General features: G+C 35.3%; 43 protein-coding genes and 7 pseudogenes. 8 read left to right on the top strand and 42 right to left on the bottom strand.

What is annotated here, in order from left to right:
- On the top strand, positions 1-199 hold a 199-nt coding region (locus C7437_RS17090), incomplete at its 5' end, for a hypothetical protein (protein WP_211310038.1).
- A 294-nt stretch (positions 200-493) separates the two neighbouring features.
- On the opposite strand, the gene C7437_RS15400 is transcribed toward C7437_RS17090, so the two are convergent.
- The 12 genes from C7437_RS15400 to C7437_RS15335 form a co-directional block, all read right to left on the bottom strand.
- On the bottom strand, positions 494-724 hold the full coding sequence (locus C7437_RS15400) for a hypothetical protein (RefSeq protein WP_111440899.1): 231 nt from the start codon (positions 722-724) through the stop codon (positions 494-496).
- A gap of 495 nt (positions 725-1,219) precedes the next feature.
- A complete protein-coding gene (locus C7437_RS15395) occupies positions 1,220-1,498 on the bottom strand; it encodes a hypothetical protein (protein ID WP_111440898.1) in 279 nt (92 codons plus the stop codon).
- Between the two features lie 168 nt (positions 1,499-1,666).
- The gene (locus C7437_RS15390) at positions 1,667-1,858 is read right to left on the bottom strand and encodes a helix-turn-helix transcriptional regulator (RefSeq protein ID WP_111440897.1); all 192 of its coding nucleotides are present in this window, start codon (positions 1,856-1,858) and stop codon (positions 1,667-1,669) included.
- Complete coding sequence (locus C7437_RS15385; protein WP_111440896.1) at positions 1,859-2,164, bottom strand: DUF2178 domain-containing protein; 306 nt, start codon at positions 2,162-2,164, stop codon at positions 1,859-1,861.
- Between the two features lie 614 nt (positions 2,165-2,778).
- Positions 2,779-3,180, bottom strand: coding sequence for a hypothetical protein (locus C7437_RS15375; protein WP_111440894.1), 402 nt, complete (start codon positions 3,178-3,180; stop codon positions 2,779-2,781).
- A 314-nt stretch (positions 3,181-3,494) separates the two neighbouring features.
- On the bottom strand, positions 3,495-3,911 hold the full coding sequence (locus C7437_RS15370; protein ID WP_170122391.1) for an Rrf2 family transcriptional regulator: 417 nt from the start codon (positions 3,909-3,911) through the stop codon (positions 3,495-3,497).
- Positions 3,912-3,960: 49 nt separating this feature from the next.
- Positions 3,961-4,593, bottom strand: a complete 633-nt coding sequence (locus C7437_RS15365) for an NAD(P)-dependent oxidoreductase (protein ID WP_111440892.1) — start codon at positions 4,591-4,593, stop codon at positions 3,961-3,963.
- A 286-nt stretch (positions 4,594-4,879) separates the two neighbouring features.
- On the bottom strand, positions 4,880-5,314 hold the full coding sequence (locus C7437_RS15360; RefSeq protein WP_111440891.1) for a diguanylate cyclase: 435 nt from the start codon (positions 5,312-5,314) through the stop codon (positions 4,880-4,882).
- Positions 5,315-5,464: 150 nt separating this feature from the next.
- Entirely contained in the window at positions 5,465-6,241 is a 777-nt protein-coding gene (locus C7437_RS15355; protein ID WP_111440890.1) for a hypothetical protein, read from the bottom strand.
- A gap of 293 nt (positions 6,242-6,534) precedes the next feature.
- The gene (locus tag C7437_RS15350) at positions 6,535-6,756 is read right to left on the bottom strand and encodes a hypothetical protein (protein ID WP_111440889.1); all 222 of its coding nucleotides are present in this window, start codon (positions 6,754-6,756) and stop codon (positions 6,535-6,537) included.
- 1,139 nt (positions 6,757-7,895) lie between these two features.
- Entirely contained in the window at positions 7,896-8,432 is a 537-nt protein-coding gene (locus C7437_RS15340; protein ID WP_111440887.1) for a DUF3967 domain-containing protein, read from the bottom strand.
- Positions 8,433-8,881: 449 nt separating this feature from the next.
- The gene (locus tag C7437_RS15335) at positions 8,882-9,424 is read right to left on the bottom strand and encodes an NADPH-dependent FMN reductase (protein WP_111440886.1); all 543 of its coding nucleotides are present in this window, start codon (positions 9,422-9,424) and stop codon (positions 8,882-8,884) included.
- Between the two features lie 133 nt (positions 9,425-9,557).
- On the opposite strand from C7437_RS15335, the gene C7437_RS15330 reads away from it, so the two are divergent.
- Positions 9,558-9,944 carry a winged helix-turn-helix transcriptional regulator gene (locus C7437_RS15330; protein WP_211310037.1) on the top strand — a complete coding sequence of 129 codons (387 nt, stop codon included), beginning with the start codon at positions 9,558-9,560 and terminating at the stop codon, positions 9,942-9,944.
- A gap of 294 nt (positions 9,945-10,238) precedes the next feature.
- Here C7437_RS15330 and C7437_RS15325 read toward each other — a convergent pair whose 3' ends face one another.
- Both C7437_RS15325 and C7437_RS15320 read right to left on the bottom strand, forming a co-directional pair.
- Positions 10,239-11,411: an MFS transporter gene (locus C7437_RS15325; protein ID WP_111440885.1), complete on the bottom strand. Its 1,173-nt coding sequence runs from the start codon at positions 11,409-11,411 to the stop codon at positions 10,239-10,241.
- Between the two features lie 43 nt (positions 11,412-11,454).
- Complete coding sequence (locus C7437_RS15320) at positions 11,455-12,294, bottom strand: pirin family protein (RefSeq protein WP_111440884.1); 840 nt, start codon at positions 12,292-12,294, stop codon at positions 11,455-11,457.
- Positions 12,295-12,533: 239 nt separating this feature from the next.
- Here C7437_RS15320 and C7437_RS15315 point away from each other — a divergent pair, with 239 nt between their 5' ends.
- Positions 12,534-12,896 (top strand): winged helix-turn-helix transcriptional regulator, encoded by a 363-nt coding sequence (locus tag C7437_RS15315; RefSeq protein WP_111440883.1) that lies wholly within the window; start codon positions 12,534-12,536, stop codon positions 12,894-12,896.
- Positions 12,897-13,027: 131 nt separating this feature from the next.
- A pseudogene (locus tag C7437_RS15310) lies at positions 13,028-13,324 on the top strand (FAD-dependent oxidoreductase); the annotation flags it as partial.
- Between the two features lie 617 nt (positions 13,325-13,941).
- On the opposite strand, the gene C7437_RS15300 reads toward C7437_RS15310, so the two are convergent.
- The 4 genes from C7437_RS15300 to C7437_RS15285 form a co-directional block, all read right to left on the bottom strand.
- On the bottom strand, positions 13,942-15,111 hold the full coding sequence (locus C7437_RS15300) for an AAA family ATPase (protein ID WP_111440881.1): 1,170 nt from the start codon (positions 15,109-15,111) through the stop codon (positions 13,942-13,944).
- A 19-nt stretch (positions 15,112-15,130) separates the two neighbouring features.
- Positions 15,131-15,931 carry a hypothetical protein gene (locus tag C7437_RS15295; RefSeq protein ID WP_111440880.1) on the bottom strand — a complete coding sequence of 267 codons (801 nt, stop codon included), beginning with the start codon at positions 15,929-15,931 and terminating at the stop codon, positions 15,131-15,133.
- Positions 15,932-16,019: 88 nt separating this feature from the next.
- Positions 16,020-16,964 carry a BsuBI/PstI family type II restriction endonuclease gene (locus C7437_RS15290; RefSeq protein ID WP_111440879.1) on the bottom strand — a complete coding sequence of 315 codons (945 nt, stop codon included), beginning with the start codon at positions 16,962-16,964 and terminating at the stop codon, positions 16,020-16,022.
- Positions 16,964-18,451, bottom strand: a complete 1,488-nt coding sequence (locus C7437_RS15285) for an Eco57I restriction-modification methylase domain-containing protein (protein ID WP_111440878.1) — start codon at positions 18,449-18,451, stop codon at positions 16,964-16,966. Before C7437_RS15285 ends, C7437_RS15290 begins: the two co-directional genes overlap by 1 nt.
- A gap of 398 nt (positions 18,452-18,849) precedes the next feature.
- Between C7437_RS15285 and C7437_RS15280 the strand changes: the two genes are divergently transcribed.
- The gene (locus tag C7437_RS15280) at positions 18,850-19,035 is read left to right on the top strand and encodes a hypothetical protein (RefSeq protein WP_111440877.1); all 186 of its coding nucleotides are present in this window, start codon (positions 18,850-18,852) and stop codon (positions 19,033-19,035) included.
- 203 nt (positions 19,036-19,238) lie between these two features.
- Positions 19,239-19,858: pseudogene (locus C7437_RS15275) on the top strand (transposase).
- Between the two features lie 44 nt (positions 19,859-19,902).
- Here C7437_RS15275 and C7437_RS15270 read toward each other — a convergent pair.
- From C7437_RS15270 to C7437_RS15160, 23 genes and pseudogenes are all read right to left on the bottom strand, one after another.
- Positions 19,903-20,541 carry a precorrin-2 dehydrogenase/sirohydrochlorin ferrochelatase family protein gene (locus C7437_RS15270; RefSeq protein ID WP_111440876.1) on the bottom strand — a complete coding sequence of 213 codons (639 nt, stop codon included), beginning with the start codon at positions 20,539-20,541 and terminating at the stop codon, positions 19,903-19,905.
- A complete protein-coding gene (locus C7437_RS15265; RefSeq protein ID WP_111440875.1) occupies positions 20,522-21,274 on the bottom strand; it encodes a sirohydrochlorin chelatase in 753 nt (250 codons plus the stop codon). Before C7437_RS15265 ends, C7437_RS15270 begins: the two co-directional genes overlap by 20 nt.
- A gap of 22 nt (positions 21,275-21,296) precedes the next feature.
- Positions 21,297-22,076, bottom strand: coding sequence for a uroporphyrinogen-III C-methyltransferase (cobA, locus tag C7437_RS15260; protein ID WP_111440874.1), 780 nt, complete (start codon positions 22,074-22,076; stop codon positions 21,297-21,299).
- A 4-nt stretch (positions 22,077-22,080) separates the two neighbouring features.
- The gene (locus tag C7437_RS15255) at positions 22,081-22,908 is read right to left on the bottom strand and encodes a uroporphyrinogen-III synthase (protein WP_111440873.1); all 828 of its coding nucleotides are present in this window, start codon (positions 22,906-22,908) and stop codon (positions 22,081-22,083) included.
- Between the two features lie 132 nt (positions 22,909-23,040).
- Positions 23,041-23,922 carry a formate/nitrite transporter family protein gene (locus C7437_RS15250; protein ID WP_111440872.1) on the bottom strand — a complete coding sequence of 294 codons (882 nt, stop codon included), beginning with the start codon at positions 23,920-23,922 and terminating at the stop codon, positions 23,041-23,043.
- 21 nt (positions 23,923-23,943) lie between these two features.
- Positions 23,944-24,273, bottom strand: coding sequence for a nitrite reductase small subunit NirD (gene nirD / locus C7437_RS15245; RefSeq protein ID WP_111440871.1), 330 nt, complete (start codon positions 24,271-24,273; stop codon positions 23,944-23,946).
- Between the two features lie 21 nt (positions 24,274-24,294).
- Complete coding sequence (gene nirB, locus C7437_RS15240) at positions 24,295-26,706, bottom strand: nitrite reductase large subunit NirB (protein ID WP_111440870.1); 2,412 nt, start codon at positions 26,704-26,706, stop codon at positions 24,295-24,297.
- A gap of 1,481 nt (positions 26,707-28,187) precedes the next feature.
- Positions 28,188-29,300 (bottom strand): GerAB/ArcD/ProY family transporter, encoded by a 1,113-nt coding sequence (locus C7437_RS15230; protein WP_111440869.1) that lies wholly within the window; start codon positions 29,298-29,300, stop codon positions 28,188-28,190.
- Positions 29,301-29,384: 84 nt separating this feature from the next.
- The gene (locus C7437_RS15225; RefSeq protein WP_111440868.1) at positions 29,385-29,609 is read right to left on the bottom strand and encodes a hypothetical protein; all 225 of its coding nucleotides are present in this window, start codon (positions 29,607-29,609) and stop codon (positions 29,385-29,387) included.
- 5 nt (positions 29,610-29,614) lie between these two features.
- Positions 29,615-30,805 (bottom strand): Ger(x)C family spore germination protein, encoded by a 1,191-nt coding sequence (locus C7437_RS15220; RefSeq protein WP_111440867.1) that lies wholly within the window; start codon positions 30,803-30,805, stop codon positions 29,615-29,617.
- A 2-nt stretch (positions 30,806-30,807) separates the two neighbouring features.
- Complete coding sequence (locus C7437_RS15215) at positions 30,808-32,343, bottom strand: spore germination protein (RefSeq protein WP_245909309.1); 1,536 nt, start codon at positions 32,341-32,343, stop codon at positions 30,808-30,810.
- A 107-nt stretch (positions 32,344-32,450) separates the two neighbouring features.
- Positions 32,451-32,859: pseudogene (locus tag C7437_RS15210) on the bottom strand (alpha/beta hydrolase); the annotation flags it as partial.
- Between the two features lie 125 nt (positions 32,860-32,984).
- Positions 32,985-33,146 (bottom strand): annotated as a pseudogene (locus C7437_RS15205) (flavin reductase family protein); the annotation flags it as partial.
- Positions 33,147-33,416: 270 nt separating this feature from the next.
- A pseudogene (gene cas2, locus C7437_RS15200) lies at positions 33,417-33,641 on the bottom strand (CRISPR-associated endonuclease Cas2).
- Complete coding sequence (gene cas7c / locus C7437_RS15195; protein ID WP_111440865.1) at positions 33,641-34,489, bottom strand: type I-C CRISPR-associated protein Cas7/Csd2; 849 nt, start codon at positions 34,487-34,489, stop codon at positions 33,641-33,643. The pseudogene cas2 and the gene cas7c overlap by 1 nt, the downstream one beginning before the upstream one ends.
- Positions 34,490-34,492: 3 nt before the next feature.
- On the bottom strand, positions 34,493-36,412 hold the full coding sequence (cas8c, locus tag C7437_RS15190) for a type I-C CRISPR-associated protein Cas8c/Csd1 (protein ID WP_111440864.1): 1,920 nt from the start codon (positions 36,410-36,412) through the stop codon (positions 34,493-34,495).
- Positions 36,413-37,138 (bottom strand): type I-C CRISPR-associated protein Cas5c, encoded by a 726-nt coding sequence (gene cas5c, locus C7437_RS15185; RefSeq protein ID WP_111440863.1) that lies wholly within the window; start codon positions 37,136-37,138, stop codon positions 36,413-36,415.
- A gap of 21 nt (positions 37,139-37,159) precedes the next feature.
- Positions 37,160-37,510, bottom strand: coding sequence for a DEAD/DEAH box helicase (locus tag C7437_RS15180; protein ID WP_245909310.1), 351 nt, complete (start codon positions 37,508-37,510; stop codon positions 37,160-37,162).
- Complete coding sequence (locus tag C7437_RS17015; RefSeq protein WP_170122390.1) at positions 37,480-37,620, bottom strand: hypothetical protein; 141 nt, start codon at positions 37,618-37,620, stop codon at positions 37,480-37,482. The genes C7437_RS15180 and C7437_RS17015 overlap by 31 nt, the downstream gene beginning before the upstream one ends.
- Before the next feature lie 18 nt (positions 37,621-37,638).
- Complete coding sequence (locus C7437_RS17365) at positions 37,639-37,773, bottom strand: hypothetical protein (protein ID WP_281269979.1); 135 nt, start codon at positions 37,771-37,773, stop codon at positions 37,639-37,641.
- A 127-nt stretch (positions 37,774-37,900) separates the two neighbouring features.
- Complete coding sequence (locus C7437_RS15175; protein ID WP_111440861.1) at positions 37,901-38,368, bottom strand: CRISPR-associated endonuclease Cas3''; 468 nt, start codon at positions 38,366-38,368, stop codon at positions 37,901-37,903.
- Positions 38,369-39,174: 806 nt separating this feature from the next.
- Positions 39,175-39,417 (bottom strand): hypothetical protein, encoded by a 243-nt coding sequence (locus C7437_RS15165; RefSeq protein ID WP_111440860.1) that lies wholly within the window; start codon positions 39,415-39,417, stop codon positions 39,175-39,177.
- Positions 39,401-40,162 (bottom strand): annotated as a pseudogene (locus C7437_RS15160) (ParA family protein). The gene C7437_RS15165 and the pseudogene C7437_RS15160 overlap by 17 nt, the downstream one beginning before the upstream one ends.
- Between C7437_RS15160 and C7437_RS17240 the strand changes: the two are divergent.
- A pseudogene (locus C7437_RS17240) lies at positions 40,159-40,305 on the top strand (recombinase family protein); the annotation flags it as partial. The pseudogenes C7437_RS15160 and C7437_RS17240 sit on opposite strands and share 4 nt — an antisense overlap.
- Positions 40,306-40,385: 80 nt before the next feature.
- Here the strand turns inward: C7437_RS17240 and C7437_RS15150 are convergent.
- Positions 40,386-41,294, bottom strand: a complete 909-nt coding sequence (locus tag C7437_RS15150) for a DMT family transporter (RefSeq protein WP_111440859.1) — start codon at positions 41,292-41,294, stop codon at positions 40,386-40,388.
- A 445-nt stretch (positions 41,295-41,739) separates the two neighbouring features.
- Between C7437_RS15150 and C7437_RS15145 the strand changes: the two genes are divergently transcribed.
- On the top strand, positions 41,740-42,249 hold the full coding sequence (locus C7437_RS15145; protein WP_111440858.1) for a DUF3231 family protein: 510 nt from the start codon (positions 41,740-41,742) through the stop codon (positions 42,247-42,249).
- Positions 42,250-42,768 lie beyond the last annotated feature (519 nt).

Here is a 42,768-nt window from a genome sequence, read left to right as displayed (position 1 = left end):
TCGATATAACCCTTCAATTTCTAGAAACATGAAACTGCCTGACCTTTACCGAAATTGTGTGACCACATTTCATTTGAGCCAGGAACGTTTCGCACTAACTAAAGCACCCGTTAGTTTAATAATTTTTATCCAAAATTCCTATCCAAAAACAGAAGTAGATAACTACCTGCACAAAGATAAATTGCAATTTGAGTTATGACATAAATTGAAAGTTCAGGTAAAGATAACTTTCTTTCCCTCTTAATTTTCTTAAAATGTTTAAAATAATAGAATGAACATAGGAGTAGTATTATTGCCGATACTTGAAATAAGTTTTCCAATATATTAACCAAAAAATCGTCTCCCTACATTAATAATATAATCTTTTTCATTTATTTCTTTTGTTCCTACTTTAATAAAAAAAGCACTTCTTCTTGAAGTAAAGCACACGTTACTTTAAGAAGAAAGCGACATTTACACCACATTCGCAACCGATTATTGTAAAGGTTGGTACTTACTTTTTAGGCATAGTATATGTAACAGAAAAACCATTGCTTTCTTCAATTTTCGTAAATATTTCATCAAGAATTTCTAATGCTCTTTCATTTGATTCGTACTTACCTAAAATTTTACTCCAGTGATCCATAGTAGCACTACCAATTACTCCTTCTATTTTCTTTCCATCTACTGTAATTTCTTTTGCATTTATCAAACTTTTATCATCTTGTGTTGCAATCCATAACATAAATAATCATCCTTTTCTCGTTTATTTTTATCATTTGTTAATACAACAATCTGGTCCAATTATTAAATATAAGTTAAACAATACTCTTCCATTAACCTGCGTTTTAGTTGAATAAGAATAAGGCTTTCCATAACAGCCTTGTACCGCTAAAGCACCCGTTAGTTTAAGTAGATTGTAAATTAATCTTTCGAACAACACCTAGAATTATAACCAGTCTTTTACATATGCAACTAATCCTAAAATCGCACCTATTACCGACCCTGCAAAAACATAATAACGTGTTTTTATTTCCTTAATACTCCATTTTTCACTATTATCATTCATAATATAATCCCTCCTACTTAATGAATTTATAATATATACGTTTTTAATTGGAAAAAGATTCAAATACCTGTATTTATTGACAGAAACCAAACCTCATAATCAATTGATTTCATGTTCAACTAACCTGCTTTACTCCTTCTTGAAGTAAAGCACCCGTTAGTTGAATAAGATTTATGGTTCGCTAATTCCCATTGCTAATAATAATAGAAAAGCTACAGCCAAAACAAATACATTTCCTATTAAGCCGACAATTAAAAGAATAAGTTGTCTAGACATTTTCCAAGAGAACATAGCAAATAAAATACCAATAATTGATAATATGCCAAAAATGTTGATAATAAAATAAATATCAGTGTTTGGTCCTCTTCGTACATAGAAAACAATGATACTTATTATCACAGGTAATATTGATGTAATACCTAAAATGTTTCCTACTTTTCTCTTATCCAAAACTTTAGATCCTCCTCACTTATTTTTTCTTTTCTCTTATTACTCTTATTACAATAGACGTTTATTTTCATAAATAGTAACAGTTTTATTGAACTAAACTGCACCTTTAGTTGAAGAAGAAAAAGGCTTTACTCCCTCTTGAAGTAAAGCACCCGATTGTTGTTTTTTTCATTTATCGATAAACAGCTCATCTACTGTGGTGTCCAATACAGAGGCTATATTAAAAGCTAACTGTAGAGTAGGGTCATATTTATCATTTTCAATTGCATTTATCGTTTGTCTGGATACTTTACAAATTTTAGCCAGTTCTTCTTGGGATAATTTAGCTGATTTTCTTAACTTTTTAATCTGATTTTTCATTTAACCACCGTTTTTTTTTCTAAAAAATAGTAATGAACTTAAATATACAATGGAAGTCGTTATGAGAAAGATAACTGGATTTATACCCTCATACGAACCATTTTTCCAAATATTTATATATATTTTTTTAAAAATTTCAATTAACGCGTATCCGATTACTATTGCAAAGGTGAAGGACTGGGCTTTCATTTTGATAAGGTTTTTTCTTTCGTCACCCAATTGTGGTAAAGATACAAGAGTACTGATAATCAAAATAGCACTAATCCCTAAGATAATAAAAAGAACAGTTAAAACAATCCAGTCCATAATTTATTTCCTCCTCATAAATGTAAAAAGTGTTTGACATTTATTATTGTATCACTGACCATTAAAATGTCAAAAACTTTTTACATATTGTCATAAATAAAAGAATCTTTTTTTGAAAAGGATTCTTCCCTTATTCTATGCCACAAATTGCCCGATTGTTGAACACAAGTTAAACAATACTATTCAACTAACCTGCGACGTTAGTGAAATAGCGACTGTTCTATTGAAGAATCGCACCCGTTAATTTAATAAGTCTTGTTATTTCTATTTTTTTTACCACTATCAATAAAAAGGAATAGAAGATGAAAAAGAGTAATTATGAATGTCATCTGTATCGCCTTTGTAAAACTCATACCTACAAAATAGTAACTACTAAGAAATACTCCAATAATAAAAATCATCACTCTTAGAATAAAATTAACTATCTTAAACCCTCCCAACACCTTAAAATTCTTCCTCAATTGTTCTAAGTTCTTCTCCAAGTAAATGCTGCGTTAGTTCAATAAGGAAATAATAACATTTATTGGAATGGAATCCCAATCAATAATGATAACTCTTAGTTTAAGAAGTTCAACAAAAAAAGCGTTAATCCTTTTGGATAAACGCCCCGTTAGTTACTCTATTTCATCAGAATGGACAACTTTTATATTAAATGCTTCCCAATTAAGATTGTGTTTACTTATCATCTCTTGATATATATTATTTATTTCTTCTTGTGTTTTATCAGTAATTACTTCGCTATCTGGTACGATTACATAAATCCTAATATCATTCATTGAATAAATCATTCCCGCAATTTGATATTTGTAACCTACTTTACTTAATTCTTCCCCTACCAAGGAAAAGAATCCTCCCTCTTTAATAAGAGAATCATTGAATTCAACTAATTCCTTTTGTTCCTCCTCATTTAAAATATGAGTTTCTCCATCCGCTTTAGATTCCTGTAAATACAAAAACGAAAAAGCTAACAAAAGGATGAGAATGCCTACGATATAAATAACAAATTTTTTCTTCATACAAACACCTCTTGATTAAGGGTATGTCTGTTTAAATGGGCAAATAACCAACACTTCTTGTTGAACTAACCTGCTTCTTTAGTTGAATAAGAATAAGGCTTTCAATAACAGCCTTGTACCGCTAGTCGAGTAGAAGGGAACCTCTAATTTATTCCATTAAATGACCCAATTATTGAACACAAGTTAAACAACTCACTTAAACTAATCTGCTTCGTTAGGTTCAATAAGAAAAAATGCTTTACCCCTTCTTGAAGTAAAGCACCTGTTAGTGCAACAAGCAATGTTCTTTTTTTAAAACACATAAAAACTATTTATTAATTATTTACTACTTTTTTCATAATATCATGTAGTGTTTTTTTCTTTAAATTTTCCTCTAGTTCAAACTGTAAAAATCGAAATTCATTTTCAATTACTTTAACAATCGAATGTCCGTAAGTGCATTGAGGGTTTACTTTCTGATGGACAATAAATAGGTCATTAGAAGGGTCAACAGCTTTTAATATCTCATATAATGTAATGTTTTCTGGTTTCTTAGCTAACATAAGCCCTTTTTTTATTGATACTGATTTTAATAAACCTGCTTTTTTTAATGCACTTGACATACGACGAACTACAACAGCATTTGTCCCTATACTTTCTGAAACTATTTCTGAATTTATACTATCTTTCTCTGGCACACATTCTACAAAAGCTAATATGTGTATGCCAATTGCTAATCTGGTATTAATCACTTTTTCCTTCCTCCATACTATTTTCACTATTTATTGTCAAGAATGATGTCTATTCTTTTTCTCCAATAACCGTAAGCGCTGCGCAAAGATGTTTTTCATTCACAGCTTCGTCAACAATCGCCACGGCTAAATCTGCATAACTTATATAACTTTCACCTACTGAATTAAAAATTAAGTGATCTTTACCTATTTCATAATTTCCTGTTCTCTTTCCTTCTGGATCAAAAAATGCTGCAGGGGATACGTAAGTCCAAGTAATAGTAGATTCTTTTAAATCTAAATAACTTTGGTATTGATTTTTTGAAGAAGGAATTAAAAATCCCGGGAAATCAGGAGTATCAAAGAGATGTGTTGAATTTGTATCGTCGATAAAAAGTCTTCCGGCACCACCAATGACAATTAAGCGCGTCGTAACATCTTTAAAAATATCAGTTAAATGTTTCCCCATCACTCGATATTGTTCAGCTTCCGTTAACGGTGCTGCAAAAGTGCTTATAATTACATCAAATGGTTTAATATCATCTTTTGTTAACTCTAATATACTTTTTTCAATCACATTTAATGATTCTGAAATTTTTGTAGCATCTCGTACAATCGCAGTAACTTCTAATCCTCTTGCAGTGGCTTCTTCTACAATTTTTTTCCCAGCTTTACCAGAAGCACCTATAATACCAATTTTCATAATAATTCTCCTTTGAACAATATCAAATTCCTTATTTACTGTAACAATAATAGTTACAGTAAATACTATTATAGTTTCAGTAATTGATATTAGCAAACATTTATTATTTACTGTTCATTTAAAGACATTTAGATAAAAAACTGCTTAAAGTAAAAGGCTGTTTTTATTTTAAAAATAGCATTGAAAAATGAAAATTAAAAGATTCTTCATAAACGAGAAGTAATCCTTCTTCCGCTAACCTGCTTCGTTAGTTCAAGAAGAACCTGAATAATAAATAGATGATAATCTATGCCATGTTTTCGAGTATCCTATAATCTTTAGTTTTCTCCACTTGAATATCATTTTTGTCACAAAACGTCAGTAAATCTTCGAAAATAGTCGTTGGTGTAAATAATGCAATTCTGATTGGAAAACCTTTTTCTAACTTAATAACTGCTAATTTTGTTTTCCAACCAGCACGTTTAAAAATAATTCTCTTAATGTTAGACTTCTTTGTTTTCTTTTCATAAATATTTATATTGAAAAGAAAAATTTTATAGATTAATTTGTCTTCTTCAATCGTGAATAAATACTTAGTACAAAGGGATAAAGCCGCCTTTATCAATACGATTAGTCCAAAAACTCGAATCCAAATATTTTCCCACCCTGATGTTAAAACCATAATCATTAAAACTACTCCCGCTAACAAAAAGTCTTGTTGATGTTTTGCTTTATAATCCATATTCATCCTCCTTCAAATTAAAAACTGCATTTTTTTTATTGAACTAACAGCCAGTTCAATAAGAAAAAGTCTTTCCTATGGCAATTCCATAATCTTTTGCTAAAGCTATCCTTTAGTTTAAGTACATCCATTCACAACTCTTAAAACCCATTAATGCATGCTGTCATACGGCGGCTGTATATTACCTTGGTTACTAATAGCAGTCATACTTTGTCTATCAACTTTATATGAGAATGTCCATGTACCCGTTTCACTGCCGCTTTCCCAATATTCCGTAAAGGTAACGATATATACTTCATCTCCAATTTCTTTTGCACTCGTTTCTCTAGTAATATGATAACCTTCAATTGTACCTTCCCATTGCCCAATAGACTTAGGGAAATCATCTATTACCGATCCTTCACCAGAAGTTGCAAAATGAACAGCATCTTCTATAGTAAATGGAGGCATAGGTGGAGAGGTTAACTGCAAATAGCTCCAACTTACTAAAAGTATAGCTATTGGTATGATTAAAAACAGTTTTACGCTCTTTCCCTTTATTCTCCTTTTAGATAACCATTTGTCAAAAACTCCATATACGATTGCAGCGAACATTCCATATAAGGCTGCTGTTCCATCTTGAAATAATAGTCCGTTAGCTAATCCAAATAATCCTAGAATTAATACATATAGCCAATCATATTGCTTAAACCATCTTTTTTGCAAAGACTCTATTACGATAGATACTAAATTCCCATAGATTAAAATAATCCCGCCAATGTACATGGCATAAACAAAGAACCAAATGATGAATTGGTTCCCTAGATTGTATTCAAATTCAAATCCACCATTCAAATAGTAAAAAACGAACAGTAGTGAAAATAATGTTGTGGTAACAAAAGTTGTAGTTAACTTTCTTAAAAGAAGACTTTCCGTTCCAGTTCCCATATGAATTTCCCCCCTATCTTTAAGTCATTCATCACTTCACGGATATCACAATTTGATATTGTCCTATGTACTTATTGAAACTAAAAATGCCTTATTTATTAATTCAACAAAAAAAGGTGCTTCTCCGTCCTCTAGGATCGCACCAGTTACTTCAATAAGGAATGTATATGATATCCATTACACTCTGAAAATGGGTTGATACGATTAGGAGTTCATAATAAAAGACCTCAACGAGAGGTCTTTTTATAAACACATTTAATTTTCATTGCCTAAAAATGATTCACGAACAATCATTAGACTGTTTTTTTATATTTTTCGCTTTGTAAAGCAAAGAAAATCCAAATTATCATAATAAAAGTTACGTACCCTGTGCTTTTTTCAATAGGTCTTCCAATTATCCATCCAACTATGTCTGCACTAAAAAATGCTAAAAACGTAAGAGTAACCATAAGAAGAATAGAATGAATAAACAATTTAGGAAATCTAATCATCGATATTTCTGGAAAGTTAAACATTAATAAAACCTCCTAACAATAGAGTCAACACGTATAATATATGTCCTTACTCATACTATACAATAATTTGTATCATAATATTCAATTAATACATTTTTTATCAATTACAACAATCTTCGTAAACAGCCTAAACTAATGCTACCCGTTAGTTTAAGTACAATTTTTCACAAATTTCGTTGAATATCTACTATATTTTATTTACCAAACTTTTCCTTCGTTTTTATAAAAGACTAAAAAAATATTCACTATACTTAATAATAGAACAACAAAAAAACATATAGAAGGTAATTGGGTCTCCGCCAGATGGAACTTCATCCGCTATATATCCCGAAATAATCATATTTACCCCCGATACGATACAAGAAACAAATGCCAACATACTGACCGTATATCTACTTACAACAGACTTTTTCAATAATATTAAAATTAATGTAACTAACAAACTAAAAATAAAAACACCCATTGAAAATTTTAGATAATAAAAAACATCTACTAACATAAAATCAGCCCATTTTTAGATTTGGCGTTTACACATATTACCAAGTTACGCAATAATAACCTTACTCACTATTTTCATAATTCCTCAAATAGTTCTTAAACTAAACTGCGATGTTAGTGAAATAGCGACTGTTCTATTGAAGAATCGCACCCGTTAATTTAATAAGTCTTGTTATTTCTATTTTTTTTACCACTATCAATAAATAGGAATAGAAGATGAAAAAGTGTAATTATAAATGTCATCTGTATCGCCTTTGTAAAACTCATACCTACAAAATAGTAACTACTAAGGAATACTCCAATAATAAAAATCATCACTCTTAGAATAAATTTAACTATCTTAAACCCTCCCAACACCTTAAAATTCTTCCTCAATTGATCTAAGTTCTTCTTCAAGTAAACCTGCCCCGTTAGTTGAACAAGAAATTTCAATTCACATCGAAATCACATACATTTTTTATACATACTTAGTTTCCATAACACCGGTTCGTGGAAGTACTATTTTCTCTAAAAAAGCGTTAATTCAACATTTCCCTCTGTAAAACGACAAATACGATATACAGCATTTTATACATCCTGAATAGAACGCCATTTTACCCTCTATCAAAACACCTAATAATGTATAAAAACATGTATAAAAATTACTTCCAAAACTCCCACCACTTCTTTTTTAGTTCTTCTTCAGAAGCGATTGCAAGTTGTTTTTTTGTTTCCATCGTTTCTTTCAACGCCAGCATCAACTTCTGATCCCGTTCTTCTAATTTATTGCTTATATATTCCTGTTGCTGTTGTAATTGTTTTAAAAGCTCCTGATTAAACTTTTCTTGGTTTTCTTTAAAGGATGTAAATCCCTCTAATAAGTCGTTAAAACGCGCAACATATCGAGAATCCTCTGTGTCACCCTTCGTTATATCGGTTCCGTTTTTCCACGCCACGACTGACTTTGCTGCTTGTTCTAGCGTCATATCACTACCATTTTTAAGCTCGATAAATTTCTTTAAAACAATACTATCCGCATCGAAAAATGCACGATGTCCGTTTTCATTTTTCAAAAATTCGTAGCCGTTTTTTTCTAAGATTAAACAATATTTTCTTAAGGTACTTTCCTGTATCTTTAAAGTTATAGCTACATCACTGGAGCTATAAACCGCTTGTATTTGTTGCGTTTTATCCGACATAGCACACACCTCTTTCTTGTTATAACATTCGACATTACAACCCTTTATCCTTTTTCAACTAAAAAAATGGCATGTTGATCAGATTGATCAACATGCCATTTCAATTTTTATGTAACTAGTGGTCCTTATTGAACTTGTCGCACGCACCCGTTAGTGGAATAAGATTATTTGTCATCATTTATAAAACAACCTGCTACTGAAATCAATATACATAAGATAAAATTCCAATGCCTATTTTTGTTCCACTAAAAAAACTATTCCATTTGAACTAAATGCCAAATTAGCTTCGGGATAAAGTTTGATATAAGTCATATCTTTCTTCTTTATATTAAGACAAACAAAAAGCACTGGTTTTAAAACAATGATTAAAACCGAGTGCATTCTATTTTCTCTATTTAATTGTTTTTTGTATAAAGTTTGATAATTCTTGTTCAACTATCGCTCGTTCTTTAAGAAAATTGCTTCATCCATTGTTTGAAGTTAGAAACAACATTATCTAAAAAGGCAACTGTTCCTTCATCTGTAATATTGTCTTCTTCGTCCATTTTCGTATGAACCGCACCGACATATACTTCGTTTCCAATAAGTACCGGGGATTGTAAACCTCCTGCAAATAAAATGTCACGCAAATGAGCTTGAGCTTTTACAGTTCCTAACATACCGATTGAAGCACCCATAATCCATGATGGTTTTCCAATCATTACTTTATCTACTCTTGATAACCAGTCAATCGAATTTACTAATACACCAGGAATTGTTGCATTATATTCAGGTGTTACCCAAAGAACTGCATCTGCATCTTTTACCTTTAATTTAAAATCAACTACAGCTTGAGGTGCATTTTCTTCAATATCTTGATTGTAAAGTGGTAAAACACTTAAATCTAAAATTTCTAAATCGAATTTTTCAGCATAGCGTTTTTGAACGAATTTTGCTAATTTATTATTATATGATTCTTTACGAACACTACCTACGATTGCTACTACTTTCATTTTGTTGCACATCCTTTAATAAATTTAATGAAATTACTTCACAAATCAATTATGATATATATATACATAAAATATAAGTAGGCACATTAATGTTCCTTAGTATAAAAAAGGTACTTAAAAGGAAGTGAAGAATTTGAATGACAATATTAAACCACAACAATGTAAGGTAGTAAATGCTCTTGATACACTTCTTGGTAAATGGAAGCCCATTATTCTGCAACATTTACTTGCAGAGGGAACACTTCGATTTAATGAGTTAAGAAAACGAATGCCTAACATTACGCAAAGAATGTTGACACTTCATCTACGTGAGCTGGAGGAGCAAGATTTAATCAACCGTGTTGTGTACCCACAAGTCCCACCGAAAGTAGAATATTCGCTTACTGAATACGGCAAAACAATTGAACCCCTTATGGAAGCTTTACACCAATGGGGGAAAAGTCATCTACAACATATTGAAAATGTGAAAAAATCTGACTTAACTAAAGATGAAGGAAATAAGGAAGCTAGCATTCATTAAAATGTTAGCTTCCTCTTCTTTTAACTTATTTATAATGGTCTTAATATGCTTCTTCCACTAAACTTCTGCATTAGTTTAAATGTAACATTTCACAATTGATCGCCATTCGTAAAGGCTGTTCTTTTATTACATAATCCTTTTCTAATAATTGTTTTTTAATCAACTGACCATCTATAAACACATGCTGTGTTATTTTCTTGTAGTAGAGTGTAGTAGAAAAAACCTGATTTTTCGTAAAACACTAAATTTGTGTCCCATAAGGTTGGCTTATAATATTCAATGATTGCGATTAATTTATTCCAATTGTTGTTTTCTTTTTATGGTAGTGGCGACAGTCTGCACGACCATCATCGCTACATTAATTACAATCAGCCCCGCTATTGCAGCTGAGAAGCTATCCGTCGCATCGTGAATCCAGCCAAGAATAAGGGGGCCGGTTGCCCCAATTACATAGCCTACTGATTGAGTCATGGCAGACCAAGCAGCCGCTTCCTGAGGATTTTCGGTAGCGTCCAAAGGTAGTAGTATATTGAGAGAAAACAATCCGCCGGCGCCTAAACCAATAAAGAACGTGGCAACCAACGGTGCAATGGAGCTCGCAAGCATCACAAGCCCGACCAGTTGCAACAGCGCTGAAACCGATAGCCAAAGGCGACGGGAAGGGAATTTGCGAAGCAAGATCGGCAGAACAAGGCTTACCGGAATCTGAACAACGACGAAAATCGTAAGCGCGCTTGCAGCGTAGGACTTACTATAGCCCATCCCTTGAATAATATCTGGCAACCAAGCTGTGAATGAATAGAATAGCATGGCCATCAAGCCGAACGTCAGTGTAAGAAGCCACGCTTTCTTATTTGTCCATGGCATTCTCGTCTTCGTGCCTGTGGAAGCGAGATTATCTTGCGGTCTAATATGCCGCATAACGAACAACCACCATAACAGCACTGCGACGAATGCAAGTACCCCCCATATCCCAAGAGCGCTCTGCCAAGAGTTCATACTATTCTGCATCGGCACGATCAAGCTCGAGCTTAGTGCTGCCCCCAGAGTAAGTGCAACCGTGTATATCGAAATCATCGAAGGCACATGCTTAGGAAAGTGGCGCTTAATAAATCCGGGAAGAAGCGGTCCTGCAAATGCAATCCCAATACCCGCTATAAAAGCAGTAATTAACAAAAATGAGGTTGAATCCGTGAAGAACCTAAGAATAGTACCGACTCCGATGACAAGCAGCGACCATCCCAATACCCGCTCAATACCCCATTTTCCGCTGAACTTTACGGCTACAGGAGCGAAAAGTCCCATGCAAAGAACAGGAATAGAGGTCAGTAAACTCGCTACGGAGGCGTTCATTCCTAAGCTGGTTCTAATCGTTTCGAGCAATGGTGCGATTGAGTTAATTGACGGACGCAAGTTCAATGATGCAATAAATAAAGCTATTATCATTAGAATATATTTTTTTTTCATGAAAATTTCATATCTCCTTTAGGTTGTTATTATAAATTTCAATTTAAAATTTACCATCTCTATAATCGCGATAAGCCTGTATAATCTCTTGCTCAGTGTTCATGACGAAGGGGCCTCTTGCAACGACAGGCTCGCGAATCGGCTCTCCGGCATACAACATAACACGCATGCCGCTACGTGCTTCGATCTTTATTTCGCTCCGCTCGGCAGTTCCCGCAGATCCCATCCATAATACTTGTCCTTGCTTCCCTACGGTACTATCGGACCCAAAGGAGCCTTCGCCTTCCAAAATATACAGAAACCCGTTGTAGGACCCTGGAATTTCATACTTGAAGGCTGCGCCTGGCTCCATATTGATCTCAGCCATCGTAACAGGAGCAATATTTAATGTATCTGAGGCCTTATCGCCGAGTGACCCGGAAAATAGACGGATTTCAGCCCCTTTTTCATGAATGACAGGCATATCGCTCTTCCGCAAGTCCTGGTATCTGGAGGGTGACATCTTCTGTCCCGAGGGAATGTTCACCCACAATTGAAGAAGGTTTACTGTCTCGCCCTTTGCCGCGTCCTCGAGGTGTTCAACGCCTCTGCCCGCAGTCATCCATTGCGCGTCGCCGGCATGAAGCACACCTGTTCCATGCTTGCTGTCATAATGGTTAAGGTTGCCGTCAATCAAAAAAGTGACCGTCTCCATTCCGCGATGAGGATGGATGCCAAAAACTCCGCTGCGCATATGGTCATGTGCCATGAGCAGAAACGGATCATGCTCTTCCCAATGACCGGGTTCAACTACCCACGCCATCGTATGAATGTCGCTATTTCGTTGGAACTGAGTGGTGCGGACACTTTTTATGCCTCGACTAAATACATCTAGATTGGTCATCATAATCTTCCTTCCGTAAATTATTTATTAACTAACTAATATAGGTGTTAGGTGGTGTGGATTCATTATGTAACGAATCGAATGATTTAGGAAGTAGGCACAATAATAATACCGTGTATCTTCAAAGTAACCTTGCGGATTAACAAAGCTTCTGGATGCCCTTTACGCATCGAGTCGAATCGTATTAAAATTGAAATTACGATACAATAGGATAGTCAACAGGCTGGAGGAGCAAAAAAATGGATGAAATACCGGATAATTGTAAAGTCGCGACAACGTTGGATATGATTGTGGGCAAGTGGAAAATCGCCATAATGCTCCATTTGCTTCATAACGGGACGATGAGGTTTAATGAATTACGAAAAGTAATGCCCAGCGTTACTCAAAAAGTGCTCACCTCCCACTTGCGAGAGTTGGAGGAGGAGGGAATAATCAAGCGGGTAACTTACCCTCAGGTTCCTCCAAAGGTTGAATATTCAATGACCAAATACGGGGAGTCGCTCCAAATGATTCTTGATTTGATGCATGACTGGGGAGTGTCTCATTTGGCACAAAAGCAACGGCAGCAATCGCGACAACTGTTCGAGAATGACAATGGTTAACAGTCGAGTAGGCCCAGGGGATTTCACCCTGAGACTCTCACATAACCGAACGTGAAAGTCTCCCTTCTAGCTTTTCCCCCACTTCACACCGTACAGGCGAGTTTCCCAGCATACGGGGTTCCAACTAAGCATTGAAAGATGGATCTAGTATTGAAGCAAATACATTCGTTTGGACAGGCGGAGTTGCTGCTCTTCCTATCGTTGGTGAATCAGGTCTTGAAGTGGACCGTGGTAAAGCGACGGTTAATGAGTACCTTCAATCTACATCTCATCTTGACGTATTCGTTGTAGGTGATAGCTCTGTTGTCCTTCCTGCGGGTGGCGGTCGTCCATTGTACGCACCGACTGCACAAGTGGCTTGGCAAATGAGTGAACTTACTGGATATAACTTATATGCAGCATTAACAGGTAAAACACTTGAAGAATTTAACAGGGCATAGCATCGACTATCGAAACCCAACACATATGAAAGTAGGCTTATTATTTTTGAATCCTTATTGCACTAAACTGCCGATTAAGCAACAGGAACGTTCAATGATAAACGCTGATGTAACAAAACTCGTCCTTTTCTGAACACACCTGATTATTCTTGGAAAAAGACGTTTTTTTATGGAAATGATGTTACAAAACTCTGTTCATTATTCTATGTTCATTAACTTGAACGATTCTTTCTTATATAACAATTGATATAGGATTTAAATGGAAATGAGGAATTGCTATGATAATTGAATATCCGCGTGTATCTATAGATTTACAAAATAAATAAAGTCAGCGTAGGGACATTCATTGCGGATTTAGTTTTACAGATTTTAACTTGGATGGCAAAAGAGAAGCGCGGTCGAACTCGTAAACGACAGCGCGTGAAGGAATTGATGTAACTTTATAAAACGGCACAATTTAACTTAACTGTTTCAGTTCATATTCAGGTCCTTTACCGAAGGTATATTGTTTACCAACCGGTTGTTCAAGACGATCATTTCCCCATTTCTATACCAATGAATAAGGACATGCACAGCATGTCCTTATTCATTGTAAATCTTAATATCTAGTTATGAGTTAAATAAAAAGCAGACCTTAGTCGGAATTTAATCGTTCTTAAATTATTCTCATTTTTTATATCCACTTTTTTGATAATGCTTTCAACTTTTTCTGTAGTTTTTTCTTCTTTGGATTCGTTAAAATACCAATCAATTACCTTATTAGCATATTCATTCTTTTCTACTTCCGATAATTCCATCATTAAATAGATGCCATTGAATCTAGATCTTAATTCCGGCGAAATATGAGACATAAATTCACTTTTCTTGAGATTAGAAGTAAATATTATAAGGTAACCACTTAAATCAAATATCTCTCCCATAGCATCATCGAACTTACCTTCCTCTAACAGCTGCAAAAAAAAGTTATGGACGTTTTTATTAGCCTTTTCAAATTCATCAATAATTAAAACACCTGAATTGCTATTTTTGAGTTTCTTTATAAGATCACTTTCTTCTCCACTATCTTTAAAGCCTGGAGGACTTCCTATTAGGCTCGCTAAGGAGCTTTCACTAGAATAATTTCCGAAATTTATTTTAGCTATAGGGCTATCTTCATCTAAAAAATTATGAATTATGCGAGCTATTTCAGTTTTTCCTAATCCCGAAGGACCTAACAAGAAAAAAGAAAGAATAGGCTGATCTTTAATTTTTTTATAAAAATAAAGGAACTCTGATATTTTTTTCGTTAAATCGATTTTTAATGTTTCGTGACCAACTAGATCATCTTCAATCCGTTTAAATAGAGCCTTTATTTCAGTTTCATTTAAATCAACAATTCTTCTTTTGACTAGATTGCTGTTGTTTTCCTTACTCATGACCGGTCCTTCTTCAGACTCTATTTCTAGTGGCAAATTGCCAGAAAAAAAGTAAGGAAATTCAATTAGCAATTCTTGTTCGTATTTCTCATCGACTATAAACCTTATTTCGTCAAATCCGTCTAAATTCTCCAACATGCTCTCCAATGGATACTTAAAAGAATACTCATTATTAATCAGTAACTTTATGGCACTTGTCAAATCAATATCTATACCATTATAAGAGTCATCAAATGAGTTCTCCACTCCCCTTTTTTCAACTTGTGCGAGAGTAAAGACTTTCACTCCTTCTTTTTCCCTATGAGAAATATATTGTATTAATTGTGCCTTTTTATATGTATATACTTCAATTCTAGACAAAAACACACCCCACAGAGAACTATAAATTTATCTTTTGGATTACTGCTAAAACATCCAAATAATGATACTCATTTTCTTCCATCTGACTAGCTTCACTCTCAGAACTTGGAGAGGATTCAATGATAATGTCTTCTTCAACTTCTGCTATATTTTCTTCCTGATTCGCCATTGTTAAATACCGAAAAGTACTTTTAAAGTTATCCAAGTTCCGCACTCCTCGGTATACGCCAACCACTGTTGTAGTGCCATTTAATATGTCATCAATAGTGTAATTGTTTTCGAACTCATTCTCTAATTTGGAAGGAATTTTTATTAAAACGTTTCTATTATTTTCACTAGAAGTTAACAAGTACGAATAATCTTCTGAGATTGTCTTAAGCAATTCACCAATTGAAATATCTTCGTGTATAAATTTATCCAACAATCCTTGTTTTACAAGCTTCATTTGTCTCATTTCTTCTTCATTTCCAATCGTCAATTTAACGTCTTGAATAACGAGTTGGCCTTCGCTGCTATTACTTAAATCAGTCTGATGGTTAGCAACTTCGTCCATAATACTTTTTAAGAAGATAGCATTGGTATATTTCACTTCTATAATTTTTTTTGTATTGCTTGATTTATTATATTCATATTCTCCATCAGCAAAGGCAGAATAGATTAATTTTAAGGTTGCTTGTATTTTCGCGCCAATCTTCACCCGATTACTTTTACCAGTATCTTCTTCTAAAGAAGTAACTTCTTTATTATCTAAAAGCATTGCTATTTCAAATACTTTTTCAAAGTTGATGTAGTAAATTGAAAAATGATTTATCTTTTCCATTTCATTCTCCTTAAAATGCAAAGGAATGCGATCTCATAACACTCCTACTACAATAATCTGTTTTTGCTTTTGGCATTTATGTATAAAATCAATATGGTCCTAAGAAACGTACTCCATTGAAATGAATTAAATGGGAAGGTGCATCAGCAACCCATACTTCTGTTTCCCAGGCTATTTCATTTAAGTACCTTGCCATGAGAGAACGGTTAGGAAATGCGGTTACGTATACAATGCCCACTTTTGAATTCTTGAATAGCGTTTCCAGTTCACCATGCCGTTTTCCATCGACTGGACCATGACTCGTTACAGATTCAATTAAAATCAGCCACTTTTTTTCAGGATAATAAATAACAACATCAGGCATTTTCCCATGTGAATTTACTTCCACACCTAATTCTTTTAGAAGTGGCTCATCAAAATACCCCATTTTTTCACCTGTATCGCCAGCATAAATCAGAGCTCCTCCCGGAACAAAGCGTGGACCAAACTCTTCAATAATCGATTTGATCAATTCACTATGCTCACCTGGAGTAATAAGAATTTCTTTCCCCGGAGCTATCTGTACAGGAACCTTATTTTGAATCCTCTCTTTTGCATATTTTTCTACTAATGTCTTTCGTCCTTTAAGATACTCTGTAAGTGCTAGTTCCCATTCGACTGTCCCATACTTCTTAATTAGCTCTAATGTTTCTTCTTCGATTTGATAGACTGCTTTCGGACTGTTTACAGGTCGCTCGGGTTTGTCTGGATTGTACTTTGCAATTCCTGCTTCTACGAATTGGTGCATAGAAAAACGTCTAAACGTTTCTCGTGAATTCGGAGCATACTCTTTGTTATACTGACTTCTACTAAATTCCATCATAGGCGTAATTCCAATAAGTCTTTTTTCGGCTTGATGCCACATTTTGTCCGGTCCTAAATTCAACAAAGCTAACAAGCAAAGTGCTGACCTTTCATTATGTTGAGCTTTTGGAATTCCTAATTCTTTTAGAATGTCGATTGCTTGGCTTATATTCGAATGACTTGTCTCCACTACAGTATCCCCTCTACCTTTTCATCAATTTGTTCTTGTGTTGCCATATGGTTTAAAGACAAGTACCAAGTGCCAAGTGCTGTTAGAACTTCAAGTGAAGGAAACAACATCGTTCTTAGATCCGTTGCATTTACTTGGGTATGTCCATTAAAAAGTCGGAAATATTTATCGACTAAAGTTGAGCTTAAATAAACATTTAAACCGAAGGCCACTTCTTCCTTTAAACCATTCTTTTGTTGATGCAAGACGTTTAGACCATTATCAAAGCCAAGTACAGGTGAATTAAACATATCAGGTATAACAACGCCAGAAATCACCCTTTTGCGTTCTTCCTTAGCAGAAAACCTTCTGACAATCGTATAAAAACCTGAGGGATAAAACATTTTCTCGGTTTGATCGTTTCTCATAATGGCATTGGGCTTTTTGGAATCTGCTTTTATCCATCTCACACCAGTGGGTTCAATGTGTGTCGGATAGAGTAAAGGCACACTTCCGTCTTCTGGCAGCATACGCAAGTTTTCTTTTGTTCTAAACCCTACGACAGGACCCGTAGATACACTGATGCCTAAATCTTTTAAGCTGAATGCGACTGAAGGAAATAAATCTAAAATACCTGCTTCATGAGAAGTCGGGATATGAAAGAATTTTTCTGTATCATTTTCTTGAACAATTTTTTCGAAAGAATAGAGATCTTCATGATAATCAACAAAACTATCATCTGTTGAGGTAGAAACTTTCACCTTCTCTCGAGTTGCACCACGCTCTAGCATGATAATCACATTCTCTTGAAGAACCTCATCATCTTTAAATGCCTTATTTCGAGATTCAAATAAGTGTAAATGCGTTATAGCTGTTTCTTCTAAAATTAATTCCCTAAATGGCTTGTAGTATGGACCGTTACAAAAACTACGTGGAATAATGGCTACTACTTGTCCTCCAGGAGCTAACAGTTTTATTGCTAATGCTAAAAAGGCGGAATAAAGATTAACCGTTTCAATTCCCTGGCTTCTAAGTAACTTTCTATGAATAGAATTACTTCTTATTTTCTTATAAGGAGGATTTAAAATGGCATGAGTAAATCCCTTTTCAGCTTGATTGAATAGGGTTAATTGCTGTTCTAACACTTCAACTGCCCATAGAATGAAATCTTCAGAAACTCTATTTAGATTAATTTCTAATTGAGATTCAAATGATGCTAAAGTATCTGGAATCCGACTGCCTAAGATATCGTCAACCTCTACTGCTGTACAATTGACGCTAGATACCTCTTCCTGAGCAAGTCTTTCTATCAAAGTTGCAGTCAATGTTCCAATACCTGCACCAGCATCTAGTATTTTTAGGGTTTCGTTTTGTTTCTTATCAAATAAGCTAGCCATAAATCTTGCTACCGAAACAGGGGTTAGGTATTGGCTATACTCCGATTTATTAACAAGTAAGTTACTCATTTCTATTCGCTCTTTATCAAGAATTTCGATTGTAGTTTGCATGACTTCACCTTTTTTCTTCTATAAGTTTCTTCTATGTATTATAGCACCGTGCACAAGGTTCAATGCACTTAATGGATATACTAGTCATTCGTTTGAATAATCTCACATTGTCTATGCCTATATTCTAGAACGACGAATTGTAATATTAAGTCGAATTAAAAGAAGCCCATAACGACCTCGTGCGTGAGTGTTCGCTTGAGATTGACTGCGAATATCGCTGTGGCCCCTTGAATTATTTCCATGCCAAATAGACCCGTGGTTGAGATCGTATCATACCCGTGTCTATGTTTCAATTCACTATTTTTCACTAAACACAGCATTTATTAATTGGGTGGTTAAAATTGTGAGGTGCTAATAAATTCGACATCCTGTATACTTAAAAAACAGGAGTGATACAGATGGAAAACCAAGTTATGGCCATGCTAACACAAATGAATGAACGTATGAAACAAGGATTTTCTGAAGTTAATGAAAGACTTGATGTAATTGATGAAAGACTTAATCAAGTAGAATTACGTCTTGGAAAAATTGATGAAAACTTGATGGAATCGGCGGGCAATTTGAAGAAACCACAATACAACTAATAGCTTCAGATGATACTGGAAAATCAGAAATGAAGTTTCTAACACACAAAGTGATTCAGCTTGAAAAAGAAGTATTTATTATCGGCAATAAGCAGTAAATAAAGTGAATTGGGACTGACCCCATAGGCTGAGACAAATTAAAACACCTTTACGTTGAAATTTGGGTATATACTACCTAAATCCAACTTGGGGGTGTTTTTTCTATGGTTACAAGAGTCAGTTATCCGGTTAAAGTGAAAGAAGAAGCAATACGATTGAGAATGGCAGGTGTTCCTGTAGCTGAAGTAATGGAGCGTCTCGGCATAAAAAATAATTCACAATTACGAGTTTGAAGGAAATGGTATCGCAATGGTGAAATATATCGTTTTCAACAACCCGTTGGAAAACAATATACCTTTGGTAAAGGGCCAGAACACGTCGATGAATTGGAGAAGCTTAAGGAGGAGAATCACTATTTAAAACAGCACAGACAAGATGTCAATCTAGTCTTAGATACCTTAAATCAGCTTCCACCTTCACTGAATGCTTGTACCATTCATAGTGACCAGGGGTCTGTATATACGTCTTATGCGTATCAAGCTGCAATAAAAGAAAAAGTTACCATGAGTATGTCCCGAAAGGGAACGCCGGCTGATAATACCCCGATTGAATCCTTCCACTCATCATTAAAGTCGGAAAGGTTCTTTCATCACAATCTTACACGGACTATAACGGCAATCGTAGAAAATACCGTGAATGACTACATTTATTATTATAACAATATCTGGATTCAACAAAATTAAACTATTGGTCACCGGTCGAATACCGGCAACTGACTGTTTAAATAATAGGTGTGTTGACCCCGTCCCATTTCTGGTGGACAGCAGCCTACGTGCTTTGCTTTGTTAAGAGAGACTTGTTTTTGTACGAATCCAATTCGTCCCATTTAAGCTTTTGAGCATTGTTATCGTGTAGATAGCGTGTGTCCAGGAGTTCCCATAATCGTTCATTTTTCTCTTCAAATGTTATCGGAAGCTGTTTAATTTTTTCACGGCATTTGTTTAAAAATGCCGTATAGGGTACCCAAGATTCATCAAATTGTCGTTCCAATTCCTTTTTCAGTTTACGAGTGAGCTTCGGACTTGCTCCGTTTGAAGTAACCGCAACTTGTAGGTGTCCACGTCGAACTGTCGCGGGAAAGGTTACATTTCCTTCCCCTGACTCATCTACAACACAGACCAACTGGGAAGGAGGGAGAGAGTTTGCTAGTATTCTATTCGCTTCTCGGTCATTGGTAGCTAAGATGACAAGAAAAGCTTCCTTAAAATCAGCAACCATCACTTTTCGCTGAACAATTTTATATTCTTTATCGATACAAAGTTCAAGAACTTCTTCCGAGAATACGGGGGCAATAAAGGTTATATTAGCCTGTTCGGCTCCCAACACCCTTGCTTTTCGGGCTGCGATTCTCCCACCTCCAGCAATTACGACTTTCTTATCAGTTAAATTAATAACGAGTGGTTGCATACTCATCCTCCTTTCCTGTTGCGCGAGCAATGACGATATTACGAATGACTTGATGTCGGCTCAGGCAATCTGTGTGCAAAATTTGATAGCCATTTTTTTGTCTCGATTTCACTTCCGCGTTTATTTCATTCAGAAGGAGCCCTCCAAATAACAGGTAAGGAATGACGATTACACGGTCTTTTGTTTCCTGGGTGATACTTTCAATGCCCTCTTGAAATGTTGGAGTGGTCGCAGCCAGGTAACATAAACGGCTATGCTTAATTCCAAGGCGTTGTTCCAAACCTTTTCCAATCATCGCAAATGCTTCATGAATGACCGGATCACTACTACCTCTTCCTACAATCAAAATGGCTTCTTGCCCGTTCAATTCACCTGCTTTTTCTTTTACTAGCTCAGCAATCGCATCCAAAATCTGATGTTGTACACCAAATGGATCTGCAACTTTTACTTGGACGTTCGGATACTTTTCTATTAGGGGTGTAAGTGCTTCTGGTATATCATTTTTAATGTGACCAGCTGCTAAAAGGAACAGTGGGACGACTGTTATTTCTGTTGCCCCTTTTTTTATACAAAGCTCAAATCCTTCTTCAATAAATGGATGAGTCAATTCTAGGAAACTTATCTCCTGAATGGAGCCATGGGTCTGTTCAATCACACTTTGTAAAAATTGCTTTGCTTCTGCTGCCCCTTTTTTCGAGCGAGTGCCATGACCTACGTAGAGTATCGCTTTCATTATCGACTTCTCCTTTCACCAATTATCCGTGTATAACTGGTAGATGAGGCGCAATTTCTTGATTAAACCAGTTAAGTTTATCATGAAGACGGACCACCTCACCAATGACGATCATACTTGGATTGGAAATGTTCGATTCTTTTACACGCGCCTCAATCGTTTCAAGAGTTCCGATTACAGTACACTGCTCACTTAATGTTCCCCAATGCACAAGTGCAATAGGAGTTTTCGGTGATTTACCATTTTCAATCAAACGATTAATGATATTCGGTAACTGGGAAACTCCCATATACACACAAATTGTATCTACCGCTTTCACTAAATGATCCCATTGATGCTCAGCTTCCTTATCACCAGCTTGATGGCCAGTTACGAAGGCAAAACTTTTACTCAATGTTCGATGGGTAACCGGAATACCTGCATAAGCTGCCGCTGCGATACCTGCTGTAATGCCAGGTATCACTTCAAAGGCTACACCATGTTTCGCACATTCCTCTGCTTCTTCTCCACCGCGGCCAAATACAAAAGGATCTCCTCCTTTTAAGCGGACCACCTCAAGCCCTTTTTTAGCATATTTCACAAGAAAATGGTTAATTGTTTCCTGCTTCATTGTGTGATACTGTGGAAGTTTGCCGCAATAGATAAGCTGAGCGCCTTCCTTCGCATGTTCAAGCAATTCCGCATTGACCAATCGATCGTATAAAATCACGTCTGCAGACTGCAATCGACGCAAACCTTTTACTGTAATTAAATCTGAATCTCCAGGGCCCGCACCAACTAAATAAACAGTTCCAGTAGCCATTCTATTACCACCCTTTCTCATCTTCATTTTTTTTATAGTAATTTGATAGCTCTACAATCATAGCTCCCATTCGCTCATTTCTAGGCATAATGTATCGCTCTACTCCTTCTTCTCTTAAAGTCTCCGCAGTAACTTTACCGATGGCAACAGCTATTGTTCCTTCTTTAAAAGAATGTAAAATATCAGTCAAGCAGCCATTTTTTCTTGCGAAGTCAAAAAGTGATCGAACTTGAATCTTCGTTGTAAAACATACAGCATCCACTTGTTTGTTTAATAGTTCCATACATAAGGTTGCAACTGGCTCTGAATTAGGAGCAATATGCCGATAAGGAAAAATCGTATCTACAGAAGCTCCTTTGTTTTCAAGAAACTTAATTAGTTCGGGTACTGATTCACCATGAAGCTGAACCATTACACGTTTTTCTGAGAAATCTAAGTTTTCTAGAGAACGAATTAATCCTTGAGTGGTTCCGTCCTCATCAACCGCTTTTGGTTTAATCCCTAAACGCTTTAGTACATTTGATGTTTTATACCCTCTAGAAGCCACCTGAGCTTGCTGGATTCTACGTAAGAATGGCTCTTCTACACCAAGTTTCCCAGATAAGTCCAAAAGTGTTTGAATACCAATTCCAGTTGTGAAAATGAGCCAGTCTGTTCCTTCATGAACTAAACTTAACAACGAGGGCTCTACTTCATTTTCCGCTAAAAATACAGTTCCTTGAAGTGGGCGACTAAGTGGAGTTCCCCCCTGCTTTTCAATTAATGTACTTATTTCTACAATTTTACGTGAACCACCAATGACAACACTCTTACCCACTAACCCTTTTAACATTACTAATTCCTCATTCCATATTTGTTAGTAATTTCACATCTTGTAAGATATTCTGGTTAAAAGTTGGTTCAAGTTGTAAACATTATATCGCTCGCTACCAAAGTCACAGTTCGAGGTTTTAGTCTAGGAACATCATTTTGTATATACTTTTCCCATTTGCAGTCCGATCTCTTCATTGTCCTTCTGTTCAAGTTTGTATTCGTTCGTTATTAAACTTTTCTTCTCTATTCCTCGGTGTGTTACATATAGTGCAAGACCAGTAAATAGCAAACCACCTACAAGATTTCCAATTAGCACTGGAATCTGATTCCATAACCACCAATCACCCATCGTAACATTCGCACCGAGCATCATTCCCGCAGGTATAACGAACATATTAACTACTGCGTGTTCAAATCCTTGTGCAAAAAACATTAAAATTGGAAGCCACATTGCTGCTATTTTCCCTATAGTTGATAGTGATGTCATCCCTATAACAACTCCTAGACATACAAGCCAGTTACAAAGGATTGCTTTTACAAAGACAACAAGTACTCCACTAGACCCTAATGCCGAATATGCTAATGTTTTTGCCTCAGCCACGTTGACAATCTTTTGTGCAACAGCATGATCAGCTACGGGTATATTCTCTAAATGGGTAGCTGAAATCACATATAATAATGCATAAAGAGAAGCACCTATTAGATGACCAACAATAACCCAGAAAAAGTTAGTCAGCATTTCCTTCACAGTTGCTTTCTTTTCCGAAACGGCCAATGGCACTAAAGCGAAACTTCCAGTAACAAGTTCTAAACCAAGAAGAATGACTAGGACAAAACAAGCAGGGAAAAGAAGCGCGCCTATAATCCCCAATTGCGTTTGCGTTTCTGCAGTAAATGCTAGAGTGGTTCCAGCTCCAAGCAACGCTCCAGCTATTCCCCCTCTTATTAATAAGTCTTGAATAGATAACTTAGCTTTTATAGCACCTGATTGAACCATACTTTCTATTACTTGATCCGGCTTTATATAAGACATCTGATTCCTCCTTCTTAGTAATTATTTTTCTATTAAGAGATATACATCATTGTCTTCTACTTCCACTTTATAAGTTTTTACACAACCAATGTCAGGTCCTTGAGCTTTCCCGTCACAGGTGCTAATTTTCCAGTCGTGCATTGGGCAAAATACAAGTTCCCCACTTACTATTCCTTCAGAAAGTACGCCACCTTTATGCGGACAGCGATTTTCGATTGCTTTTATATTCCCGTTTGCAAGTTTAAAAATGGCTATTTCTAAGTTACCTTCCCCTACATGGACTCTTCTCCCTAAATTTTCCGGAAGTTCATCAAACTTCGCTACACAAATTCTATTTAATAGTTGTTCCATTTTTCATCCTCCTGTATAAGATTAGTTTGAACCTGCAGGTATATTCACATTTTGATAAAGATCTCTTACCATTGTTTCGCTTTCTAATACTTCTTTCCAACCATCTTGAACAATCGACAAGGACTCATCCATTCTTTGATTCAACTCTTTGAACATCTTTTCATCTGAAAGATAGGTCTGGATATGTTCAATTCCCAACCTTTCAACCCATACCGATGTGCGATCTAAGTAGTTTGCCGTTTCACGGTAGTATTGAAGGAATGCTGCTGTCATTTCTATTACTTCTTCTTCCGTTTTCACTTTGGCAAGAAGATCCGCTTGGCGCATATGAGTACCGGCATTCCCACCGACATATATCTCATACTCTCCGTCGAGCCCAATCACTCCGACATCTTTAATACCACCTTCAGCACAGTTCCTTGGGCAAGCTGACACACTCATTTTCACTTTGTGCGGTGCATTCATTCCTTCAAATTTCTTCTCCATTTTAGTTCCTAATCCAATAGAATCAGAGGTTCCAAATCGACAGAAATCGGCTCCAACACAGGTTTTCACTGTTCGTAACCCTTTTGAATATGCAGCACCAGATGGCATATCCAGCTCAGCCCAAATACTTGGCAAATCCTCTTTTTTAACCCCTAGCAAATCAATACGTTGTCCTCCAGTTACTTTAATCAGTTTCACATCATATTTATCAGCTACATCCGCAATCTTACGTAAGTCCGTTGAATTAGTTACACCTCCATACATACGAGGGACAACTCCATACGTACCATCCTTTTGAATATTGGCACGCAACCTTTCATTAACATATCTCGATTCTTTTTCATCTTTATACTCAAGCGGATTGAGCATTCCCAAGTAGTAGTTCAAAGCAGGTCGACATTTTGAACAGCCCTCTTCCGACTTCCAACCAAGAACATGCATAACTTCTCTTGTATGCGACAATCCCTTATCCTTAATTTCTTCGATTACTTCATCTTTGGATAAAGTTGTACATCCGCAAATGGATTCTTTTTGGTTTTGTTCAAATGCATCACCTACTGTATATGCCAATAAATCAGTAACAAGAGACCTACAACCTCCACACGATCTTGATGCGTTTGTACATCCTTTAACTTGTTCAAACGTCGTCAAACCTTGAGTGTTAATCGCTTCAACGATGGAACATTTCGTTACACCATTACAACCACAAATGATTTCTTCATCCGGCATTGATGCAATGAGATCCAAACCAGTTTCTTCTGAGCGAGCATTATCCATGTATTCTTCAATTGCTGCCTTTTTGTTGATTAAGCTTAATAAACGAGTACCATCTTGCGTGTCTCCGAACAAAACCGCACCAGTAATTTTCCCTTCTTTTACAAGTACCTTCTTATAAACTCCAAGCCAATCATCAAATACTCTTACCGATTTAGTATCTTCATCTTCATTGATTTCTCCTGCAGAAAACACATCCACACCGGATACCTTCAACTGGGTAGATAAAACAGAGCCCTGATAACCTTCACTATCTATACCACAAATTCGTTTGGCCATTTCTAGTCCTTGTTGATACAGTGGTGCAACGAGTCCATACACCATTTCTCTATGTTCTGCACATTCACCGACTGCGAACACATTTGGTACAGTTGTTTCTAAGTAATCGTTAACAATAATTCCCCGGTTGACTTGGATACCACTTTCATTTGCCAACGTCACATTCGGTTTGATTCCAACAGCCATAACGACTAAATCAGCTTTGACCTCTTCACCATCTTTAAATTTCAAACCTTCAACACGATCTAGACCCGTTATTTCAGCAGACTGTTTTTCTAACAAAAAATTCATTCCTTGATTTTCTAATTCTTTTTGCAACATTTTTCCAGCCGTTTTATCCAACTGACGCTCCATTAAACAATCAGAAAGATGGACAACATCTACTTGCATCCCTAAATTAAGTAGTCCTCTTGCAGCTTCCAAACCTAATAATCCACCACCAATAACGACTGCTTTCTTATAGTTTTCAGAAGCACTAATCATTAGTTCACAGTCTTTGATATTACGGAAAGCAGTTACTCCTTCTTTATCTATTCCTGGTAGTGGTAACATAAATGGATCTGAACCAGTAGCCATAATCAATTTATCGTATTTCACTTGACGTTTTTTATCTGTTGATACTATTTGATTGTCTGTATCAATTTCAATTACTGTTTCTCCTGGGTATAACAAAATTCCGTTTTCTTCATACCATTCCCAAGTATTAAGTGTAATGTCCGCTACTTCCGTATCTCCCTGAAGAACTTTCGACAATTGAATCCGATTATAGTTTGGATAAGGTTCACTTCCAAAAACCGTTATTTTAAACCGATTAGGTGCCAATTTCAATATTTCCTCTACCGCTCGAATTCCTGCCATACCATTACCAATAAGTACAATTTTTTGTTTTTTCATGTCATAAATCCCCCCAAAAATGTATTAGTTATTCAAATAAATATATTTCATAAGAAAATTGGTTTCTACAGCAACGTCTTCGGTTTTTGCTTCCCCATTCCAGAAGTAGATAATACTTAACTATCGGATACCAAATCAGAAAATTTCATTTGTTTCAAATTATCTGTAAATTACATTTTTAAATATAGCACATTAATTTCTGTTTGTCATTAAAATATGTAAGGAAACCTAACACCGTTTAATAAAAATAAAGATTTTTATTATTAATTTTGGTATTATTTTACTTTTTTAATCTAATTAGTTACTTTAAATTCATTATAATGACAGAAAACCTAACGTTTGTTTTTTATAATAAAATTCAAAAAACCACCTTAGGCCATCCATTTTTGGATCACCTAAGGTGGTTTTTTGAATTAGTACTCTCCCATCTTTAAAAATTACTAGTCGATGAACAGCGATTGAAAAGAAAACATGTATGGATTTTGTTCAATTTATAGTTATTTCGTTTCCATCTTCAAATTATCTTTTAAATTTTTTAATAATCAAACAATCGGTCTTTTTTTAACCATTTGTCCCTTTCTCCCTTTGCTTGAAAGAGGGTTACTGGTGAACGATCAGTTCCTCCTTTCATTTGACGATACCTCACCGGGCACAACAACTTGGGCTGATACTAGATATTCATCAACAACTTTATCCACCCCAAGTGCCATTTTTATGGCTAGCTCATTGAGCTCTTTTTTTCCCAACAACCAGTAAGAAAAAGGAAAGTAACGTAATCAGTTGCTGATTGAAGAATACAAAGAAAAAAATGATACTTAAAGTGGTCTAGTAGAGCAATACAAAGGCTATGCCTCGGAAAACAATGAACTGAAGGCACAATTAAATAATCTCCAAGTTGGTGCAAAGGAACAACTCGCAGATATACAATCACTAGTTGACGCATTTGAGAAAAAAGCTACAAGAGCGGAAGAAACTGTGGAAGGTTAGAAACAGCACCATTCTTAAGTAATTCAAATGCTTGAGGATAAATAAGACTTAGAACGAGAGAAAGCGATCGTTGAATTGGAACGTACATACCAAACAAAAAATGTAGAACTGAACGATCAATATAACAAAAAATAAGATCCTTGTATAATGAATTAGCAGAAGCACGTAAAACAAACGATGCACTCCGCCAATCAAATGACGTTGAAAACAAGGAGTTAATAAAATAATTGGACATTATTTACTTTTAGACCTTTCCGATAATTTGAACACACCCAGATTTAAGTGAGACTTTAAAACCTTAGAGATCTAATGTTTAAGTTGCCTTTTTTTACAACACACGAAAAGAGCTCAAATTTGCACATGAATTGGGTTCTTTTTCATAAAAAAGGATAATAACTACCAAAATGACGTTGTATCCTTTTTATATAATAAGTTTACTCAGCTACTCTTTTGTATTTAAAAAGTAAACAGTTATTATAAATGTCTTATTCTATTCATGAGTGGTCAGGATCTTTTTTCAATTTTTTCTTTCGCATCATATATACAGCTACTAGCAAAAGCGGGAAAAATAGTCCGATAACCAATGAAAATGATACTGCTGTTTCTGAGTTAAATGTTTGCTGATATACGATGTTAGGAAAAATTATGACAGAAAGCACAACAACAATTAGACCCAAGGGATAAGTTAAAGGACGATAATCCTTCATGTTTAAAATTTGAGATAAGCCAAAAGTGGCAGCATAAAAATAAATGGATACCTTAAAAAATAAACCCATAATCCATAATGTTGCCATTAGTGACTCTATCCGCGTTAAAAAATCTCCGATATTTATCACTTTAGCTAATGCATAGCCCGGATAAATCTGACGAGCAGTTGTATTTGAACCTAGTACAAATATGCATAATAAGGTAATAACTACGATAACAATTCCACCTATTATATTTCCAACAAAAAAGTATTTCCTTGCTTTCTCTACTTCCTTTACATATGCAGGGAAAATTAATAATAAAACAATGGAATTGACTGATGTCACAACTGCTAAACCAAGAGATGATTTAAAAAGTGGATTTATGTTAACTTGAAAAAAAGGCTCTAAGTTTTCTACATCGATTTGTGGAGAAATACTTACTGCTAAAAAGATAAAAAGAAAGAAAAACACAAATATTAAAATTTCAGCAGTACGAGCGATTGTTTCTAAGCCAAGACGAACTGCCATTACCATAATTAGAGCCATTAGTACGTTTAGATATACCATTGGTGTTTTGGGATACAATTGTGTAATTAAGAAAACTCCAGAGTAAGATATTAAGACTGTTGTATAAATTATAGCCATCAATATTACTAAAAAAGATATCATTTTACCTAGTATTCTGCCAAATACTTTTTCGTTTATTTGGATATATGTAAGTTTTGGAAACCACGAAGCAATAAAAGTGAATAGCCAAATAACTACTAAGCCAATTACAAGTCCAAGTATTGTAGCTATCCAGGCATCTTGTTTTACTTGATTAGTTAAAACTCCAGGGATGAGTAAGATGCTAGTACCAACCGCAAAAAATATAACCAAAACCAAAAATTGGAATGAGCTAATTTTACCATTTTGCATCGTATCCCCCCCTTTCTGTAAGCACAGGATCAAATAGGCCTTGGCGTATTTGATCCTGTGCAAGCTCGTCGCAATAAAAAAATTTTAAACACGGATCAAATCATTCATTGGTTTAAAAATGAACGTTAATAAATCTAGAGGATTTGGAATATTTATACCAAAAGCTCGTAATATACTTAAAGTGACTCCTATAATAAGGAGAATCGAAAATACTATTAGTTCTTTTTTTTGTTTTTTTTCTAAAAGTGAAGGAACTTCTATAATAATTATGACAGTCGCCACCAATAAGATTCCTAAGCTATTCAGCATATCCTTTAATCCTTTATATTTTCTTGAATAGGATTATTGACTGTACCAAAATGGCGAATATTCACTTTCGCTTTAACCGTTACTTTTATTTCAGAAAATTCAGTATCCCATTGATTTTTTATCTTTTTCCATTCCTTTGGATTACTTTGATGAATGGCTGCACCAAATCCAAAAATGTCTGATTGAAAATCATTTTGAACTACTTGTATCGTTTCATTTACATTTTTCTCCACTTGTTCTTCGTAAGTTTTCTCCAACATTTTTATCGTTTCCTCTTTTGTAACATCAATTTCACAATCTATTTCTCCTATATTACCGGATATTTGAATATCTATTTCAATTTCTGGTTTTCCATCGACAATTGTATTTTTGAGTTTAGAAGTGAGGCTATCTACATGAACATTCACTTTTCCCCCTTCAGGGCAAGACAAAGTCCCTAGCGTATTCTTTACTTTATCTGTAATAATGTTATATGCTTTTCCCTCTTCATCCGTCAACCAGCCCACTAATTTGTCTTCTTTAAAAACGGCTATGCCATCTAATTTTAACTGTGCGGTAGGAGTGATTGATTCAACATTTTGTTTACTAGATCCACTTTCCTCGTCTCCTATTATGTAAATCCCAGTTAATACCCCTTCCTTTCCTTCTCGCTCTAGATCAACTATTAGATTAGCTAAAGTCACAGCTCTCGTATTGGACAATCTATGTTCGGAGGTATGAAGTATATTAAATATATTATTAGCCGGTATTCTTTCTAAAACTGTTTGAATATTCAATACTTTTTCAGCTGCCGTCTCTTTTGCAACTAGCAGATAGAAATCCGATCTAATTTCATAATACCTTGATAGATAATCTAAAATACTTGCAATTCCTTCTTGCGCCATTGATTCACCTATCACCACTATTTGTAGATGACCAAAATATCCAGTGCGAGGAGAGACTAATGCCAAATTCCGAATTGCGTCATTCATTGTAGCTCCCTTTGCTTGAAAGAGAGTTACTGGTGATTGACCAGCTCCTCCTTTCATCGAAGACACCTCTCCAGGCACAACAACTTGAGCAGATACCAGATATTCATCATCTATTTTATCTACCCCCAGTGCCATTGTTATGGCTAGCTCATTGAGCTCTTTTTTATCCCAACAACCAGTAAGAAAAAGGCAAAGAATAATTAGAGATAGTATCCTTTTTTTCATAATTAAACATCAGCTCCCTTTTTGTCCTTTCTAGTAGGTGCCGAATATTTCTGCCTATCACTATTTTTTGAAATATATTTGGGTCGGCTAAGTAATTTCCATATAGGCATACGAATGAATGTATCCTTTTGTCCAGATGCACTATATGGAGCTATAGGAGCCATATATGGAACACCAAAAGAACTTAAACTAGTCAAATGCAAAATAAGTGCAATTAAAGCCACCATAATTCCAAATAATCCAAATGAAGCAGCGATTCCCATAAAAAGAAAGCGTAATATTCTGCTGGCAATTGCAATGTCATATGTTGGGGACACAAAACTAGAGATTGCTGTAATTGAAACAACTATAACCATGGCAGCTGAAATAATTCCAGCTTCTACCGCAGCAGTACCAATAACAAATGCTCCCACAATAGACATTGCAGAACCAATAACTCTTGGCATTCTTAATCCTGCCTCGCGCAAAATTTCAAAAGTGATTTCCATAATAACGGCTTCAACAAATGCTGGAAATGGAACACCCTCTCGTTGAGCGGCTATACTGATAAGAAGTGCAGGTGGGATGATTTCATGATGGAAGGTGATAACTGCAACAAACAAAGCAGGTGCAAGCATTGATATTCCAAATGCAAAAAATCGTAGGAGTCGAATTAGACTACCCATTATTGCACGTTGATAGTAGTCTTCTGAAGACTGAAAGAATTGAACAAATAATACAGGAACAATTAGTACGAACGGTGTTCCATCTACTAAAATGGCGATTCGTCCTTCCAACAGTGCAGCCGCTACAACATCAGGCCGTTCCGTATTATATACCGTTGGAAAAGGGGAGTATTGCGAATCCTGTATGAATTCTTCAATATTTCCACTTTCTAGTATTCCGTCAATGTCAATACGATCCAATCTCGAATGAAGTTCTTTTACAATTTTGTCATCCGCAACCCCATGAATATACATAATAGCTACAGTTGTTTTCGTAAGTCTTCCGATTTCTTTAGATTCCATCCACAAAGATGGATCTTTAATTCTTCGACGAATTAACGCAGTATTTACGCGTACATTTTCAGAAAAACCATCTCGGGGTCCTCTGATAACACTTTGAGCGGATGGTTCAGTGACACCACGCTCAATCACATGTTTGTTACCAATGATTAAACCGTCCGAGTACCCATCAACTAGTAAAATAACATCCCCTGATAAAAGGGCGGTGAATAAATCTTCAAAATTTGCGACATCTTTAATTTCTCCTACGGTCAAAGCATAATCTTTCAAAGCTTTCATTAAATTTGAATTTGGAGATTCCTCATTTTCTGTTTGTGAAATGGATATATCAATCATTAATGTTTCCATAACGAAGTTTTGTAAAGAAGGTGTATTGCTCAAACCATCAATATAAAAGATTCCTACTTTAAAGGTTCCTTCTTTACCGATTCGAATCTCACGAATAACGATATCCGTGCTTTCACCTAGCTTCTTTTTTATATGTTGTATGTTTTCTTGAAGCTCTAAATTTAGTGGAGTCTTTTTCAAAAACATCTCCCTCATTCTTTATAAATATTAGTTCTCTGGAATATTGTTTCCTTATAAGAATTGATTTATGCAAAGCGTACAGAAATTAATATAAACAAAAAAATCATGGGTGTTAAGTCCGGAAGCGGTATACCACGTCTTGGCACCATCGGATGATGTAAAATCGCACCCTTTAAGGCATCTTTAAAATGGAATAGAAGGCTTGCTGGCTATATTTGCTCCATTTGAATAACCGATAGCTACTATATTTTGACGATCAAATTTATATTCCGTTGAAGCTTCATCTAAAAAAGCATTGAGCTCATTTGTACGGAATATTAGATCCTCTTCGTCGAATATACCTTCAGCTAAGCGTTTAAAGAAACGAGGCATTCCGTTTTCTAATACATTTCCACGTACGCTGAGTACAGAAGCTTCTGGATCCACGATATCTGCTAAAGACAATAAGCCATGTTCATCACCGCCAGTGCCATGTAAAAGTAAAAGGACTGGCTTCTCCGGATTTGTTCCTTGTTTAAAAATATGTGCATAATTATTGTTCTCTCCTTTCAAAATGAGTTAATTTTTGTAAACTCATTTCTAATTTATCTCGTCTAAATTCAAGCCACACTGGGAGTTTTAATGACTCGCCTAAGGATTGTAATTCATTACTTCGGTCTTTCAAATGAAATAATGTCACCAATTGTCGCGTAATTAGCGCCAGCTAAACGACTAACAGCGTTTAAACCTCTTGGATCAATTCGACCATTTTCATAAATTGCTTCATCAATATGAAACCGTACAACTTCCCCAATAAATATCCACACTCCCTATGTAGGGAGTGACCGAGTTAGGTATCGTATTCAAAACTATTCCAGAATTTCAATCCACACTCCCTATGAAGGGGTGACTGCGAAAAAAAGTAAAAAATTATTATTTCTTTACTTTTTTCCACCAAAAACATTATCATAATAACTCGTACTACCTAAGACGTTTTTCTAAAAACAGCTTTCACTCATAACGTTTGGTGCGAATCCCCTTATGTTTTTATGTTCACTTATGGTTCGTACCAATAATAAACCATAAAGTTAGTGTATCTTCTATTTTGCACCAACATGTTCTACTTTCTTTTTATAATTATTACCTAGAAGATAATAACGCAAACTATCCTCTTGATGATTGATAATTTCAGCTAAAGTTAGTTAAAGTTGTTTGAATTGTGTTGCATCTAATATGCACTCAAATACTGAGTTTTGCATACGTAGCCCATAACTTTCACAACATTGACGTTGACAAAATTGAAAATGTTGGATGCGCGTCAACATTAAATTCCTTCAAGTTCATAAACACTCAATCCATCAAGTTCATTTAATTGGATTGTCACCTCATCAAATGACTTAGCATCTTCAGGCATGTCAACTTTTAATGAACGATGGACTTTTGCCGATGAATATTGACCTAACTTGGAATTATGCTCCCACCAATATACGTTATGCACTTCAAGAGAACCTTCTGGACGAGCAGAGGATGCATCATTTTCGAATAATGAAGTTAAAGCTTCTTTTAATTGTTCCGCATCCTCACTTTTAAAACCAGTTTTTTCTGCTAATTGCGTATTGATACTGCCTACAAATTTATATACACCAAAATCTACACGGTGCTTCATACCCATCGTGTCTGAGCCTTTTTTATCTCCTGTGACGGAGTTTACACTTTTTGTAATTTGAATGCTTGAGATGTTAATTGGCTGCAAACTAATAGCCGGATGGATTGATACTGGACCACGAACGCCAACAGATAAAGAATCCCCTTTAAAAGCAAACACTTGTCCAAAAGCACGCACATCATACCAATTCTCACTAGCTAATAACGCAAATGAATCCGCACTTCCTTTTTTGTCAGCTTTAATTTTTTTTAGTTCAGGAACCGACTCCGCACGATCATTTAAACTTTTAAAACCATCGTTTGCACGGTCATCTGATTGTACAAAAATAGTTTCACCTAAATCTTGCAAGCGATTTCGGATTTTACGTTTAATGCAAACATCCGATACTTCACCGTAGCCATCATAGTTTTGACGCGGACGATTGCCGTTTAATGGATCACCATTCGGGTTAGCATTGTGTACTGAAAAAATAACGGCAAAATCAACTTTATGATCTAAAATGGTCATGTTTTATTTCTCTCCTTCATCTGTTTTATCTTTTTTAGTGTACAAATCTTGACGTTGACTATAATAACCAAGTAAGTACTTCCCATTTAATGGTTTGTTGTTGAAACTTTCAATTCGAATCGTTGAAGCAATCTCATCTATTAACGTCGAATAATGAATCCCTTTTTCTCGTAACCTCATTTGATAGGGCTGTAAATTCATTTGAATTATTTTCCACGTCCGTTCAGGTTGTCTTGCAAATGCATTCATATAACGTAGGGCATTCGTTGAGTGATTTCCTTCTTTTCCCAAAGCCGAACGTTCTAATACATCTGCTACAGCTAGTAAACGACCAAATAAATAATCACGATCTGTATTTGTCTTATCTAATGCCACTTTGTATCCCTCCTTCTCATATCGTTTTTTCACTAATGAACAGGCCACTGTAAGCGCTCGCTTCCATTCCCATGTTTGCTTGTAAAACTGTGGATTCGATGCACGAACTATAGCACTATTAATAATATCTAGCGGTACTCTTCTCCCATCTAATACACAAGGCATTAGACGTTCTACGACACCTTTTATGACTTTATCATTCGGGTGTGGTCCGTAAGCTGCATGAGCAATTGTATAAAAAGAGGGCGAGCCATAATATTCAATCCACTTATCATCTTTTTTATGCACTTGACGCCAGCTCGCAGAAGTATGCCATTTTAGTATTTTTTCCAAATAATCATTTACTTGAAAATCTCGATAATATAATACGGCTATACGCCCTGGTGTTGCTGCATCAATCGTTAACACATAGATTATTTCATCATCAACTTCTGAAATATTCACCTTTTTTTTAATCCCTGCAATAACTTCCTTATACTGCCTTGCCAATACCTCTTTCGTATCCACATAAGATGAGTCATCTGTTTCAAACTCCATTAACAAACTATTAAAACCCGTAAATGTATCATCAGATAAATCATTCGTAACATGTGGAATATCTGGATTTTTTGATCCCCAAATCAGAAAAACTCGTCCATCAATTGTCTTTCCTTGGCGTTCAATTAACCACTTTAGTGCATTATGTGCTTTTTGTGATACATCATAGCTAATATTAGCTGCTTCAATGCTTTCTTTAAAACGGCCTCGAAATGTAAATCCCGAACTATCATTAGCAGAAATAAGCTTTGCCTTATCTCCTGAATTACGTAACTTATTTGGATGGCGTTCGATAATTGGTGCATTTTCGCCGGAAACATAGCAAATATCGTTTTCTTTTAACTTTGTATTGTAGAAGTTTATATACGCATCAAAAATGTCTTTATTACGCCAGATGGGTTTTGTTATGTCACCAGGTATATGAACATTAAATCGCACAAAGGTACTTTCTTGTTCTCCTGTTAAAACTGAAAAAATTTCTGGCTTATCTTCCATTTTCAAATCTTTCTTTGCGCTCAGTAGCTCCAGTTCATTTAGATATAATATCGAACTAGAAACTAAATCCCGAATGACAGTTCCTTGCTTCACATAATTATAAATTGCTTTTACGTGTTCATGACTATAGGGTGATTCACACCATTCCTTAAGCTGTTGTATATAAGTCGTAAAACCAACTCTTTTTTCTATGTCATTTGTATACGCCACATAATCTCCTGCTACATACATCAACTTATCGTGCAAAACATGCGGTGCAGTAAAGTTTTTGCCAGCTCGACTCCCAGATCCCTCAGTAAAAGGTAAAATAGTGCTAATCTTATTAATCACTTTTGCGTTATTAAAGGTACCATCGAGATTAACCGTCAATTCAACATGTGCAGTTTGAGTGGTATGTGAAATGGGCAGTAACATATATTCAATTATTTTTTGATCTCTTGTTTCTTTCGTGGAAACTATTCCTACTTCATCTAAATTATTTTCATATGTTGAATATAGTGCTCTTAAATAACTCACTTACACCCCTCCTTCTAACTCTTTGCCGACTTCATGGACACTTTGCATCGTTTCACCGAGAACAAAAGATTTCGCTGTCATTTCATGCAATGGACGAACAAGTGTACATTCTTCTGGACGAATAAAATGAATATAGCCATTCTTCATGACAGGCTGCCACAATCTCGTTTCAAGCATATTACGTCCCGTTTCATCTGGATAATTCAACCCATGAACCATTGTGCCAAAATGCATTTCATCAATATCATCGTAGAAACCTGTTCCTTCCCCGTATATACAAGGCTCTACATATGCTTGGCATTCTCTTGTTCCTAAAAAAACATCTCGTCGACCACCCGCTTTTACACATCGTTTTGCAATATTGTGATGCTTAAATTCATTGAAATCATCACTTAAATCTAATCGGTTATGGTTGAATTCAAAATGGGCTTTTACTTGATATTTCGGATCTCTCAAATAGCTATAATGTGCTAATGTGTTACCCCCACTCATGTTAATGGGACGAACACCTTTTGACTCCATTCTGACTGGATTCATTACGCGTATTTCATCAATATTCCACATAATGGATGGTTTCCAATAAATAGATTCCGTAATTCCTTTTATCGCTTGAAACGAAGGAATTTGCATCGTCATTTTTTCTCCGCCAATTTTCATCAGAGGATCTGTAAACAAAGCATAATTTCCATATACTTCAAACTCTATTTGATTTCTAACCTTTGTCACAATAACACCTCCACTTCCAACCTAGTTAAATATCACCAATGTTCTAAATGTATCTAAAAATTGAACCATCGTCGTGAAGATAATCGGAATATCCCAATCGTCCTTAGCAATTTTCAGCTTTTTTATTTGTTGATATTGTTCATAGGACACATTTTCAAAATCATCATTTTCAACTTCATTCATCATGACATTGCTATGATGTTCTAATATATAGTCCTCAGCTTTTAGTATTTGTCGTACTTCCTCTGCATTTTGTTCAATAATGGTTGTATATGGCACAATGTATACGATTCTTTTTTTATTGTGCAACTGCGCATGTCTTAAGGCAAAACGAAGACTCGCTAACGTTTTCCCTCCCCAGTCGGGATGGATAATGTATAAATCCCTGTTGGCAATGCTGCTTTTTCAAAACAATGATCAGACATTTGTTGATGTAGTTTCGTAATATTATTTGGTATAGCATGCACTTGTTTTACTCGCAATTGCTCTTCTAACTTGAATTATAATTGTTCGAATAGTGCGTCAATTATTTTTGTAATGGGCTCAGATTTCTTAACCTCTTCTTCAAATTCTCTTGAATTTCGGCGATCCGCGTCAATCAATGCACTAAATACAAACTTTGTTAGTAGTGCCAATGTCTTTCTCATCAAAGCCTTAGCTTCGGTTTCTGAACTAACTTTCTGTAAAGTTCAATTGATAAATTGACTAAATTCATTATTGGCTTGCTCAATATACTTGAACAAGTACGTCTCTTCGTATACTTCACAAAAAAAGTCGTTCTGCAATACTATACATTTCAATAGGTTTTGTTGGTGTCATCCGATCAATGAACGGGGAATTACCTTCAGAATTAATCATGTCTAGTAATTGTCCATGATGTGAAAAAACAACATTTGAAACAAATTCAATCAATGCTGGCGAGAACTTCGTTTCTTTATTAAAAGTAAGGTGATATTTTTCCATCAAAAATTTCCCACCAACCGTAGAATGATTAACACTCCCTCTTTTTGGTGGATTTAATGGATTTGCATGTGCTTCGCGTAAATAGTTTTGAAATTCATCACTATATTTCCCCATATCATGGAGCATCCCCGCCAATCCTGTCACGTGCGGTATACCCAGTTTCTCTCCAATATTCTCTGCAATCCCTTGCACTTCTTTTAAATGGTCTACTAATAGTTGCTCTGCACCGTCACCTCTTATATGTGCGAAAAATTGTTGATTTTGCATTGGCTCACATCCTTTTAGTATTTAGATTAATAGAAATTACTCTCTCTATCTCTAATTGATATCCCCGAATATAGTGTTTCTTTTAAACTATATAACCAATACTGTTAAGTAAAACCAACTACTTCCATTATAATTATGGACAAAAAGAATAAGGAATAAACCTTAACAAGAGTAAGGCACCAATCGTTTAGTTCAGACAATCCCATATTGTCTATCCCTATATTTTAGAACGTAAAAATGCCACCCTCCGAAGAAGATGACTTTCCCATTTTTGACCACAGTAAAGATAAATCTGCAAGGTTAATATCTTTACCTATAAAGTTAATTGAGCTATTTTTGTTTTAAATAGTTTAATCAAAGCTTCTTCAATTTAAATGTAAATGTTTTTATCCTGAATAACAGATTGCAGCTTTAATTCTTGATGAATATCAGTTCGCAAGTCAAATAAAACAATCTTCCTTTCTACCTTTAAAGAAACGTTGTTTTCTTCTTTTATTACTTCCTTTGTTTATTCTTTTATTCCTTCTGATAAAACCTGCGAGGATGATACTGTTTTTTTATTGTAACCTTAGAAAAAAGATTGCATAAAAAAACAACCCATTCAATGCAATGGGTTGTTTCTGAAAAATTAAAAACAAATGATTAAACAACAAGTAGGTTATTGTATTGTCTTTCCCTATAATTAGAACGTAAAAACCCATTCCCGAAGAAGATGGATTCCTTTTTCTTGACGCTTAATTTATCTTTTTGAGCACAGTAAAAATAACTCTGCAAGGTCAATATTTTCATCTATAAAGTAAATCAAGTTATTTTTGTTTTAAATAGTTCATTAAAGCGTCTTCAATTAAAATGTATATATTTTTGTCCTGAATAACAGATTGCATCTTTAATTCTTGATGAATATCAGTTCGCAAGTCAAATGAAACACGCTTTCTTTCAACTTTTAAAGAAACGTTGTTTCCTTCTTTTATTTCTTCTGATAAAACCTGAGAAGGTGATACTATTTTTTGTTGCCTTTTTAAATCTTTAATTTCATCTATTTTTGACACGTTCTATCAACTCCTTATAAAAATGTATATAAAGCTCTAGAGCTTTATTAAGCTCTTTATTTTCTTTAAATCCATATAACGACAATCGTCCAACGGGAGCTTTTCTCGTAATCACTGTTTGAAATACGAGTTCTGGAAAGTCCTCTGCTATGATTTCGTTAAATGCTTTCGCATCAATTCTTCGCACATCATTCATAGTCCTTAAAATACCGATCACTTCAGTACCACGTATCCCAAACTATTTAGCACTCTCAACTGAATCCATAAAATTAGGTACAGCAGAATAACACCAATTCGAGCATTCATACATGACAACAACAGATTCACTCGCACACAAGGAATTTATTGTTTGCTCACTTAGAGATGGTGGTGTGTCAATTAATATAAAATCATAGTCATCTCTTACTTGTTCCAATAGATTATCCAAAACCAACGTAGGGCTTCCTGAAAAAGGAATGATATCACCTGTATACGTTTTCCCTGTATAAATCCATCTTGCAAAAGTCAAAAGGAAATTGTTCGCCGGTAATAGATCTAAATTTTCATTTACCGAATATAAAAATTCTTTTACATTATTCTGCTGCATCGCTTCAAGAACTGATTTACCTATAAACTCATTAGACGATTGTCCGGACAAAAGCTCTGTCAAATTCCCTTGTGAATCCATATCAATAGCAAGAACTCGATAACCATCATTATTCATTAAATGAGCTAGGATTCCAGTAGTGGTGGACTTTCCACAAATTAGGTCTAAGCGAACGAGACATCTTTATGGATAAACAAAGTGAGAAATATTTCGAAAGAGCACAATACCAATTGCTAAAACGAATCATTCGAAAAAATGATGTACTTTATATTCACTCACTTGATCGGTTTGGTCGGAACAAACTGATAAGTGCAAATTACCGTCTAAAGTGACAGATATCTTAAGCTATGGAAGATAGACAAAACAGAGTGAAGCACATGCTTCACTCTGTTTTGTTAAGTAATTTAGCTTTTTTAAACCTTTTTGGGAATTTCATGGATTTATTTTCGCTAATAAATGTGGAACCTAAAAGCAATGCACCACCTAGCATTTGAACAAATGTCATTTGCTCTTGCAAGATAATAGCAGAAATCAATAATGATGCGATTGGGTCTGCATAGCTTAGTGCAGCGATGCTTTGCCCTTTTAATTTCTGCATACCTGAGAAGAATAACAAGAATCCAATACCTGTGTGTACAATCCCTAAGATTAATATAAATGGAATGGAAGAACTTGATACTTCCAAAATTCCGAATCCCTCCGTAAAGAAAACATATGGCATGAGTAGTATTGTCGCTGTTCCAAGTTGAAGAAAAGTAGTTATTAAACCATCCATGTTTTTGATAAACTTATTTAGAAGCATTAATGAAGCATAGAATACAGCTGCCATTAATCCATAACCAATCCCAATTAAATCATCCAATCTAGATGCACTAACACCACCATTACCAACAATAAATAACATACCTAGCATGGCTACACCAATGCAGATTATTTTCTTAGCTGATAACTTTTCCTTGAGTACAATTGGTGAAAGAATCAGGACAATAACAGGTGCAAAATAGTAACTTAATGCTGCGTTAGAAATGGTCGTATGCTTGTATGCTTGAAATAGGAAAATCCAATTTCCACCCAATGCAATACTCGAAAGTAATAAAACTAAAGCATTTACTTTAACCAATGCCCATGAAATTTTCTTCCTCATCATGAACATGACTGTCGTTAAAAATAAACTGCCAATTAAACCACGTAATAAAGCTATTTCACTCGAAGATAAATCAATGTATCTTACAAATACACCAATTGTACCGAAGATTATCATTGATAATAAGAACTGAATTTTAGATTTCATCGTCTACTCCTTCGAATCTGCGAAAGAGCTTATATTTCGCAGATCCTTAATCTGTTATTAATATAAGCTTATTCAGTGCTGACCTAACAGCTGGAGTAAATGGTGGTGGCGGTGATGTTGAAAATGGCTTCCAAATGTATAGATTTGCATTTGATAATGGCATGATAATTCCCCCTCTTAACAAACTAATTATACTAAATAAAATATCATTTGATAGGCTGGTTTGCCTGATAAAACACCTGCTTCAGCCTTTCATGACAGATCCTCCATGTCAAGTCCTTAACCGTTATCTACGGTTACATGGAAACAATGATAAAGGGTGCAACACATCAGTGTTTTATTGCAGATACTCTTTATAAGGGTAGCGTTAGTTGAATAATCTTTTATACTCTGGACATCCTAGTACCTGTATGAAAAAAATTATGAGTAGTTAGGGAGTGCGATTATGGGAATATTAAGTGGAAATCCAAAGGATGAACCTTTACATTATGGTGAAGTGTTCGGTATATGGACAAATCTGGCTACAAACAATGGGTTGATAGCCGCATATCAAACGTTTGTTAATCACACTGGTGATGAAGATTTAGAAAAACTCATTGAAGAATTTATTAGCAGTATGAAAGATGAAAATAAGCAATTAGAAAAGATATTAAAAGTAAATGGCATCGGGCTTCCTCCTGCACCACCTGAACGTCCGGAAGCTAGATTAGAGGACATTCCACCTGGTGCAAGGTTTTACGACCCTGAAATCAGCGCTTCACTTTCAATGAATGTAGCTGCAGGTTTAGTCGCATGCAGTCAAGCCATGGGTATGTGCACTAGAGAAGATATCGGTTTGATGTATGGTCAAATCCATATGAGTAAAGCTCAACTAGGTGCCAAATTGTTACGATTGAATAAAAGTAAAGGTTGGCTTGTTCCTCCACCACTACATGTAGACTTTCCAGATAAATAATAATAATTCTACGGGCAATCTATATTTGATTGCCCTTTTTAATTTTCTTAGTACATATAATGTGCCAAATGCGACATAAAAACTCACCTTCTCTTCTTCAACAAACCTGTGGCGTTAGTTGAAGTGTAACATTTCACAATGGTTCGCCGAAATCCCTTGACGTTTTAGACGTAAAAAAAGAGCAAAGCATCTAAGCTTCACTCTCTTTCGTTATTTTCAATGGTGTGTCTAACAGCACCGCCGCCAATAAAGTATTCATCAAATATTAAATCTAAAAACTTCTATTTTAAACTTCATCATTTAAGTTCTCAATCATTTTTAGCATGTCTTCTGTCTCCATGAAAACACCCTTACTAGTTTTGTTTCCATTTATTATCACTACCACTGAGTGTAGTAATGTGCCCCTAGTAAGGGTGATAACTTAGTAGCAGCCTTTCCTCCATCGGCATTACCCAACTTCATTGGTACTACGCTGCTATCCGACTCCCTACAACGGCATTTGGCTTCCTTGCTTATTAT

The organism is Psychrobacillus insolitus (genome assembly GCF_003254155.1).
Lineage (GTDB): Bacteria > Bacillota > Bacilli > Bacillales_A > Planococcaceae > Psychrobacillus > Psychrobacillus insolitus.
The sequence above is the reverse complement of the archived record's forward strand: the minus strand, read 5'-3'. Positions and strand labels throughout refer to the sequence as shown.

Excerpts from the sequence above, each read along its gene's own strand:
- C7437_RS15285 (WP_111440878.1), bottom strand. The coding sequence starts at position 18,451 with ATGCAAACTACAATCGAAATTCTTGATAAAGAGCGAATAGAAATGAGT.
- C7437_RS15215 (WP_245909309.1), bottom strand. The coding sequence starts at position 32,343 with ATGTTTTTGAAAAAGACTCCACTAAATTTAGAGCTTCAAGAAAACATA.
- C7437_RS15320 (WP_111440884.1), bottom strand. The coding sequence starts at position 12,294 with ATGACCAATCTAGATGTATTTAGTCGAGGCATAAAAAGTGTCCGCACC.
- nirD (WP_111440871.1), bottom strand. The coding sequence starts at position 24,273 with ATGGAACAACTATTAAATAGAATTTGTGTAGCGAAGTTTGATGAACTT.
- C7437_RS15145 (WP_111440858.1), top strand. The coding sequence starts at position 41,740 with ATGGGAATATTAAGTGGAAATCCAAAGGATGAACCTTTACATTATGGT.
- C7437_RS15270 (WP_111440876.1), bottom strand. The coding sequence starts at position 20,541 with ATGCAACCACTCGTTATTAATTTAACTGATAAGAAAGTCGTAATTGCT.
- C7437_RS15315 (WP_111440883.1), top strand. The coding sequence starts at position 12,534 with ATGGATGAAATACCGGATAATTGTAAAGTCGCGACAACGTTGGATATG.
- C7437_RS15230 (WP_111440869.1), bottom strand. The coding sequence starts at position 29,300 with ATGCAAAATGGTAAAATTAGCTCATTCCAATTTTTGGTTTTGGTTATA.
- C7437_RS15255 (WP_111440873.1), bottom strand. The coding sequence starts at position 22,908 with ATGTTAAAAGGGTTAGTGGGTAAGAGTGTTGTCATTGGTGGTTCACGT.
- C7437_RS15360 (WP_111440891.1), bottom strand. The coding sequence starts at position 5,314 with ATGGATTATAAAGCAAAACATCAACAAGACTTTTTGTTAGCGGGAGTA.
- C7437_RS15365 (WP_111440892.1), bottom strand. The coding sequence starts at position 4,593 with ATGAAAATTGGTATTATAGGTGCTTCTGGTAAAGCTGGGAAAAAAATT.
- C7437_RS15335 (WP_111440886.1), bottom strand. The coding sequence starts at position 9,424 with ATGAAAGTAGTAGCAATCGTAGGTAGTGTTCGTAAAGAATCATATAAT.
- C7437_RS15295 (WP_111440880.1), bottom strand. The coding sequence starts at position 15,931 with ATGGAAAAGATAAATCATTTTTCAATTTACTACATCAACTTTGAAAAA.
- C7437_RS15150 (WP_111440859.1), bottom strand. The coding sequence starts at position 41,294 with ATGAAATCTAAAATTCAGTTCTTATTATCAATGATAATCTTCGGTACA.
- C7437_RS15400 (WP_111440899.1), bottom strand. The coding sequence starts at position 724 with ATGTTATGGATTGCAACACAAGATGATAAAAGTTTGATAAATGCAAAA.
- C7437_RS15265 (WP_111440875.1), bottom strand. The coding sequence starts at position 21,274 with ATGAAAGCGATACTCTACGTAGGTCATGGCACTCGCTCGAAAAAAGGG.
- C7437_RS15390 (WP_111440897.1), bottom strand. The coding sequence starts at position 1,858 with ATGAAAAATCAGATTAAAAAGTTAAGAAAATCAGCTAAATTATCCCAA.
- C7437_RS15220 (WP_111440867.1), bottom strand. The coding sequence starts at position 30,805 with ATGAAAAAAAGGATACTATCTCTAATTATTCTTTGCCTTTTTCTTACT.
- C7437_RS15225 (WP_111440868.1), bottom strand. The coding sequence starts at position 29,609 with ATGCTGAATAGCTTAGGAATCTTATTGGTGGCGACTGTCATAATTATT.
- C7437_RS15175 (WP_111440861.1), bottom strand. The coding sequence starts at position 38,368 with ATGCAAAATCAACAATTTTTCGCACATATAAGAGGTGACGGTGCAGAG.
- C7437_RS15250 (WP_111440872.1), bottom strand. The coding sequence starts at position 23,922 with ATGTCTTATATAAAGCCGGATCAAGTAATAGAAAGTATGGTTCAATCA.
- cobA (WP_111440874.1), bottom strand. The coding sequence starts at position 22,076 with ATGGCTACTGGAACTGTTTATTTAGTTGGTGCGGGCCCTGGAGATTCA.
- cas7c (WP_111440865.1), bottom strand. The coding sequence starts at position 34,489 with ATGACCATTTTAGATCATAAAGTTGATTTTGCCGTTATTTTTTCAGTA.
- C7437_RS15350 (WP_111440889.1), bottom strand. The coding sequence starts at position 6,756 with ATGTTTAACTTTCCAGAAATATCGATGATTAGATTTCCTAAATTGTTT.
- nirB (WP_111440870.1), bottom strand. The coding sequence starts at position 26,706 with ATGAAAAAACAAAAAATTGTACTTATTGGTAATGGTATGGCAGGAATT.
- C7437_RS15340 (WP_111440887.1), bottom strand. The coding sequence starts at position 8,432 with ATGTCGGATAAAACGCAACAAATACAAGCGGTTTATAGCTCCAGTGAT.
- C7437_RS15355 (WP_111440890.1), bottom strand. The coding sequence starts at position 6,241 with ATGGGAACTGGAACGGAAAGTCTTCTTTTAAGAAAGTTAACTACAACT.
- C7437_RS15325 (WP_111440885.1), bottom strand. The coding sequence starts at position 11,411 with ATGAAAAAAAAATATATTCTAATGATAATAGCTTTATTTATTGCATCA.
- C7437_RS15280 (WP_111440877.1), top strand. The coding sequence starts at position 18,850 with ATGGAAAACCAAGTTATGGCCATGCTAACACAAATGAATGAACGTATG.
- C7437_RS15375 (WP_111440894.1), bottom strand. The coding sequence starts at position 3,180 with ATGAAGAAAAAATTTGTTATTTATATCGTAGGCATTCTCATCCTTTTG.
- C7437_RS15385 (WP_111440896.1), bottom strand. The coding sequence starts at position 2,164 with ATGGACTGGATTGTTTTAACTGTTCTTTTTATTATCTTAGGGATTAGT.